General features: G+C 40.3%; 42 protein-coding genes and 3 pseudogenes (1 of these 45 running past the window's edge). 11 read left to right on the plus strand and 34 right to left on the minus strand.

Going from position 1 to position 57,671, the window contains the following annotated elements:
• The 5 genes from ACTQ45_RS10770 to ACTQ45_RS10790 all read right to left on the minus strand — a co-directional run.
• Positions 1–5,556 (minus strand): G5 domain-containing protein (locus ACTQ45_RS10770; protein ID WP_441763695.1); only part of this gene is annotated, 5,556 nt, incomplete at its 3' end.
• 160 nt (positions 5,557–5,716) lie between these two features.
• Positions 5,717–6,667 carry a LysR family transcriptional regulator gene (locus ACTQ45_RS10775; RefSeq protein WP_441763696.1) on the minus strand — a complete coding sequence of 317 codons (951 nt, stop codon included), beginning with the start codon at positions 6,665–6,667 and terminating at the stop codon, positions 5,717–5,719.
• A gap of 351 nt (positions 6,668–7,018) precedes the next feature.
• Positions 7,019–8,944 (minus strand): ABC transporter substrate-binding protein, encoded by a 1,926-nt coding sequence (locus ACTQ45_RS10780; RefSeq protein ID WP_441763697.1) that lies wholly within the window; start codon positions 8,942–8,944, stop codon positions 7,019–7,021.
• On the minus strand, positions 8,944–10,452 hold the full coding sequence (locus ACTQ45_RS10785; RefSeq protein WP_441763698.1) for an ABC transporter permease: 1,509 nt from the start codon (positions 10,450–10,452) through the stop codon (positions 8,944–8,946). The genes ACTQ45_RS10780 and ACTQ45_RS10785 overlap by 1 nt, the downstream gene beginning before the upstream one ends.
• 24 nt (positions 10,453–10,476) lie before the next feature.
• Complete coding sequence (locus ACTQ45_RS10790; RefSeq protein ID WP_441763699.1) at positions 10,477–11,790, minus strand: ABC transporter permease; 1,314 nt, start codon at positions 11,788–11,790, stop codon at positions 10,477–10,479.
• Between the two features lie 170 nt (positions 11,791–11,960).
• Between ACTQ45_RS10790 and ACTQ45_RS10795 the strand changes: the two are divergent.
• The 3 genes and pseudogenes from ACTQ45_RS10795 to ACTQ45_RS10805 all read left to right on the plus strand — a co-directional run.
• Positions 11,961–12,764 (plus strand): annotated as a pseudogene (locus tag ACTQ45_RS10795) (ABC transporter ATP-binding protein); the annotation flags it as partial.
• Between the two features lie 36 nt (positions 12,765–12,800).
• Entirely contained in the window at positions 12,801–13,718 is a 918-nt protein-coding gene (locus ACTQ45_RS10800) for an ABC transporter ATP-binding protein (protein ID WP_441763757.1), read from the plus strand.
• A gap of 601 nt (positions 13,719–14,319) precedes the next feature.
• On the plus strand, positions 14,320–15,333 hold the full coding sequence (locus ACTQ45_RS10805) for a Gfo/Idh/MocA family oxidoreductase (protein ID WP_441763700.1): 1,014 nt from the start codon (positions 14,320–14,322) through the stop codon (positions 15,331–15,333).
• A gap of 170 nt (positions 15,334–15,503) precedes the next feature.
• Here the strand turns inward: ACTQ45_RS10805 and ACTQ45_RS10810 are convergent, their stop codons facing one another.
• From ACTQ45_RS10810 to ACTQ45_RS10840, 7 genes are all read right to left on the minus strand, one after another.
• On the minus strand, positions 15,504–16,193 hold the full coding sequence (locus tag ACTQ45_RS10810; protein WP_441751099.1) for a Crp/Fnr family transcriptional regulator: 690 nt from the start codon (positions 16,191–16,193) through the stop codon (positions 15,504–15,506).
• 51 nt (positions 16,194–16,244) lie between these two features.
• A complete protein-coding gene (locus ACTQ45_RS10815; protein WP_441763701.1) occupies positions 16,245–16,478 on the minus strand; it encodes a heavy-metal-associated domain-containing protein in 234 nt (77 codons plus the stop codon).
• 48 nt (positions 16,479–16,526) lie between these two features.
• Positions 16,527–16,829 (minus strand): iron-sulfur cluster repair di-iron protein, ric, encoded by a 303-nt coding sequence (locus ACTQ45_RS10820; protein WP_441763702.1) that lies wholly within the window; start codon positions 16,827–16,829, stop codon positions 16,527–16,529.
• A gap of 794 nt (positions 16,830–17,623) precedes the next feature.
• Complete coding sequence (locus ACTQ45_RS10825) at positions 17,624–17,758, minus strand: hypothetical protein (RefSeq protein WP_441751105.1); 135 nt, start codon at positions 17,756–17,758, stop codon at positions 17,624–17,626.
• 441 nt (positions 17,759–18,199) lie between these two features.
• A complete protein-coding gene (locus tag ACTQ45_RS10830) occupies positions 18,200–19,582 on the minus strand; it encodes a L,D-transpeptidase family protein (RefSeq protein WP_441751107.1) in 1,383 nt (460 codons plus the stop codon).
• A gap of 200 nt (positions 19,583–19,782) precedes the next feature.
• The gene (locus ACTQ45_RS10835; RefSeq protein WP_441751109.1) at positions 19,783–20,016 is read right to left on the minus strand and encodes a heavy-metal-associated domain-containing protein; all 234 of its coding nucleotides are present in this window, start codon (positions 20,014–20,016) and stop codon (positions 19,783–19,785) included.
• A gap of 95 nt (positions 20,017–20,111) precedes the next feature.
• The gene (locus tag ACTQ45_RS10840) at positions 20,112–22,007 is read right to left on the minus strand and encodes a heavy metal translocating P-type ATPase (RefSeq protein WP_441763703.1); all 1,896 of its coding nucleotides are present in this window, start codon (positions 22,005–22,007) and stop codon (positions 20,112–20,114) included.
• A gap of 187 nt (positions 22,008–22,194) precedes the next feature.
• On the opposite strand from ACTQ45_RS10840, the gene ACTQ45_RS10845 reads away from it, so the two are divergent.
• Together ACTQ45_RS10845 and ACTQ45_RS10850 are read left to right on the plus strand one after the other, a co-directional pair.
• Positions 22,195–22,437 carry a hypothetical protein gene (locus ACTQ45_RS10845; protein WP_441763704.1) on the plus strand — a complete coding sequence of 81 codons (243 nt, stop codon included), beginning with the start codon at positions 22,195–22,197 and terminating at the stop codon, positions 22,435–22,437.
• 505 nt (positions 22,438–22,942) lie between these two features.
• Positions 22,943–24,772, plus strand: coding sequence for a heavy metal translocating P-type ATPase (locus tag ACTQ45_RS10850; RefSeq protein WP_441763705.1), 1,830 nt, complete (start codon positions 22,943–22,945; stop codon positions 24,770–24,772).
• Between the two features lie 1,017 nt (positions 24,773–25,789).
• On the opposite strand, the gene aroC is transcribed toward ACTQ45_RS10850, so the two are convergent.
• From aroC to ACTQ45_RS10875, 5 genes are all read right to left on the minus strand, one after another.
• Positions 25,790–26,884 carry a chorismate synthase gene (gene aroC, locus ACTQ45_RS10855; RefSeq protein WP_441763706.1) on the minus strand — a complete coding sequence of 365 codons (1,095 nt, stop codon included), beginning with the start codon at positions 26,882–26,884 and terminating at the stop codon, positions 25,790–25,792.
• Entirely contained in the window at positions 26,862–28,181 is a 1,320-nt protein-coding gene (gene aroA / locus ACTQ45_RS10860; protein ID WP_441763707.1) for a 3-phosphoshikimate 1-carboxyvinyltransferase, read from the minus strand. Before aroA ends, aroC begins: the two co-directional genes overlap by 23 nt.
• Positions 28,178–29,266, minus strand: a complete 1,089-nt coding sequence (aroB, locus tag ACTQ45_RS10865; protein ID WP_441763708.1) for a 3-dehydroquinate synthase — start codon at positions 29,264–29,266, stop codon at positions 28,178–28,180. Before aroB ends, aroA begins: the two co-directional genes overlap by 4 nt.
• Positions 29,267–29,281: 15 nt before the next feature.
• The gene (gene aroF, locus ACTQ45_RS10870) at positions 29,282–30,316 is read right to left on the minus strand and encodes a 3-deoxy-7-phosphoheptulonate synthase (RefSeq protein WP_441763709.1); all 1,035 of its coding nucleotides are present in this window, start codon (positions 30,314–30,316) and stop codon (positions 29,282–29,284) included.
• A gap of 102 nt (positions 30,317–30,418) precedes the next feature.
• Positions 30,419–31,228, minus strand: a complete 810-nt coding sequence (locus ACTQ45_RS10875) for a prephenate dehydratase (RefSeq protein ID WP_441763710.1) — start codon at positions 31,226–31,228, stop codon at positions 30,419–30,421.
• A 437-nt stretch (positions 31,229–31,665) separates the two neighbouring features.
• On the opposite strand from ACTQ45_RS10875, the gene aroE reads away from it, so the two are divergent.
• The 4 genes from aroE (at position 31,666) to ACTQ45_RS10895 (ending at position 34,248) form a co-directional block, all read left to right on the plus strand.
• Entirely contained in the window at positions 31,666–32,475 is an 810-nt protein-coding gene (gene aroE, locus ACTQ45_RS10880; protein WP_153832274.1) for a shikimate dehydrogenase, read from the plus strand.
• Positions 32,472–32,981, plus strand: a complete 510-nt coding sequence (locus tag ACTQ45_RS10885; RefSeq protein WP_441763711.1) for a shikimate kinase — start codon at positions 32,472–32,474, stop codon at positions 32,979–32,981. The genes aroE and ACTQ45_RS10885 overlap by 4 nt, the downstream gene beginning before the upstream one ends.
• 81 nt (positions 32,982–33,062) lie before the next feature.
• Positions 33,063–33,272, plus strand: coding sequence for a helix-turn-helix domain-containing protein (locus tag ACTQ45_RS10890; RefSeq protein ID WP_441763758.1), 210 nt, complete (start codon positions 33,063–33,065; stop codon positions 33,270–33,272).
• A complete protein-coding gene (locus ACTQ45_RS10895) occupies positions 33,256–34,248 on the plus strand; it encodes a hypothetical protein (protein WP_441763712.1) in 993 nt (330 codons plus the stop codon). Before ACTQ45_RS10890 ends, ACTQ45_RS10895 begins: the two co-directional genes overlap by 17 nt.
• A gap of 55 nt (positions 34,249–34,303) precedes the next feature.
• On the opposite strand, the pseudogene ACTQ45_RS10900 reads toward ACTQ45_RS10895, so the two are convergent.
• A pseudogene (locus ACTQ45_RS10900) lies at positions 34,304–36,928 on the minus strand (HAD-IC family P-type ATPase).
• Positions 36,929–37,220: 292 nt separating this feature from the next.
• Between ACTQ45_RS10900 and ACTQ45_RS10905 the strand changes: the two are divergent.
• A pseudogene (locus ACTQ45_RS10905) lies at positions 37,221–38,231 on the plus strand (Gfo/Idh/MocA family oxidoreductase).
• 62 nt (positions 38,232–38,293) lie between these two features.
• On the opposite strand, the gene ACTQ45_RS10910 reads toward ACTQ45_RS10905, so the two are convergent.
• The 7 genes from ACTQ45_RS10910 to ACTQ45_RS10940 all read right to left on the minus strand — a co-directional run bounded on the left by ACTQ45_RS10910 (position 38,294) and on the right by ACTQ45_RS10940 (position 45,298).
• A complete protein-coding gene (locus ACTQ45_RS10910; RefSeq protein ID WP_153862342.1) occupies positions 38,294–38,638 on the minus strand; it encodes a hypothetical protein in 345 nt (114 codons plus the stop codon).
• 2 nt (positions 38,639–38,640) lie between these two features.
• Complete coding sequence (locus ACTQ45_RS10915) at positions 38,641–38,790, minus strand: hypothetical protein (protein WP_441763713.1); 150 nt, start codon at positions 38,788–38,790, stop codon at positions 38,641–38,643.
• A gap of 68 nt (positions 38,791–38,858) precedes the next feature.
• Positions 38,859–39,077, minus strand: a complete 219-nt coding sequence (locus ACTQ45_RS10920; protein ID WP_441763714.1) for a helix-turn-helix transcriptional regulator — start codon at positions 39,075–39,077, stop codon at positions 38,859–38,861.
• A 578-nt stretch (positions 39,078–39,655) separates the two neighbouring features.
• A complete protein-coding gene (locus ACTQ45_RS10925; protein ID WP_441751140.1) occupies positions 39,656–40,429 on the minus strand; it encodes an ABC transporter ATP-binding protein in 774 nt (257 codons plus the stop codon).
• Positions 40,430–40,439: 10 nt separating this feature from the next.
• Complete coding sequence (locus ACTQ45_RS10930) at positions 40,440–42,245, minus strand: ABC transporter permease subunit (RefSeq protein ID WP_441751142.1); 1,806 nt, start codon at positions 42,243–42,245, stop codon at positions 40,440–40,442.
• A gap of 41 nt (positions 42,246–42,286) precedes the next feature.
• Positions 42,287–43,993: an FAD-dependent oxidoreductase gene (locus ACTQ45_RS10935; protein WP_441751144.1), complete on the minus strand. Its 1,707-nt coding sequence runs from the start codon at positions 43,991–43,993 to the stop codon at positions 42,287–42,289.
• A 24-nt stretch (positions 43,994–44,017) separates the two neighbouring features.
• Complete coding sequence (locus ACTQ45_RS10940; RefSeq protein WP_441763715.1) at positions 44,018–45,298, minus strand: YeeE/YedE family protein; 1,281 nt, start codon at positions 45,296–45,298, stop codon at positions 44,018–44,020.
• 199 nt (positions 45,299–45,497) lie between these two features.
• On the opposite strand from ACTQ45_RS10940, the gene ACTQ45_RS10945 reads away from it, so the two are divergent.
• Positions 45,498–46,415 (plus strand): LysR family transcriptional regulator, encoded by a 918-nt coding sequence (locus ACTQ45_RS10945; protein WP_441751148.1) that lies wholly within the window; start codon positions 45,498–45,500, stop codon positions 46,413–46,415.
• A 547-nt stretch (positions 46,416–46,962) separates the two neighbouring features.
• On the opposite strand, the gene ACTQ45_RS10950 is transcribed toward ACTQ45_RS10945, so the two are convergent.
• The 9 genes from ACTQ45_RS10950 to ACTQ45_RS10990 form a co-directional block, all read right to left on the minus strand.
• Positions 46,963–47,832, minus strand: coding sequence for an ROK family protein (locus ACTQ45_RS10950; RefSeq protein ID WP_441763716.1), 870 nt, complete (start codon positions 47,830–47,832; stop codon positions 46,963–46,965).
• 13 nt (positions 47,833–47,845) lie between these two features.
• Entirely contained in the window at positions 47,846–49,306 is a 1,461-nt protein-coding gene (locus ACTQ45_RS10955; RefSeq protein ID WP_441763717.1) for a glycoside hydrolase family 32 protein, read from the minus strand.
• Complete coding sequence (locus ACTQ45_RS10960) at positions 49,306–50,148, minus strand: carbohydrate ABC transporter permease (RefSeq protein WP_441763718.1); 843 nt, start codon at positions 50,146–50,148, stop codon at positions 49,306–49,308. The genes ACTQ45_RS10955 and ACTQ45_RS10960 overlap by 1 nt, the downstream gene beginning before the upstream one ends.
• Positions 50,141–51,040, minus strand: coding sequence for a carbohydrate ABC transporter permease (locus tag ACTQ45_RS10965; RefSeq protein ID WP_441763719.1), 900 nt, complete (start codon positions 51,038–51,040; stop codon positions 50,141–50,143). The genes ACTQ45_RS10960 and ACTQ45_RS10965 overlap by 8 nt, the downstream gene beginning before the upstream one ends.
• An 81-nt stretch (positions 51,041–51,121) precedes the next feature.
• Positions 51,122–52,405 (minus strand): ABC transporter substrate-binding protein, encoded by a 1,284-nt coding sequence (locus ACTQ45_RS10970; protein ID WP_441763720.1) that lies wholly within the window; start codon positions 52,403–52,405, stop codon positions 51,122–51,124.
• 21 nt (positions 52,406–52,426) lie between these two features.
• Positions 52,427–53,632, minus strand: a complete 1,206-nt coding sequence (locus tag ACTQ45_RS10975) for an ROK family transcriptional regulator (protein WP_441763721.1) — start codon at positions 53,630–53,632, stop codon at positions 52,427–52,429.
• Positions 53,633–53,953: 321 nt separating this feature from the next.
• Positions 53,954–54,646 (minus strand): HNH endonuclease, encoded by a 693-nt coding sequence (locus ACTQ45_RS10980; RefSeq protein ID WP_441763722.1) that lies wholly within the window; start codon positions 54,644–54,646, stop codon positions 53,954–53,956.
• Positions 54,647–54,760: 114 nt separating this feature from the next.
• Entirely contained in the window at positions 54,761–56,455 is a 1,695-nt protein-coding gene (locus ACTQ45_RS10985) for an ATP-binding domain-containing protein (protein ID WP_441763723.1), read from the minus strand.
• Positions 56,456–56,466: 11 nt separating this feature from the next.
• Positions 56,467–57,671: the 3' portion of a Zn-binding domain-containing protein gene (locus ACTQ45_RS10990; RefSeq protein WP_441763724.1), read on the minus strand. Its footprint extends 727 nt past the window's final position; the window shows 1,205 of its 1,932 coding nt (coding positions 728–1,932); its start codon lies off the right edge, out of view; the stop codon is at positions 56,467–56,469.

Below are 57,671 nucleotides of genomic sequence, written 5' to 3' on the forward strand. Positions count from 1 at the left end.
ACTTGTTTCTTCGTCCGAACTTGTTTCATCTGAAGTCTCATCGTCTGAACTTGTTTCTTCATCAGAGCTTGTTTCATCTGAAGACTCGTCGTCTGAACTTGTTTCTTCGTCCGAACTTGTTTCTTCATCAGAGCTTGTTTCATCTGAAGACTCGTCGTCTGAACTTGTTTCTTCGTCCGAACTTGTTTCATCTGAAGGCTCGTCGTCTGAACTTGTTTCGTCATCTGAACTTGTTTCTTCGTCTGAACTTGTTTCATCTGAAGTCTCATCGTCTGAACTTGTTTCTTCGTCCGAACTTGTTTCATCTGAAGTCTCATCGTCTGAACTTGTTTCTTCATCAGAGCTTGTTTCATCTGAAGACTCGTCGTCTGAACTTGTTTCTTCGTCTGACTCTGTTTCCTTAGGCAAAGTACCATACTCAATGACTTCATCAATTGGGTCAGTAATTTTTTCACCTATTTGTTCTGAAGAAGTTAGTTCGCCATCCGTATAAATATCTTTAAAGATTATCGTTTTCTCACCGTTAATCCCTTTAACAACTACCCTTTCAACACCAATTTCTAATTCATAATTTGCTTGACGAATTGTTTCAAATGGTATGACTGTAGTTTTCTCAGATGTTTTTTCTACAATCACTGGTTCAGGAACCGCTACTTCTTCTTCAACTAATACATAATATGAGAAGTGTTTTACTTCAAACGTATAGTAGTCTCCATCAACATAACCTTTTAATTCTTCTCTCATTCCAGTTTTTTCATCAAAATAATACATTTTTAATTTTGATGCATCGTAACCTTCTGGAATCTTAACGGATACCATCAGTGGAGCATTGGGTTGGACGGCAATGTTTGCTTGCTTATTGAATAAACTAATATCAAACATTGTCATACGACCATCTGTTAGTTTATCCATTTGTTTATAGGCAACGGCTTCTTCTTTGATTGGTTCAACTCTTAAAGTAGCCCCTCTTGGTATGGCAGTAGAAGGACCTGTGACTTTAACAACTTCACGGTACTCTTCATCTTCAACCTCAATAACAGGCGCATTGTTTTTCACTTCAACTTCTATTTGAACCTGCAATCCATTATGCGTTTCCGCAGTAATCACTGCTGTACCACTGGCATGGGCATATACTTCACCATTCAATACGCTAGCAACTTCCTCATTAGATGAAGTCCACGTTATTGCTTGATTAGTCGCATTAAGTGGTTTAACTGTGGCGATTAATGAAGATATCTCACCACCTGATAATAACAGTTTATTTTCTATTAAATCATCACCGCTCACTTGAAGGTCTCTTACTTCAATCACTGTCTGCTCTGGATCTAAGATATTGACTTTCAACGTTGTGAATTGATCTAATTTACCTTCATAAGTAAATTCGTCAATTTTAGTTAATGGTAGATTATATAAGTACATTCTTGTATCAGTAAACATGTAGCGCTCTTCTGGCGGTGTTGAATCGTCGAATAAAGCCATAATGTTTTCTTTATCTAAGAATATTTCTCCAGGTAAAGACTCATAATCAGAAATTTTTAGTTGTACTTGTTTCCCATAAACAGGACCATTTGCTGTTTGAGTTACCTTCATAAACTCAGATGCATTCCCTTCAAATTTGAAGTGGTTTCCATCCTGATTATCTTCTCCCAGCGTTTCATTTACAGTAACTTGTATAGGGTATCTGTAAATGACGTCTGAATTATTATTCTTTAACAATATTGCGGGGTTATGACCAATATTAAATTCAGCATCAGTTCCTTCTAGTTTAACTGCCTCACCGATGTAATAATACCCCACTAATATATAGTTGTTTTCTTTTGCTTTTGGCGTAACGCCCGCTAAGAGACTAAATAATTTAAATAGTGAGCCTTCACGGTCATACTCATTATAGCGACTGGATAAAACAACTAATCCGTCCTCGCTAACTGAGTTTTGAGTCGCAAAATAGTTATTAGCATTCTGTTGAATTAAATCTATTGAAATTGTTTCACGTTCTTCGTATTTAGGTGCTTCAAAAGTATAAACTAATTCTATTTGCCCTATCATACGATTCCCTTCACCTACACGATTTATATTAAGGGTTTTAGAAATAGTTTCTGTTTCATCACTAACGGAATATTGCCATTCCATATCGTCAACGATTTCATATATACCGTCATAATCGTAACGTGGCATTTCCAATGTATAGCTTGTATCCCAGTAATCCTGTGAATGATTATGGTAAGCAACTAGGGATAAATTCGGAAAGGCTTTTGAATATACTTCCAATGGATTACTCATGTCATGATCCAGTGTGACAGGTATTTCAACTCGCTCTTTAATAAATTCTGGCATGCCCTCTATTGTCAATTCCACATGGTTTCCATACTCAGTATATAAGTCTACAATCCCGGGACCTGTCTCATTTAAGATATTACGTAATGAATAAACACCGGCATTTTCATATAATTCAACAAATTTGTCCTTAGTTGAATGGTAGCTCCAATCTGAGAACAAATCCCCTTTATCATAACCTATGTAAACAGACTCTTGTCGACGATCGTTATATTCTAAAATTAGCTCATAACCATCTGTGTCACTATACATCTGGATGTCTTCAAAAGAAACTGTTGGAGTAAATTTCAATTGTAAATCCTCTACTGATTTTTCATCATTGATGGTTACAATCAACTTAATACGTTTTCCTACTTGAGGTTCACCATGAATACTAATGTTACTTTCTTCAATGAAACCTACATACGTTGTTTCCTTATTATTAGCCTCATATTCAAGGTAGCCATAAACATTAATATACTCAATATCTGACGATAGTTCGACTTCATATTTGTCTTGATAATAATTATAGAAGCCAGTTAGTGATGTTGTTCCTAATTCTGGTATATTTACGTACTCTTCAGTTCCAAACGCTTTTTGATTATTTTTAGACAATTCAATTTCTACTACATAATCCACTTCATCACTTATGAGTATGTTCACTATCAAATGATAAACTTTTGTTTCCCCGGTATCAGAAATTAAATGGACATAATGATTATAATTGTCGTAACTAATATTAATCGCAATTTGTTTTTCAACAGTTGTCCATCCTTCAATGGCATTTAAACTTAACGAACGATTATCATAATCAACCGTCACCGAAAGAAGATTGTCCAATGATGAACTCTGATTTCCATCTGTATTAACTGAGAAATCAACTGACATTTCTTGTGGTTCAACTATTTTTTCAAAAGCTATGCTTAAATTATATTGGATAACTTCCCCATCTACTTCCACGAAATAAATAGTCTCTGAATTAGTGAAGCCATCTCCTAAAAACGAATCTCGTAAGTGAACATTCCAATCATGATCATTTCCGAAATATACTAATTGACCACTTTGGTATTCTTTCGGCCAAATACTGCTTAACCCGAAAGATGCATCGTAAGTAGGGGCAGTTCCACGTAATCCATAACCATGTAGGCTGTAATATATGCCTACTTCTAATCGATTATCTATTTCTTTTAACACTCTACCATCACTAGAGTTGGCGGCCTCTAATAAGTCCTGCGGTGTTAAAGTAATAGTAATATCTTCTACTCTATCTATTTCACCATCCGAAATACTAAATCCACCATCATCTGTACTTAAGAAATCACGAGTTTCTAAATTAAAGGTTAGATCATAATTAGCAACAATACGTCCTGTTCTTTGATTTAAAAGTGAAAATTGCTTTATATGCTGTGACTCTTGATCCCACATGTCATAATTGTAATCCTCTGATTGTATATAATAATCTTCATTTTCTATTAATTCTAAATGATAGACTCCATCCCGGTACCCTCCATAATAGGCTTCTAGTTTAAATTCACTAAAATCATGAACAAACTTATTAGCTTCTGATTGATCAAAGTTTAAATCAAATGCCATTTCAATAAGTGGTATCTCTGGCATATCCTTAACATGAATCGTCAGGATGCCTCCGTACACATTCCAAATTTCAATAACGCCTAAATCTCCTAGACTATAAGTACCATCAAAATAAGCTTCCTCTTGAAACTGATTTTGACGGTATACCACTACTAGTCCATCTGTTGGATACCCTGCTTCTTCCGAATAATACCCGTTTTCATCGTAGCCAATATATAACGTCTCTTGACGACGTTCATTGTACTTCATAGTAACTGGATATAATTCATCTGTAGGTGAATTAATCATTAAATCATTTAGACTGACAGTCCTTTCAAATACTAATGATTCTTCAAGCTCTACTTCTTGATTATCTAATTGAATCGTCAATTCAACACGATCAGTAACTACTGTTCGATCAAACTCTGAATCGTATTCCTGATGTAAATACACAACTGTATATTGTCCACTTTCTTCCTCTAAACTAAAAGTATGATAATAATCACCTTCCCAGTTTTTCAACGTATCATTTGAAAAAACTTCAACAATGAAAACTTCTTCCTCTTGATTAAATCGTCCATTGAACTCAAAGCCATCGTAAGCCTCTGAGCGAACATAGACTTCTTTCCCTGTATCGTATCGATTATCTCGCGTAATGTGCATCTGTAACTTTTCAACGTTCGGTAAAATAGTAACCACTAACCAGTAGGACTTAGTCTTTTTAGTCGATGGCGAGTAAGCTGTTATACGGTAGTCATTAGTAAATTGAGTTTCACTCAGAAAATCCGTAGACGGTTGATTAATTACCCAATCTCCATTTGTCATTTGGTAATTAACAGTACCCGCTGCATGATCAATCGATACTTTTAACAGATTATCTTGAGTCACAAAGTCTTGAACTCCTTCTTCCTGTTTCACATTCACATTCAGATGTTCTACACTAAATGTATCTGATATTTCAAGCGTTAGAGTGTATTGAATTTGCTCTCCTTGATCTGTTAAGTATGCAATATGCCCTGGATTATATACAGTCACCGTTCCATCGCTAGAAACAGCAGCACCCATATCCATAGTGTCGATTACTGGTGATTCACTATATGGAACAAGAATTGAAGCGGTTATATTGTTAATGTTGATTTCAAAATTTTCATTTCCAGATCTAAATTCAGATTCTTGCCACTGAATATCAAGCGCCACATCTCCAACGGCTGTTTTTTTCACTAGTCCTTCCGGATTTGCTAATAATTCCGCGACAGTTAATTGAATTATCTCATGTCTTTCAATCACTTCTGGATCAGCTTCTGGATCTACCTCTTGATCTTCTGTTGCCTCTGATTCTTCGCTATCTTCAGGTGTCTCTATTGAACTCTCCGGAACAATTACTTCAGTATCATTTTCCAAACTCGATGACTCTGATGGTGTTCCTTCTCCGACTGGAGCCTCTTCATCTACTGGAATATCTTGCTCTGGCGGAGTAACTTCCTCTGATGTTTCTACTACTGATTCTTGTGTTTCAACTACTTCCGTCGATGGTTCAACAACCTCACTACCATCCTCAGCCCGAACGACCGTTAATACGCTTGGCGCCATGGTTTGAAACGTTAACATTCCTGCTAAACCTAATTTAATTAATGAATCTTTTACATATCTTATCTTACGATTTTTGACCATTAAGTTTCCTCCTAACTAATAAATATCACAATATGATTATGACACAGATTAGATGGTTTTGATATAACAAAACACACATATCTTAAACTTGCTTTCAAAATAATAACAGACTATTTTCAGCATAAAAAAAACACCTTTCCCAAAGGAAAGGCGGCTCGATTTAGATTGAATAATAATCTGGAGATTGAATCGTTTGGAGGCTCTCAACCCTTTCACCTAGTGATTCTTCAGCTAGTCTTAAATATGATTTTGCATTGTCAGATAGCTTCTGGTTTTTGGGTGCAATCCAACAAATATAATGACTTTCTGAAGTTTCTAAAGGAATCGACACCATATGTGAATCGGTAATTTGATTAATCATAATGCCTGATCCGGTTAAATAAGCATCAGAACCTATAATAATATTGATCGCACTCATTCGGTCACTGACGACCACCTTTCGCTGATTCGCTTGAACTTCTAAAGGATGCTCTGCCAAAAATTCATTTTGCTGATCATTTTGCTCAAAAGTTATCGCTGGGTAATCTAATAAATCTTTATATTTAACACTCTTTCGATCTGCTAAAGGATGTTTTTTACGCACAAACACTTTCGGCTGAAATTCCCACATCACATGGTACTGCAGGTTTTCTTGTTCGAAAAAGCGCGTCAATAATCGGCGGTTAAATTCACTCAAATAAACAAAGCCTAACTCACTAATGTTTTGCGACACATTTTTAACTACCGTATAAGTGTCCACCTCGAAAAAGCGGTAAACAAAACGTTGGTAATTCTCGCCTTGAATAAACTTGCTGAAAGCCTCTGATGCAAAATCATAATGCTGACTCGATACCGAAAACCACTGTCGCTCCGTATCCGTATCAATAAACGTATCCCTCATTACTTCCAGCTGACTTAACACTTGACGCGCCTGGGTAATAAATTCATAACCTTCATGCGTGGCCGTCATACCACTGCTCGACCGCGTGAAGAGTTGTCGTCCGACTTCTTGTTCTAGTTCCTTCAAGGAAACTGAAATTGTCGAAGGCGAGACAAATAACAGGTCTGCTGCCCGATTTATCGATCCTGTTCTTTCTATATAGTCTAAATATTTTAGTTGTTGTATATTCACTACACTCGCCCTCTCTGTATAAACTACCCTTTATCATACAGGATTTATCCTCACTAAGAAATACCTGAGTAAAATCATCGCTTACGAAGTGAGCCACGATGTGGAACAACCTCTAGGATTCGTCGCTCGAGTCGCCACAATGTGGGACCCCCTCCAGGATTCGTCGTTCGAGTCGCCACGATACAGCGCAGCCCCGACCAATAACAAGCAACACAAAAAGCGCCAAGCAAGACATGTCAGTCCGCTCGGCACTCTTAATAAATTTCTACTATTTTCTACTAGTAACTCTACTATTTCTACTAGCTATTTTTTATTCTACTATTATGTATTACTACTAATTACTATAAAACATTACTCGCCCAAACTGTTTAGGTAGTTGGTTTTGAATTCTTCAACTTTAGCTGGATCTGCCACTAAGCTATTGCCAGTGTCTACTAGAGGCGATAACGTTGTGAAAGCTGGTAACTTCAAGCCTTGGTATGCCGCATTGATTTCTTCTTGGTTGATTGCATAAAGGATGGCTTTACGTAAATCAACACTATCAGAGACTGGGCGACCTGGTGTATTCGTATTGAATAACATGTAAGCCACCCCATTACTTGGGATCGATTGTAAAGTTAAGCTGGCTTCTTTTTCGACGATTGGATAGTTGACTTCGCTCAAGCTATATAGTAAATCTACTTCACCTGCACGTAAGGCAGATAATGAACTGCTCGCGTCACCGATAAAACGAACGGTTACTGAAGAAATCTTAGCTGTCGCTTCAGTTTCTGCACGGTAGACTGGGTTTTTAACAAAGTTTGCTTGGTAGTCGTTTTTATCGACTAACAAGTAAGGACCACTGGCCCATAAATGATTATCGTACGTGCCACCTTCAGTGATTGCGCGTTGGTCGCCATAGGCAATGTCAACGTTTGGATCATAAGCTGCTACATCATACGTATTGATAGCTGTTACTTGTGCCTCAGACACAATACCGGCGGATTGGTGACCTAGGTAATTCAAGACTTGTGGGAATGGTTCAGTCGTTGTTAATTTAACCACTTGGTAATTTCCAGCTGCATTATCAACTTCTGCTTCGCTCGAAACTAAATCAGCAATCGCTGCTGGTAAATCCGCTTCTAATGCTTCTTTAACTGTCACGTCGCTACCAGAAACTAAAGCAGACTCTAATTCCGCAAGGTCTTCGACGACGCTGACTTCTGCAATATGTTCATGCAAGCTATATGTCCGGTGATCAGGCACAGACTCAGAATCTTTGGCACGGTTTAATGAGAAAACCACATCTTCTGCCGATACTAAATCCCCCGTATCCACCGCTGCACCGTCTTCAATTTTCGCAAAATTAATATCATCTCTTAAGATGAAATAGTAATCGGAGTTACCTTCTGCGATGACATGGTTATAACTCAATGAATTTTCAGATGTGATTTGGTCATCATCCGTCAAGTTAATTAAGCGGACATACATGTTGGTATTTAATTGGTTGATACTTCCATCGTTGCCTTTGATTGGGTCTAAGGATGTTAAGTCAGCCATTTCTTGCGTTAAAACTAAAGGACGTGTCGCGTTTTGGCTGTCATCCACATAAGAGACACCTTCCCAGGCGAAGGCACGTGATTTAGATAAACGAATCGACTCGGCCTTTAACACGTCGTGGTTATAAGCTTGGGCTTTAAGCGATGTGTATAGAGGTACGATATAAGCATTGTCAGTTACTAAGACTTCTTCAAATTGCTTATAAGTGTCTACGTATTCCTCAGCCGTTTGCGAAGCGGCTAATTCGATTAACTCATCGATTTCAGGGTTGTTGATGATGCTGTTGTCACCTTCTGAAATAAATAATGAACGCACGGCATAGTCTGGATTTCCTGTAACGGTTGTCCAACTTGATATCGCCAAGTCATAGTTGCCAGCTTCTTTTTGAGCTGTAAAGCTTGCATAGTCTGGCTGTAGGCTTACTTCCACTTGGAAGCCGGCTTTTGTTAGCTGGTCGCGAACGATGTTCGCATTTTGCTCGGATGAAGATTGGGCTAGAACAGTCACCGGAATGGCTGCCTCTTGGGCCTTCACTGTTTGTAAGTTAGCGGCAGCGGGTAAGACCGTTCCTGCTAATAACGTTGCGGATAAAATTGCTTTACTCAATAAATGTTTCATTAAACGATAATTCTCCTTTTTATCTGGTTTTAGATTTGCACGGCAATCACAATGACAACAACAACCTTCTTCGTCTAAATTCATTGCCTCACCTCTTTCTATTGTTTGCTTACGCTTCATTACTTCATCTTAGGATCGAGCGCATCGCGTAAGCCATCGCCTAAGAAGTTAAAAGATAATACTAAGGCGATAATCGCTAAACCGGGGTAAATCGCCAAGTAAGGATGGGTTTCGAGATAATCGCTACCAATTCTCAGAATATTGCCCCATTCGGGAATGTGACTTTCGACACCTAGACCCAGATAACTCAAACTGCTGGTCGATATAACTGCGGTGGCGACCGTCAAGGATGAGCGAATAATCATCGGGGCACTTGCATTTGGAATCACATGCTTAAGAATAATTTTCGCGTCCGATACGCCGAGCGCCCGTGCTGCCTCGATATATTCCATCTGTTTAACTTGCAGCACACTCGCTCGCATCGTCCGGGCATAACCAGGTATTCCACCGATACTCAAAGCCAAGATCAGGTTCTGTGTCGATGTACCAAAGGCGGTCACAATCGTGATGGCTAACAGAATGCCTGGAATTGCATAAAGAATGTCCAAGACGCGCATAATGGTTTGGTCAATTCGCTGAGAATAGTAACCTGCCAGTGCCCCCAAGAAGCCGCCGATGAACAAAGGCCCTAAAGTTGCCAACAAGCCAACTAATATCGAAATACGTCCACCAAAAATCAAACGTGAAAAAACGTCACGTCCGAAATTGTCGGTCCCTAATGGGTAAAGCCAACTTGGCGTTTGTAAAATCGCTGAGTAATTATTCTCGACCGCATAACTGTAATCAAAGGTTAAATAACTGGTGATCGCTAAAGCTAAAATCACCGTAATGATGTACAGACCGAACATCGCAACTTCATGGCGGGCCAAATTCGCCAACAGACTTCGGCGCTTGTCTTGTTGACGACTTTTCGCCAGCAAGTAGGCTGCCGCAAACGACAAGAGATTGCCAGACCAAGACAAGACCCCCATGGCCAAAATAGGAACAATAATCATTCGGCCTTTCAGTGAGTCAATCCAATTGGGCGCCAACAATAACAGGCTATGCAGCATTAGATTAATCAGCAGCAGGCTCATGCCTAAATAAAAGTGCGGATTGACTTGTGGCTTAGCTAAATTAATCAGCGAGACCGCGACCAGCGTCAAGTCGACCAAGACCGCAAATAATAAGAAATATTGATAGGCTTGAATTTTTCTAAAATAAAAAATGAAACCACTCATAAAATTAAAGGGATTGCCCAGCAATACTGATAACATTAAAAGGACTCCTAACGGACGATGCCAGCTAGGATTGCTTGAAACGAGCGCCTTGGGGCTTTCTTGAAGCTGGTTATTGGCTTTAATCAACTTTTTTTGGTGTGGGGCGTTGAGTAAGCCATAAGTGGTCGCACCACCCACTGCGCTCAGCACTAGATGTCCAAGAGTGAAAATCAGACTTTCAACACCCCAGTCCAAGCCAAAGCGTCTGAAATTGAAGACTAAAACGCCTAGACTAAAGACGCCAGATAAGACAGCCGCAAAGCGTAAATAGCGTTTAGTATTGGCTGAATATAAATTGCTTTGTGACACGATCGTCGACTCCTTTCTGTTTACTTAAGCTTTTAGTGAGGTTCGGATACGTGGATCAAGAACGGCATACAAGAGGTCGACGATCAGGTTGACAATCGACACAATAATCGCGATGTAAATCACGCCGCCTAACACGGCCGGGATATCAGGCACGAATTGTTTTTCGACAATGTAGCTACCGACGCCATTAATATTGAAGACTTGTTCCGTCACGGCTGAGCCGCCTAACATGCCACCAAATTGTAAGCCGATGACCGTTACAACCGGAATCAAGGCATTGGGTATAATATGACGCCAAATGATGCGCCAGTTGGATAGGCCTTTTGAACGCGCGGTTAATAAGTAATCTTCATGAATAACTTCCAAGGTTGAACCACGGGTCATGCGAGCCACGGCAGCGGCTAGGCTGGTACCTAAGACGACGGCTGGCATCAGTAAAGACCAGTGGTTACTTGGATTATAAGTGGCCGGTAGCCAACGGTTTTCGATGGCGAAATTGAAAATAAAAATTAAACCGAGCCAGAAAGTAGGGATCGACAGGCCAATTAAAGCGAGGAACATAAAGAATTGATCAAATAAGGAATTGGCTTTGACGGCTGCGTAAATACCTGCCGGAATCGCGATCACCAAGGCAATCGCTAATGAAAAGAAGGTCAATTGCAGCGTCACTGGGAAGCGGCGCAACAAAGCATCAATCACCAGCTCATTACCGACATAGGTATAGCCAAAATCAAAGGTCGCGACACCTTTTAAAGTACGCGCTAATTGAAGCCAGTAAGAATCGTTCAAACCATGTAAGAGATTGAAGTTTTCAATTTGTTGCGGCGTTGCCTGGATACCGAGAATATTGACGGCCGGTTCGGATGGCGAGAAATATAATAAGGTAAAGACAATCATGGTCACCCCAAAAATGACGAAGACCATTTGGAAGAGTCTTTCAATGATATAGCGTAATAGGGGTAGCCGGTAGAGCATCATCAAACCTAACATCGGCCATGCTAAAATCATAGCCGTGATAAAGCCCTTGCGGTTGGTCATTAGTTCGCCAAAACGCTTCGCAATCGTTCGATTGCCGCTAATGGTTTGGCGCCTAGAGTGCTTGAGACGTTTAGCGACGATTCTCGCTGTCTCTTCTGGACTCTTATTTCCCCCGAAGTAGTGTTGTTTGTTTAGTTCTTCGGTGTGTAGCTTGTGGTTGGCTGGCGGTGGTGGGCTGGCCGGTTGTTTTCTATATAAGTATAGGTGTAAGGGCAGTCCGAGTAGCCAGAGCGCGATGCGGTAGGGCCAGCGTTCGTGCATCTGTTGGTAGAGTGCGCTCCAGTGTCTTGTGTGGGTCATTGTGTCACCTCCGGGTATTTGCTTTGTCATTATACTGCTTATGTGCTGGGGGTGGTTTTAGGATTTTCTAATGGCTAGTGTTCGGTTTTTTGAAGGGGTGGTTGGGCGTTGGGGGTGGTTTTGGTGTGTTATAATGAGCGCTGTTAATTCATGAGAGGCTGGTGTTTGGTATGTCTGAGATTTTATCCGTTAAGCAGTTAGGGCTGAGTTTCGAGAGCGAGGATCAGTTTCAGGAGGTTTTGAGCGAGGTGTCCTTTTCGGTCGCTGCGGGCGAGATTGTTGGGATTATTGGTGAGTCCGGTAGTGGTAAGAGTATGACTGCTCGTTCGATTACGCGTTTATTGCCTGACAATGCGCGGATGGCTCCAGAAAGTCAGGTGGTGTTTAAGGGGCAGGATGTGTTGTCCTTGAAGCCGCGCGCTTTGCGTCGTTTATTGGGGCAGGAGATTGGGATGATTTTTCAGGATCCGTTGAGTTCTTTAAATCCGACGATGACAGTTGGCGAGCAAATTGTTGAGGTCTTGCGTTTGCATCGTAAGGTGTCGAGGCGTGCTGCACGGACTGAGGCAATCGCTTTAATGAGCGCGATTGGCATTAAGGAGCCGGCTGCGCGTTTTAAGTTGTATCCGCACGAGTTTTCAGGTGGGATGCGTCAGCGGATTATGATTGCGATTGCTTTGGCTGCTAAGCCGAGCTTGTTGATTGCGGATGAGCCAACGACGGCTTTGGATGTCACGATTCAAGCGCAAATTTTGACACTGATTAAGGATTTACAGGCCGAGTTGGGTTTGTCTGTTCTATTGATTAGTCATGACTTTGGAGTTGTGGCGCAAATTTGTACGCGGGTGATTGTGATGCAGAATGGTCGCATTGTTGAGCAAGGGCCGATTGAGGAGCTGTTCGCTTCGCCTAAGCATCCTTATACGAAATTGTTGTTGGACGCGGTACCTAGAATCGAGCAAGAGAAAGTGCCGCGCAAGATTGGGGTATTAGCAGATGAGCATAAGGCGGTGGCAGTCGCATCAGACAATGAAGAATTTGCCAAAAGCCCCCTTCAACCTCTAATTTCCGTTGAAAAATTAGAGCAAGTCTTTGACCTTGGCAAAGGTCAACAAGTCAAAGCCGTTAACCAAGTCGACTTGGACATTTACCGCGGTGAAACGCTTGGACTGGTTGGTGAATCTGGTTCAGGAAAATCTACATTAGGTCGTGCGATTCTACAATTATATCAACCTACTAGCGGTCGCATCATGTTCCATGGTTTCGACTTGCAGCAACTAACACGAGCTGAACGGTTGCGTGTCCGTAAAGACATGCAGATTATTTTCCAAGATCCTTATGCTTCTTTAGACCCGCGTATGAAAGTCGAAGATATTATCGGTGAAGCTCTCGATACACATGGCCTTGTCAAAAACGCTAGCCAACGCCGAGAGCGCATCGAAGAATTATTGGCACTCGTCGAACTCGACGCTAGCTTTGCCAGTCGCTTCCCCCACGAATTCTCTGGCGGACAGCGTCAAAGAATTGGAATCGCCCGCGCCTTAGCCGTTGAACCTGACTTCATTGTGGCCGACGAGCCCTTGTCTGCCTTGGACGTATCGATTCAAGCTCAAATTATCGACTTGATGCAAAAACTACAGGAACAGTTGGGCCTAACTTATTTATTTATCGCGCATGACTTGGCAGTTGTGAAGCAAATTAGCGACCGGGTGGCCGTGATGCAACATGGTCAAATCGTCGAAATCGCCGAAACAAATGAACTGTATGACAAGCCGTTGCATCCCTACACGCAACAGTTATTAAGTGCCGTACCTCGTCTTGACGCCCAGTTTCGTGCCAGTGACCAGGAAATTAAAGACGCTGTGCCTGCCAGCCAACACGTTGTGACACTGGTCGAAGTCAGTCCAGGCCACTTCGTGGCACAATAGTCGCTGATGCTAGTTGTGCCTTTGTTGGCGCGTGAATAGGTGCCTATATATATAATAGAAGAATTTGGTCATCCGTCTGTGGCGGATGATTTTTTTATTGGGGCTGGGAGACAGCTGTCCGGCTTTAGGTTGGGTTGGGTTGGGTTTTGGGTTGGGTTTTGGGTTCGAGCGCAAAAAGACACAAGAGTATTTGCTTCATACACGAAACGAAGCAAATACACCCACACCGCCGGTTAAAAAAAAACATAAAACACCAGCGGTGTCGTTCGCTCCTAGCTCACGACGATTAAAACTAGCATCCGCCCTTTATATAATCGTCAGACACGCAGTGGCTGACACCTTTGTCTCTTGTCTTTTGTCTTTTGTCTTTTGAGTAGTCTTGCTAATTCTTTAAATAGCCTTACTTGAAGGATTGCTGTAAAATTAGGGGTGAACATTATTGAAGAAGGCAACCGACCACTCACTTCTTTAGTCGTCCAGCTCACGACTAAAGTTTTCTTGGCTCGTTCGGCGAACGACTAAAGTTTTCTTGGCTCGTGAACCGCACGACTAAAGTTCGGTTACTCCCAGGCTATTTTTCCAGATTTGAAAGGAGCGTTTTATGTTAACAATTGCTTATATTGGTAATGGTAAGAGTACGAATCGGTATCACTTACCTTTTGCGACCAAGGTTGAAGGAATACGCGTCAAAACAATCTACAACCGAACGATTAAAGATACTTGGCAGCCACTAGTTGACGTCCATTATACAAGTGATATTCAAGAAGTCTATCAAGACCCGGAAATTCAACTGGTTGTGGTCGCTACGCCTGGTGATACTCATTTCGATTTAGCCAAAGATTGTCTCAATCACGATAAACATGTCTTAGTTGAAAAACCTTTCTGTGAAACAGCAGCCGAAGCGCGCGAACTATTTGCGCTTGCCAAAGAAAAAAAGCTATTTATTCAATGCTACCAGAATCGGCGCTTTGACTCAGATTTCCTAACAGTTCAAGAGGTGATTGCAAGTGGACGCCTTGGGAATATTCTGGAAGTTGAAATGCATTTTGACTACTACCGACCTGAAATTCCAGAAAGCTCCACCAGCTTTTCGGCGATCCATAGTTATTTATATGGCCATGGGTGTCATACGCTTGACCAAGTACTGTCCTATTGGGGCGAACCGGACCGTGTGCATTACGATGTGCGCCAGTTGCTTGGTGAGGGCCGGATGAATGACTATTTTGATATTGATTTGTATTATGGTCAGACAAAAGTCTCGGTTAAGTCGAGTTATTTCAGACTGCTTGAACGACCAAGTTTTATTGTTTATGGCAGCAAAGGTATCTTTATCAAGCAAACGAAAGACCGTCAAGAAGCAGATTTGAAACGATTTTACATGCCGGACCAGGCAAATTTCGGCCTTGATCAGCCGGAACATTATGGCGCTTTAACTTATATCGACACTGACGGCGTGCTGCACGAGGAGAAGATCATCTCCCAAGTCGGTGATTACAGTCGGATTTACGAAGGGATTTATCGCTCGATTATTCACGGCGACGAGAAAATCGTCAAAGACCATGAAACGATTCGCTTGATGGAAATTCTGGAAGCCGGCATCCAAGGCCTTAAATAATTCCAAGGCGCAACGGTCTGACACGCGCTGAATAACGCTCCACGCAAAAAAAGAACGCCGATCATCTGCAGTCGATCAAACGCAATAACGCTCCACGCAAAAAGAACGCCGAGCTATCTGCTCAGCGTTCTTTTAGTCGTATGACTTCCATTCAAAGCACGCCTACGGCGTCAAGCGTCACTCATCATCAACATGCCATCTAAATCTAGCACCTCGATTTCGCGCTGTGCCAATTGACGGATAAAACCAGCCTCCTCCAACTCCTTGAACTTTCGGCTGACCGTTTCTGGCGTGGTCCCCAGATAAGCCGCAATATCTTTTCTAGCCATCGGCAACTTAATTACCTGACGGTTGCCCAGTGGTGCCTGGGCATTCTGTTCGATGAAATAAATGAGACGACTCAAGACATTCTCAGTGCTCAAGGTCATGGCTTGGCGCTCGGACTTAACCAGACGATTGGCGACTTCTTTTAACAGAAATCGAGTAATCGACGGATTCTCGTCTAAAATTTCATTCAAGTCATCACGATTAATAATGCAAACATTCGCCTCACGAATCGCTTCGGCATACTCCTCATGCTCACTCGCTTGGTCAAAAATCGTCCATTCACCCGTGAAATCACCGGGATACAGCAACCGCACCAATTGTTCCTTCCCATTGGAAGCCATCCGCGTAACCCTGATGACCCCTTGATTAATCACATATAAACTGTCATCGGAGTCACCCGCTTGATACAGGTATTCCCCTTTTTTCAACTTCCGATGCTTGGCTCGTTGACCTATTTTGTCCATCATCTCATCATTCAAATGATTAAAAATCGGCACGATCCGAATACACGCATAAGCCTTCGTCTCACTCATCGTCTCACTTCACTTTCTTTTAACCTCTTACCAGAATACTTTTCAAGATCGTCACGGACGATTGACTTTCGAATATAACACATCATAGCCTAACTTCTCAATTTCTTGTTCTAACGCCTCAAGTTGAATCATCTGCTTGTCAAAAACAACTTTAAGTTTACTAGAATTATATAAGCCACGACTGCCTTCCTGATCGACTCCCTTTAAAGCTTTGATGGTTGCCTCAATTTTATGAAGGCAAGAAGGACAGTCTAACGTCCCAAGTTGTATAATTGCTGATGTCATCATCGTTCCTCCTTGTTTCATAGTCTTAGTAATGGGCTTGCTTGGCCCTTATGCTACGACTTCTGCCCGATATAGTTTATCCGCATTTTCTAAATCCTGATAAACCGCTGCAAAGGTTTCACACGTATCACCAGGAATTTCATAGTGATCCGTCACGGTTACCAAACGGTCAAAGGCTTGGGTTAAAGCTGTTGCATCTGCTTCTTGCTTAACTTCTGCTAAAATCTCTTCATATAAAGCTTTAACCTCATGAACTTCTGGGTGATTGCCCACATGAACCTTAGAGATAGCTGTTGTATACATGTTTAGTTTTTCCTCGTTATCTAATAAAAAAGTTTTTAATGTTGTCATTTATATTCCTCCTTAGTTGTTAAGACCATTTTACCGCGGATTGGCTGGAATTAAATTGACGCACATCAAGTTTTTATTTGCTATAAAAAAGCTGGTAAATCAGGAGTCTTTTTAAATTTCACTGTTTGCTCTTCTAAATATTGAAATTTCTTTATATTTTCGCCAACCTCATCTTAACTCTGCATACTTGTATTATACTTTATTTTTCCATATTATTCCTCGCTTTTCAGCATTATACTCCATTCGATTGGACTCTACTCTACTTGTCTTCTTTCTACTCTCCTCGCCTTGCTTCTACTCCCCACGCCTTCTTTCTACTCTCCTCGCCTTGCTTCTACTCCCCACGCCTTCTTTCTACTCTCCTCACCTTGCTTCTACTCCCCTCGCCTTCTTTCTACTCTCCTCGCCTTCTTTCTACTCTCCTCACCTTGCTTCTACTCCCCACGCCTTCTTTCTACTCCCCACGCCTTCTTTCTACTCTCCTCACCTTCTTTTTACTCTCCTCGCCTTCTTTCTACTCTCCTCGCCTTCTTTCTACTCTCCTCGCCTTCTTTCTACTCTCCTCGCCTTCTTTCTACTCTCCTCGCCTTCTTTCTACTCTCCTCGCCTTCTTTCTACTCCCCACGCCTTCTTTTTACTCTCCTCGCCTTCTTTTTACTCTCCTCGCCTTCTTTTTACTCTCCTCGCCTTGCTTCTACTCTCCTCGCCTTGCTTCTACTCTCCTCGCCTTGCTTCTACTCTCCATACCTTGCTTCTACTCTCCATACCTTGCTTCTACTCTCCTCGCCTTCTTTCTACTCTCCTATCATCAGCATGCCATCCAAATCGTGCACCTCGATTTGACGGTTCGACCGCTGAATCGTCTGCTGATTATCCAAATCGGCTTGCGTATTCTGCTCGATGTAAGAAATCAGCCTACTCAGCACCATCGCCTAGCGCTTTGAATCATTCAAACGATTCGCAACTTCCTACAACAGAAAACGCGTAAATGGTCGGTTAGTCGTCCAGAATCATGTTCATATCCGCACGACTAATCACACAAACTCGCGCCTCACGAATCGCCTCAGCGTACTCCTCGTGCTCACCCGAATTACACCTTTGTTAATCACTTACAGACTATCATCCGAGTCTCCGGCGCGATACGAATAATCGCCATTCTTCACAGGTACTCTCCTCGCCTACTTATGCTAAAAAAAAACATACGACCACTGCCTACACAACAGTGTCGTATGTTTCGTGAGATTTATCTCTTAGATTTTAAACAGTTGCCAGCAAGCCACATCATTACCCAGCAATTTCAATTCCAACCAAACTAAAACCGGTCTAATCCTAGTCAAACCCATTCCCAAACTTGAGTCCGTTAAAGCACCCTACTCAAACACGACAACTGGCATCCCCATATAGGCATACTCAAACACCAAAGACATGATATCAGGCGGCGTGTTGATACAGCCAAGCGAACCATTCGTTAGATAAGCGTCGCCACCGAAATATGGTTGCCAGTTAGCATCGTGAATGCCCTGGCCGGTATCGTCAAAGCCCATCCAATATTGAACAGGTTGCACATAATCTTGCTCCGTCCGCGGATTATAGCCGACCAACTCAGACGGCGTTTCCATATTCCAAATCGAATAAGCACCCGGAATCGTATTCGTCCCAATTTGCCCCGTCACAACCGGCGTTGAAATCACCTGCACCCCGTCCAGATAAACAAACATCATCTGACTGAGAATGTCGACCTCGATATAACTCGCGCCAATATCATCCAGCGAGCCATTATAACCACTCCCCACAATCATCGGCGCTCTGACAACCGATTCACCCGCATATAAATCCTCTAAAATCGACTGAACTTCTGTCTCGCGGTCAATCGACCACCCTAAAGTCCCCGGCACCAGCTCGACCCCGCCACGCAGCGTACTCTCGAAGTAACGGTAATCGTCATAGGTCGCATAAGCCTCATTCAAGGTCCCGAGATACTCATAAATCAACCCCTCATCAAAATATAACTCACCATCATCTGCTGCAACATATAGCCAACCCGAAATCATCTCCGGAGTGATGACCTCCTCATAGCCCGCAATTTCTAAAGTGATTGACATCGACGAAGCGGCGTCAATTTGAGCAAGGCGCGCCGTTAACTCAGCATCTTCCGCGGTCACAGCCGGCTGCAAGTAAGCGTCGCTAACGTCTAAGCTTAACTCTGGCGCTTGAACCGTCTCTAACAACAAGTCCGTTAAAACTGTCTGATCCAATTGCGTTCCGATCTGTTCAGACTGAATCGTATAGCCTGCTTCAGGTGAATAAACTAGCGAGGCATCGGTCGGTGCTTGACGCTCTTGGAAAAAGCTTTCAAAAGTTGCGAGTCCAGCCTCCATCGATTCAGCTTCAATCGCTAATACAGCTTGCGTATCAAAAGCTAGCTGGCTGTCTTGAAAGAAACTCGTCAACCAATTCTGTTGGGATTGTTCTCTCCGTAAAGCGGCCACCTGTTCCTCGGGCTTGACTTCTAAACCTAATTGCTCAAATGTCAGACTGCCCCACGTGCGACCGGCTTCAGTCACCGCCAAGTCGTAATTTGCTAACTCTGTTTTAATTTTTTCATTCGCCTCGTCTTCAGTTAGATAACTGATTTCCACATTGCCCAAATATGAATTCGCGAAGAAGCGCTCGGCGAAATACGATTCACCAAACCAAAACCCTGCCCCCAAGACGATTAAGATAACTGCTACTCCCATAAACAATCTCTTCATTATATGTTTCCCCCTTCTTTCTTAAAACCCATTAATTCCCTTAGTTAGTTAGTAAAAGATTACTTCTTAGATAATAGCGGATGCGACTCTTTTTTAAATTGATCCCCATCAAGAAATAATTAATTTAGACCTAAAAAAAAACAGGAGTAGCAGACGCACGCGTCGGCACTCCTGTTTGATTGTTGGTTAATTGGCTTCGATTAAACGGCTTTAGCTTTTGATTTAAGGACACCGTAACCTAAGGCTTCGATTGAGTTATTGATGGTCTCAAGTGAAACTTTTTCTTCATCAAATTGCGTTTTGACTTTACTGGCATTAAACATCACTTTGACACTGTCTTTGTCGATGCCGTCTAAGCCTTTAACCGCATTTTCGATTTTCTGTAGACATGATGGACACGATAAGGCTTCTAATTGGATAGTTGCTTGTTTCATTTTAATTTCCCCTTTTTTGTGATTTTATTACTTCTTAACTCTATTATAGAGGGAAGTTACTATTAATAACTTGACCCTCATCAAGTTTTCTTTGGTTATATTTTGACTGGGGTTGCTTTAGTGGTTTCGTATTTCTTGGCGCCTTTCAACTCGTATTTCAGGAGGCGCATGCCGTTAACAATCACGACTAGAATACTCGCTTCATGGACCAGCATGCCGATTGACATACTCATCCATTCGCTGAACAACAGGCTAGCTAGGAGCACAAGCACCACGCCCACTGCGATCAGAATGTTCTGCTTCATGTTGCGGGCGGTGGCTTTGGTCAAGCCCAGCGCATGTGGTAAGCGACTGAAATCTGAATTCATCAGGACAACGTCAGAGGTTTCAATTGCGACATCGGTTCCGCTACCCATTGCGATTCCAATATCTGCTAGCGCTAAGGATGGACTATCGTTGACCCCGTCCCCAACGAAGGCCACGATTTGACCTTGAGCTTGCATTTTTGCGATATAGGCAGATTTATCTTCCGGCAACATGTGACCATGTGCTTCATTTAAGCCTAATTCCGCTGCGACTAAGTCAACCGTTCCCTGGTTATCACCCGACAGAACGACTAGGTTTTTGACGCCCATCGCTTTTAACTGAGCTAAGTCATTTTTAACCCCTGGTCGAATTTGGTCGCGGATGCCCATTAAGATTTCTAAGCTGCCATCAACGGCTGTTATCACGAGTGAATTACCATTTTTTTCAAAGCGTTTAACGTCCGCTTGAGCGGCTGCATTTAGCACAACGCCTTCTTGTTCCATTAAAAAGACATTCCCAACGGCGACGCGCTGGCCGTTAACCACTGCAACAATCCCGCCACCTTTAACAACTTCAGTTTGTTCAACCGTTGAAAATTCAACGTCACCGATTTCTTTTAAAATGGCTTTGGCAAGTGGGTGATCCGACTCACGTTCAACACTAGCTAGATAGCCTAACGCTTGATTGGTGTGCTCGCCATAGTAAGCTTTTTCGGCAACTTCTGGGTTACCAATTGTTAAGGTTCCTGTTTTATCAAAGACGATGGTATCCACACGACTGAAATCATTGATGACTTCACTCCCTTTAAGTAAGACGCCATGACGCGCGCCATTTCCAATACCGGCAACGTTCGAAACTGGTACACCGATGACTAAGGCACCTGGACAACCTAGCACGAGGACAGTAATGGCTAACTCAACATCACGCGTGAACAGCCAGACGATGAAAGCAATCACCAAAACTGCTGGCGTATAATATTTAGAGAATTTATCAATGAAACGTTCGGCTTCAGATTTAGAATCTTGAGCTTCTTCAACTAGTTCGATGATTCGGCCAAACGTCGTATCTTCTCCGACCCGGTCAGCGCGAATTTGAATCGTCCCGTTTTCTAGAATCGTCCCAGCAAAGACGGTTGAATCAACCTGCTTACTAACCGGCACGGCTTCCCCGGTAATACTCGCTTCGTTAATGTGACCTTCGCCAGTCAGAACCGTTCCATCAACCGGCACTTTCGCCCCCGTCTTCACTAACAGAATATCCCCTTCATCAACTTCGTCCACATCGACTTCTTCAAAGTCGCCATTGGCTAGTTGTTTCAAGGCACTTTCGGGTGCCATGTTGGTGAGCTCTTTTATCGCTGAGCGCGTTTTGTTTAAAGTGCGTTGCTCCAAGAATGAACCGAATAAGAATAGAAATGTGACAATTGCAGATTCTTCAAAGTTTTGGATGATAAAGGCACCAATAACGGCGATGGTTACTAGAACATCAATACTCACGACTTTAACTTTCATAGCTTGGTAAGCTTGAATAGCGATTGGCGCGACACCGATAATTGACGCAATTACGAACGCCCAAGTAAAAATGGTGACGTTGTCGAGCACGAAATGGCTGAAGAAGCCGAGTGTAATTAGGAGCCCACTAATTAAGGTAATATGATTTTTATGACTTAGAATTGTTCTTTGCATGATAGATTTCCCCTTTTTTAAAATTTATTTAAATGACTTTTGCCACCTGACACTTCATAGTATACCCAGTCTTCACCCGACCAACCTTGACGGCCATCAAGTTTTGGTTTTAAAGGCAAATAAAGCCTGAACATTTCAGGGAGTCTTATTGGCAAAATATGACTGAGTTGGGGATTGGGGGTTGTGGATGGTTTGGGGCAGGCGTTCGGGACAGGCTGCGGTAGTGGTAAGTGGCGGGCGATTGCGCCGTGACGCAATGAAGGATGGTGCAAGTGGACGGGTGATTGGGACACCCTTTCAAAAAGAATGGTGCGATCGACGCCCGATTGCGACGACTCTCATAGAAGCTTACCCGCGACCGACGACCAATCGAGACGACTCTCATAGAAGCTTGCCCGCGACCGACGACCAATCGAGACGACTCTCTTAGAAGCTTGCCACGATCGTAAGCCCGTGATAGTGAAGTATCTACTAATAAAACGTCAGAAGACTAAACTATTAGTAGAAAGTAATGAGACAAAAGCGGTGTGGCGATTTGCGCGACACCGAATGGCGAGTGAGAATTCACGTGGCTAACCTCGGCACGTGAAAAATCAAGGCAGAATTTACGTGGCTCCTTTCGGCACGTGAAAAATCCGACTAAAATGATGAAAAGTAGCTGATTTACTGAAGAATAGTGCATTTTTAGCAGATAAACTAAAGAAATGGAGTGAGAATTCACGAACTTACCCACGATCAGCTCCCGATCGCGCTGAGTCTCTATAAAGCTTGCCTCAATCGACGCCCCACCTCGGCGCCCCCTCACTCAGCTATTTCCTGACCTAAATATAACCACACAGCCCTTGTGATTTATTCACAGAAGGGTTATACTGAATACAATAGAATGATTCTAAACAAGCGTCATTCAATTCTTTCATAAAAAAGGGGGAGTTATTTTGTTCCGTTATTTACTTACTAACCGTCAAGGTCGTTTTCTGTTAATAGGAACGGTGTTTTTGATCGCAGGCTTCTTATTGATGGTTACTGGCAGTCCATTGAGTCCCTACATCTTTTATCTAGCTATTTTCTTTCTAGGTTTTTATGCCGCCAAAGCTGCAGTCGTCGATACCGTTCAAAACAAAGAGCTGAATGTCGACTTGTTAATGATTCTGTCAGCTTTAGGTGCCAGTTTAATTCAATTTGAATCTGAAGGGGCCATGTTGCTGTTTATTTTTGCGGCGGCTGAAGCGCTGGAAGAATTTGCGATGGGTAAAAGTACCAAAGCGATTGAAGAATTGATGGCACAAGTGCCAACCACCGCTCAATTACTCCAAGCAAATGGTGACGTGATTGAAGTGTCAACCGATCAATTGGTCGTTGGCGACCAAGTTGTTGTCGCACGCGGCGCTCAATTACCAATCGATGGTTACGTTGACCGCCAAGTCTTAGTCAATGAGGCTGCCTTAACCGGCGAATCAGTCCCAGCCGAAAAGGCCACCAACGAAGAAGCTTTTGCCGGCACAATTAACGAAGGTAATGCCTTCCATCTCACCGTCAGCAAGCTCAGTTCTGAAACCATCTTCTCTAACATTATTCGGATGGTCGATGAAGCTCAAAATCGCCCCTCTCAAATTTCTAAATTCATAGACCGCTTTGAAAGTAAATACGTGTTAACCGTGCTCCTAGCCGTCCCGGTTTTTATTGCGATTCTTTATTACCAAAATTACACCTTCGCCGAAGCTTTCTACCGCGGCATGATTCTGCTGACTGTTTCCAGCCCGTGTGCCTTGGTTGCCTCAGCAACTCCAGCCACCCTCAGTGCGATCAGCCACGGAGCCAAAAACGGCGTCCTCTTTAAAGGTGGCGCGGCCATGGAAGAATTAAGTCGCATGGACGTCTTATTCTCAGATAAAACTGGCACCTTAACACATGGTGATTTTGAAGTCGTTGCCCATGAAGCCGACGAAGCCGTTATTCAAGAAGTCGTTTATATGGAACAATTTTCAAGTCACCCGATTGCTCAAGCGATTATCAATGCCTTCCCAAACATCCAACTGGATCAAGTCAATCGTGACGAAAACGTTGAAGAAGTCTCAGGTAAAGGCCTACGTAAAGGTGATTTACTCGTTGGGAAACCTGCGGCCTTTGCGAATTTCACGGATCCTTTCAATATGAGACAGAAAATTCAACCTGGCTACACCTCAGTGTTTGTCGGGCGCCAGTCGGAAATTATCGGCTACTTCAACTTGGCTGATCAAGTTCGGGCTGAGTCGAAACAAGCGATTGAAGCCTTCAAAACGAGTGGCGTGGATGTGGTGCTATTAACCGGTGATAACTATGAAGTGGCTGCGAAAGTCGCCCGCGAAGTTGGCATCGAGCATTTTCATGCTGACCTCTCACCCGAAGATAAAATCAAATTTGTTCAAGAAAGCCAGGCTAAAGGCCTATCGGTCGGGATGATTGGTGACGGAATTAACGACGCCCCCGCCTTAGCCAATGCTGAAATCGGCATTGCCATGGGTAGCGGTTCATCGATTGCGATGGAAAGTTCCGAGGTCGTGATTGTTCAAAACGATTTGAATAAGCTCTACGATAGCTATGACCTCAGCCACCGGCTTAATCGAATTATTTTGCAGAACGTGATTTTCTCAGTTGGAGTGATTGTCGCACTGATTGCCCTGAATATTATCGGCTGGCTCGACCTGCCCCTCGGCGTCGTCTTCCACGAAGGCAGCACAATACTCGTGATTCTCAACGGCCTGCGCTTATTAAAAAGAAAAGATTAAAATTTTCCAGCAGACGAAAAACACCAGAGCAAGTAAATTGTCCTGGTGTTTTTTTTTGCGTCATTCTAACGACTTCTCCTCTTCCAAAATACGAACGCTACCCATCGGGTTTCTGGCATAGGCCTCCGCAACCAACGCAGCTTCTACTGGTATTTCTCTTTTTAAACGCTCATTGTAATTGGGTTTTTATACATTCCATTCCCAATCGACATGCCACTTTTCCAATTTATAAATACTTGGCGGCCTGTATTATCTTTTCCAAGATTCGAAAAATCTGTCGGCGTGACCCCTGACCCCTTGGGCTTACGATTCACTATTTACCCTATCACTGTTTTTCCCATTTTAGACACCTTCTTTAGACATTGCATAACAAAATATAGAAACAGTCACTATCCCTTACAATCCAGCGTTCTATCGACTTTCGAGACAGCAAAGAGAGCGCCTTCTTTGTTGTTTTGAAAGGGCATCTATTTGGTCAAATTTGTTCCTAAGCTTTTAAAGAATACAGTAAATAAAGCCAGTCCTATCTACATCCCATAATGGAAATGAGCTAGATCTGGCTAATATTACTAACATTTACCTAATTAAGTTAAAAAATAATGGTTCTGCCAGCTCTTCAGCTAAATTTCAACACCCTAAGTAGACAGCCTGTAAAGATTTAGTGGCTGACCTGGGCAGTCAGCCATGTTTTGGTGGCTCACCTAAGTAGTCAGCCATGTTTTACTTACTGACCTAAGCAGTCAGCCATGTTTTACTTACTCACCTAATCACTCAGCCATGTTTTACTTACTGACCTAACCACTCAGCCATGTTTTACTTACTGACCTAAGCACTCAGCCATGTTTTACTTACTCACCTAATCAGTCAGCCATGTTTTAGTGGCTGACCTAAGTACTCAGCCATGTTTTACTTACTCACCTAATCACTCAGCCCTGTTTTAGTGACTCACCTAAGCAGTGAACAATGATTCAGTAGCCAGTAGCTAGCTAGCTCACTCACCCAACCAACCACAATCCCCTAAGCTTTATCCCGCCCTAAAATCAGATCCATCAAGCCCAAAGCTGTCACAGCCTCCAATACGGGCAAGACGCGCGGCACAATACAAGGGTCATGGCGACCAAAGACTTCCAGATCAGCATTTTCTCCCGCTTCGATATCAATCGTTTCCTGTTTCTTCTCAATCGACGCAGGCGGCTTAATCGCTGTCCTAAAAACAATTGGCATCCCATAAGTAATCCCACCAAGAATGCCACCATTATTATTCGTCCGTGTCTTTATCTGACCATTTTCATCATAGTAGTATGAATCGTTAGCCTCGGACCCACGCATGCGGGTAATGTCAAAGCCAGCACCAAATTCGATGCCTTTCGTCGCCGGAACTGCAAAGACTAAATGTGCTAAGGTCGATTCAACTGAATCGAAAAATGGATTGCCATAGCCAGCATCAATTCCCAACACAAAGGTTTCGACAATCCCGCCGACCGAATCCAGGTCAGCCTTCGCATCTAAAATCACTTGCGTCATCGCATCACGCTTCGATTCATTAAAGACAGGTAACTGAACCGATTTCAATTGCTCAACTTGTTCAGCAGTCACTGCTTCCTGACTCTCAAAACGCTCATCTTCAACCGAGCCAATCGACTGAATGTGTGAGCCAATCACAATGCCCTTTTGACGCAACCATTGTTGCGCAATCGCACCTGCAAAAACTAGCGGTGCCGTAATTCGGCCAGAGAAATGTCCACTCCCGCGGTAATCATTAAAGCCATCATAACGCACCTTCCCAGGGTAATCAGCCTGGCCCGGACGCATCAACTTTTTCATTTGACTGTAGTCTACAGAACGCGTATTCGTATTCCAAATCAAAGCCGTTAAAGGCGCTCCGGTCGTCATCCCATCTAAGACACCACTCACAATATCCGGTTCATCTTTTTCCTTACGCGGTGTCGTCAACTCATTCTGCCCCGGTGCACGACGCGCCATTTCAACCAAGACTTCATCCATATCAATCTTAAACCCCGCTGGCAAACCACTGAGTGTCACCCCAATCGCTCGACCATGTGATTCACCAAAAATAGAAATTTCTAAATTATTCCCCCAAATGCCACTCACTGACTTGTCCTCCTAATGATTCAAATTCCTGCCAGAATGTCGGATATGATTTACTGACATATTCGGCATCTTTAATAATAATATCTTGCTCGACTACCGTACTAGCGATGGCTAACATCATCGCCATCCGGTGATCCTTGTGACTCCAGACAATAGCCTCGCCCGTCAAACTAGGCACGCCTTCAATCTGCAAGGTGTCACCAACAACCTCAATCTTCGCACCCAATTTACGCAGCTCTTTCTTAGTTGCTTCCAAACGGTCGCTCTCTTTAATTCGCAAACGACTTAAATTAACAATCTCGGTCCGGCCCTGGCTCAAACACGCCACCAGCGCGCTAATCGGAATAATATCTGGCACTTGGGCCCCATCAATCACTGTCAGCTCACCACTACTGAGGCCCTCACTCGCTGCCCTAGCGAAAACTTCCCTATCGGTCGTTGTGACCACCGCATTCAGCTGCTCTAAAATCGTTGTAATCCCACGATCACCCTGCTTCGAATCGGCCTGCAAACCAGTCACCGTCACATCATTGCCCAAAGCGCCGGCACTCAAAAAGAACGCAGCCTGCGAGTAGTCACCTTCAACGGTATAATTGCGCGCCTGATAGACTTGCTGGCCCGGAATAATAAATTGTCGTTCGGCTTTATTAAAGATAATCCCAATGCCAAAATATTTCAACACATCAAGCGTCAATTCGATATAGCCAATCGATTCCAATTCAGTCGTAATCTGAATCACTGATTCACCCGCCAATAAAGGCAAGGTATACAATAAGCCGGTGATGAATTGTGAACTGATGTTGCCGGCCATTTCATAACGCCCAGCCCTTAACGGTCCTTCGACTGTTAAATCTAACTGTTCGGTCGCGGAAGCTTCAAATTTCAGGCCTTGCGCATTAAATATTTCCTCAAATGGATCGAGTGGCCGACTGCCTAATTTCCCCCGGCCAACAAAACGCGTTTCACCTGCAAATAAGGTGGCAATTGGAATCAGAAAACGCAGTGTTGAACCAGACTCATTCGCATCGATCACCCGGTCTGAATGCTTAGCATCAGCTTTGACTCCTTGAATCAACAAGCGTTTGCGACCTGCAGCGTCTTCAATCTGGATTTTAGCACCGAAAGCGGTCATACCGTCAATTGTGGCGATGATGTCATCAGATAATTCGATGTTATCGATCACACTTTCGCCGACAGCTAGGCAGGCCGCAATCACGGCGCGATGCGCCATACTCTTAGAGGGTGTAATGTGAATGTTGCCTTTTAATTTGGCCGGCTTAATTAACAAATCGGTCATTTTATGTCGTGTCCTTTCAAGAGTGGTCCAAAGAAGTCTGAGTCGGTTTTTAGTAATTTCGCCGCACCCACTTCATTTAAAACGACCACATTTAATGTATTGTGAATATTCTTTTTGTCTAGCTTAATTAAAGGTAATATGTCAGCGTAATCGGCCGGATCGGCTAATTCAGTCGGCAAATGATACTGTTCAAGTAAAGCTTTAACAACAGCGGTCGAGCCCTTGCGACTAATGCCCGCGGCTTCGGTTAACCGGTTTATCGCAATCATGCCGATGGAAATCGCTTGGCCATGCGTATAGCCTTTATAATGGTAGAAAGCTTCAATCGCATGACCTACCGTATGCCCATAGTTCAACAACATGCGCTCAGAGGTATCTTTTTCATCCGCTTGCACTAAGTCACGCTTCATTGAGCAACAACATTCAATGACCTGTTCAATCTCAGCCATGACTGCTTCACGCGATTGATAACTTGCCAATTGGTGAAAAAAGTTAATATTCTGGATGGAGGCGTATTTAATTACTTCGGCCATGCCATCATTAAAGGCTGAGTCTGTTAATGTTTGTAAAACATTCGGGTCAATCAGCACAAGGATTGGATGGTAAAAAGCGCCAACCAAATTTTTGCCTTCGGGTAAATCGATGGCCACTTTCCCACCGACGCTACTGTCTACTTGCGCTAGCAGTGTTGTTGGAATTTGAACAAAAGCAATGCCTCTGAGGTAGGTTGCTGCCGCATAACCGACTAAATCACCAATCACACCGCCACCCAAGGCAATTAATAAATCACTACGTGTCAGGTTAAAGGCAGTCAGTTCAGAATAAATCCCCATCAAACTAGTGATCGATTTGGTCTGTTCGCCAGCTTCAAGCACCAAAAGCTTCACCTCAAAGCCTGAATCTGTCAACTGTTGTTCTAACTTGGCGCCATACAACTGATGGACGTTTGTATCTGTAATCATCACAATTTTCTTATTTGTATAGACGTTTTTAATTTCCTCAGCAACGTGGGCCATTAAACCTTTTTCTATCTTCAAGGGATAGTGAGTTGTAGTGTTTGGTACTTCAACGGTTAATACAGTCATAGGTCACCTCTTTTATTAGATTCGAGCCAGTTTAGGTGCAATCGTGCGGCCTTCAACCTGTGCTAAGATGCGGATTTGATCCATTAATTTATCGAATTCATCTGGCGTCAGACATTGCTCACCATCACTCCAAGCATTCGCTGGATCTTCATGCGTTTCAATCATTAAACCATCTGCACCTGCAGCGACACCGGCTTTAGCACCTGCTGGAACTAAGTAAGCTTGTCCACCGGCATGACTGGCATCGATAATAATTGGTAAATGAGTTTTCTTCTTCATAACGGGTACCGCTTGGATATCTAAAGTGTTGCGTGTTTCCGTTTCGAAGGTACGAATACCACGTTCACATAAAACGACATTCTGATTACCTTCAGACATAATGTATTCAGCTGACATCAACCATTCCTTGTAAGTGGCTGATAAACCACGCTTCAACAAGATTGGCGTTTGAGTTTTACCTACTGCTTTTAATAAATCAAAGTTTTGCATATTACGGGCGCCAATTTGGATCATGTCGACGCGCTTAACGAACTCATCTAAGTAGTCTGATGACATGAGTTCTGAAACAATCGGCATGCCGGTTTCGCGTTTAGCTAATTCTAATAAGCGAAGCCCTTCTAATTCTAAACCTTGGAAACTGTAAGGAGAGGTTCTCGGTTTGAAAGCTCCCCCACGAATGAAGTTTGCGCCAGCGGCTTTCATGCGTTTAGCTAAATTAACAATTTGGTCTTCATTTTCCACCGAACAAGGGCCTGCCATAATCGCTAAGCGTTCGCCACCAATTAATTCTGTGCCGACTTGAATTTGGCTGTTTTCCGGATGGAAAGAACGGTTGGCTAACTTGTAAGGTTCTGATACACGTAGCACTTCAGCTACTCTATGATCCGCACGAATCGTACGAATATCGATTTTAGCTGTCTCGCCGGTTACACCAATCACATTACGTTCTTGGCCTTCAATAATGACCGGATTCAAACCTGCTGCTTTTATTCCTGAGACAACGTCCTTCACATCTTGTGCTGTTGAGTTTCTTTTCATTACAATAATCATTTTAATTTCTCCCTTTTTATGTGTAATTTTTTATCTGATTAATTTTTATATTCAGGATGGATGATGCCTTTCAAAGCGACCTTTCCTATGCAAGGTCTGTGCTTAGAAGCGGCCTAATATTTGAGAATAATCGGAAGCTTTGTCGACAATTTTCATTAAGTCATTAAACCCAATGCTCATTTGAGACAAGTCGAGTTCAAGGTAAAAACCATACGCAAAAGGCTTGCCGGGAATCGGCCGCGCATTTAGCGATAACAAGTTACAATCGAGTAAACCAAAGACTTGCAGCAGTTTCGACAAAGCACCTGGTTCATGTCGAACTTCAAGGTACAGTGATAACTGCTTGCCGGTTAACTGCACGTTATCTTGATGTTTCATAATATAAAACCGCGTCGTATTCGACTCTTCGGTTTGAATATCTTGTCGCAAAGCTTCTAAGCCATAGAGTTCTCCAGCCCGTTGACTGGCGATTGCTGCTTGATGAGGCAACTGACTTCTCTGGATAAAAGCTGCCGCCTGAGCGGTGTCAGTGTAAGCATGTTGTGTTAATTGCGGATTGGCTGCGAAAAACGTGTCACATTGCGATAAGGCTTCTGGATGAGAATATACATCGGTAATATCTGTCAATTGACTGCCAGGTAAGGCCCATAACGAATGCTGAACTGATTCAAAGCGATCGGCGACCGCAACAATCGGTTGATGACGGAATAAATCAGCCGAACGGGCGATAAAGCCTGTCGTCGAATTTTCTACCGGAATCACTGCCATTGAAATTTGTTTACTAGCTAAAGCATCGATAATTGCTTGGAAATTTGGATAACCAATTGCCTCAAATTCTTCCATCGTTTGACATTCTTTCTGTAAAGCTGCCTCACTATACGAACCCGGCACGCCTAAATAACCTACTTTCAAATAGTTACCCCTCCCCAATTTTTGTACAAAAAGAAACTCTGCCTAGTCATTACTAAGCAGAGTTAAAATTTAATTTCATCATCCTCGTTCAATCATGAAATTTATATTTTTACTTACCGCTAAGTTATTACTAAGCGGCTTGTAAAGCATGTCAAGCAAGCCACCTTAGATATGAAAGTTCTTCACTGTTCATACCTAAAGTGCAGATATGAACCTATCTAAAATAGCTAAAATATAATGATAAGTTAATCGATTGCGTGTTTAACATGTTCTTACCCCTTTTCCTTTTATGATTCTAAGCATATAGTAATCAGATTAAAAAATCAAGTGTAATCTCATTTATTTCTAACTTTGTAAAAAAACTTGATACAAAGTGTGATAAATTATACTATTAGCCTATATAAAATGAAAATACGATTAAGAAAAGAGTGAGGTATGTGAGATTCTATGGATTATTTGGCCAATCGTTAGCCCACAGCATTTCTCCCCAAATCCATCGCAAAATCTACGAAGTCGCTGAAACTGAAGCGGCCTATAAAATATTTGAAATCGAACCAAACAGATTAAAGTCAGCGCTCGACGCGATGACAGTACTCGATATTCGCGGGGCCAATGTGACAATTCCTTATAAAGAAACAGTCATCCCATTGTTAGATACAGTTTCACCTTTGGCTGAACGCCTCCATTCGGTCAATACGATCAAGCAAGTCAACGGCCACTTGGCTGGCTTTAACACGGACTATGATGGCATCGCTCTAACCTTCAACCAAAGAAATTGGCGCGTCAAAGACCAACAGGTAGTCCTTCTAGGTTCAGGAGGCGCCTCCCATGCCGCAGCCCATTACTTCAAGGACCAGGGGGCGCGTTCAATTTGCGTTGTTTCTAGATCAGCTGCTAACCAAGAAGGTGAATGGGATTACCTGACTTACGATCAGTTACGGACTCAGTCAGGTGATATTCTCGTGAACTGCACACCGATTGGTATGTATCCGAACGTTGACGCCTCACCGGTTGATAAAGACGTGATTCAATCTTTTCAAGTAATTTTTGATATGACCTATAATCCAGTCGAAACATTGTTTTTGAAATGGGCGAAAGAACTCGAAAAAGAGTCAACGAATGGCTTAGATATGCTCGTTGGCCAAGCAATGCGTTCGGTCGAAATATGGGAAGATCACACATTCACTCCAAATCAAGTCAGCCAATTATTAGCTTATTTCCGCGAGAATTGGACTGGTGCCTTATGAAAGAAAACATTGTTTTAATCGGACTGCCCGGTAGCGGTAAAACAACGTTAGGCCGGCTATTAAGCCAGCGCCTAGGTCTTCAGTTTGTTGATATCGATGTTGAGATTGAACGCCATACTCACAAAACAATTTCCGAACTCTTTGAAAAAGGCGAAACCTATTTCCGTGACATTGAAACAGTGGTCACGACTAAGGTCGCCCAAGAAAGACAGACGATTATTTCGACCGGTGGCGGCGTCGTCTTGCGCCACAATAATATGATTCCCCTACAAGAAAAGGGCCTGATTATCTTCCTGAATCGTAGCGTTAAATCGATCACAGGCGATATTGATATCCAAATGCGCCCCTTACTGAAAGACGGCGTCGAGCGCCTGAATAAGCTTCACGATCAGCGCAACCACCTCTATCACCAGTATGCGGACATCGTGATTGATAATGACACCTCGCTTGAGGAGACCGTTAAGCAAATTATCGAACATTTACCTAAGACACTGAGCAAGCATTAATTTTACCAAAGTGATTTTTAACCTGCCAGAATATTACGACAATATAAATCATTAGTGACATCTTGTCACTAATCTGCTGAAATCTGGCAACTTTACATGCAGAAATCGCTCGGTATTCAGGTAGTGAAGCAACTCTTATTCAGCCGTCAAGTTGCTGTTCCGCAATTCATTCATCATCAAGGCTTATCCTATGAGAGCCTTAAACGTGAAACGAAGAAAATTAATGCCAGTATTCAAGCCTATCAAATTCAAATCGAACTCACACCCCCAAAGCATGAGTTGGCAAGGTGATGAGTCAAGCGTACGCATCTTCTACCATCGTTTACTGTTGCCCTTCACACATACAAATTTTTTCTTCAACAACTATGCGATTCAACAAGCGAATTATGACCGCTTTCTCAATCGACTCGAACGCATGCAACTAGGTGTTCAGAATGAAGTCATTTTAGGAACTTGTTGGTTTTACATCAATATTATTCGCCAACGTGCCCAAGCAATGATTGAAGCCTTTACTTACGATCCAGAAGACCCACTTTATCAGCTCTATCATCAGGATCTGATTCAATTGTATGGTTATGAAGGGATCCAACTAGCAGACGACGAACTATTTTTTGCTTTCTTTTGTTTCATGGACAGTTGGAATTATACTGTTGATGAGCAGTTCAAGCAACTACTCCGTACGCATTATTCAGTCTTGCTTGAAAAGAGCCGTTTGTTCGTCCATTCTCTGAGCGAGCATTATCAATTACCCGCCCTTAACAACAGCCAACTGACTGAAAACATCACGCTATTTTTGATAAAGTATTTTGAATCGCGTCGCTTGTTGGATAAGTTCTTGATGGAATATCATGATGTGCTGGTTGTGGTGCAGGCTAAATTTCCGCAGCTGTATCGATGGGTGCAAGAGGAAATGCGTAATTATCGCTTTGCTGGCATATTGAAGGCGTCCGAATATGCAAATTCGACAGCAGTTTTACTAATTCAGACCGCTATTTACCAAGTGGCTCCTCAAAAAATTAAAGCGTATTTAGTCTTTCAGGGAGAACCCGCTTGGAAAAGTTTTCTTGCACAGGAGCTACAGGCCACGCTCGGGCCACGTGTCGAGCTAACGACTGCCAATCCAGACCAAATCCAAGCTCATGATTTGATCATTGCGAACTACACATTCCAACCAACCAGCCCCGCCAAAATATATTACGTATCGATGGTGCCGACGCCAAAAGAACTCGACACCTTGCGTCAAACCATCCGCTATCTTTATCTCTAATAAGAAACGCAAACAGGTATCAGCCGCAGCCGATACCTGTTTTAATTATGTTCTCTTACTCACCTTGCAAACTCGTGACATTTTTCTTTTCCTTCTGACGCTTCATGCGTAGCGTTAGATATTTCTCTACCTCTACGACTGAGAAGACAATCATACCGTTCGTGAAGATTAAAGCGTGTTGAATCCATGTTAAGTGAGTCGTGCCGATGATACCTTGCATCATTGGTAAGCTTAAAACCGCCATTTGTAGTACGGCCAAGCAAGCAAATGAGACAAAGATGGCTTTGTTGCTGAACAAACTACGGTTTAAAGCTGGCTCAAGTAACTCGCGGCAGTTTAACATGTAGAATGCTTGCACCAAAACAATGCTTTGAAGTAACACGGTCTGTTGAACCACATGGCTGTCAAACTGCATCGCTAAGAAATAAGAAGGAACTGTGATTAATAAGGATACGTAGAGGATTCTAAACACTGCGTATTTTGTCAAAATAGCCTCATTCGGCTGACGCGGGCTGCGCTCCATAATCTGTGAATGTGCGGGCTCGAATCCGAACGCATAAGATAAAGTTAACGTGCTGACCATGTTTACCCATAATATTTGTACCGGCGTTAGTGGTAGCGGCAAGTTGAACATCAGGGCTAGAATGACGACCAAACCTTGAGCTAATGCTGTTGGTAAGAAGAAATTAATGGTCTTCATTAAGTTATCGAAGATACGACGTCCTTCTTTGACCGCTTTCGCAATCGTCGCAAAGTTGTCATCTGCTAATACCATGTCTGCAGCTTGCTTCGTTACTTCACTACCTTTGATACCCATCGCTACACCAATGTCGGCTTTCTTTAAGGCTGGTGCGTCATTTACACCGTCACCCGTCATCCCAACAATTTCACCTTGTTCCTGTAAAGCTGTCACGATACGTAATTTATGCTCTGGTGTCGTCCTTGCAAAAACGTCCACCTGCTTAACCGCCTCCGACAACTCAGCATCTGTCATATTATCTAAGTCTTTGCCTTCTAATACATTACTAGTGTGTGCTAAACCAATTTGACGTCCAATCGCTCGGGCAGTCTCCTTATGGTCACCTGTAATCATCTTCACTACAATCCCTGCTTGTTGACACTCTGCTACCGCTTGAATCGCTGACTCCTTTGGTGGGTCAATTAAGCCTGCCAAACCAACCATCTTCAAGTTACTTAAATTCTCATGACTTAATATTTGACCTGGCTCGACCGTCTTCATCGCAAAACCTAGAATACGCTGCCCTTTACGTGCTAATTCATCCGCTGCTGCTAACCAAGCTGAGCGCTCCTCTTCACTACTCATCTCAGCTAACTCTAACAAGACATCTGGCGCACCTTTAACAAAAATCACTTGTGACTCTGAAGACTCAGATGCCGGGTGCAACGTAGCCATATACTTGTAGGTCGAGCTAAAGGGTATTTGATCTAATTGTTGTAAATGAGCTACTTCCGTCTCAGCAGTATACTTCAACAAAGCTAACTCGGTTGGGTTCCCCTTTAACTCAGCCAGTGGCTGCTGTGGGTCACGGCGCAGATCTTGACAGTTATTCATAATTAACCGCAAGTTCGCCAAATCTGCCTCACGCCCTTCAGCCGCATTATTAGAAGAAGCATCCACACCTATTTGACTCGCCAACACTAAGTCCCTGACTTCCATCTGATTTTTTGTCAACGTTCCTGTCTTATCCGAACAGATAACCGTCATCGATCCTAAACTCTCAACAGCCGGCATGCTTTTAATAATCGCTTGCTCGTCTGCCATCTCCTTAACACCCATCGATAAAATCATCGTAAGCACTGCTGGCAAGCCCTCCGGCACAACGGCCATGATTAAAGCAATTGCCGAAGCTAACAACATATTCAAGTCCATACCGAAACGGAAAATCGTGTAGAACACTAAGAACAAGATGAAGATGATCAAGCCTTTAAAAATCTGATGATTCAACTGATTCATCTTACGCACTAATGGTGTCGTCTGTTGTTGAACCGACTGTAAAGCCTGGTTAATTTTACCAACCTCAGTTTCAGCAGCGGTCGCTGTTACCACACCAACACCCGCCCCCGCCAATACCAACGTACCAGAAAAAGCCATGTTGTTTCTGTCACCTAAAGGAATATCCTCCGCTAAGGAATCCGTCTGCTTCTCAACCGGTAAAGACTCACCCGTTAAGACCGCCTCCTCTATCACTAAGTCAAAGATCTCCAACATCCTCAGGTCCGCCGGCACCACATCGCCACTCTTCAAGACCACTATATCCCCCACAACTAAACTCGACGCCCCAACTACCTAAGTGACATTCTCGGATAAAATGACCGCATTCGAGCTCATCATCTGCTTCAAACCATTCAACGATTCCTCAGCTTTACGCTCCTGCGCATAGCCAATCAAACCATTGATAATCACAACCGCAAAGATGATCCACATTTCAACGAAACTACCCGTCAAACCCTTTAGCACACCCGCAACAACCAACACTAACATCAATAAATCAACAAAGTGCTTCCCAACCTTTTTCCACAAAGGCTGAGCCGCTTTCGACGCTAACACATTCTCACCATCACGCGCCAAACGCTCAACCCTAACATCCTGAGTCAAACCCTCTTTACTCGTCTGCAACAACTCCATGACTTTGAATTTCGTCTTGTTATGCCACTTCATCCCATCAGTCCCCCTTCATTTATTTGAGCTAATGAAAGAATTATATACCCACCAAACCCACCCCAACCCACAAAAATTGCAGTCCCCTATGCAAAATATGCCCCTAAAACTTCTTGTAAAGGCTACCATCATTACGCTATTCACATCACAATAAAATAATTAACCTAGTAAATCTTTCAAGCCCCGCAAATAAACAAATCTACTCATCTTGATAGCCGTTGGCTCAAACATCCTGTAAAATTAAATTATGAAGCACTCACAAAGTCTCGCAACACCGAAAGGAGTTTTATCCATGTTAACCATCGCTTATATCGGAAACGGCAAAGGTACCAACCGTTATCATCTACCCTTCGCGACTAAAGTAGCAGGGATCCAAATTAAAACCATCTACAACCGCAGTCTCAAGGACACTTGGTCGCCCCTTGAACATGTCCATTACACGACTAATCTTCAAGATGTGCTTCTGGATCCAGCTATTCAACTTGTCGTCGTCTGCACACCTGCAAGCAGTCACTATGAATTCGCCAAAGCCTGCCTCGAACACGGCAAACACGTTCTAGTTGAGAAGCCCTTTTGCGAAACTTCAACTCAAGCACGTGAACTCTTTGTGCTAGCCAAAGAAAAGCAATTATTTATCCAATGTTACCAAAACCGACGCTTCGACTCTGATTTCCTCACTGTACAACAAGTGATTGAGAGCCAAGTGCTCGGTGAACTGTTAGAAGTCGACATGCACTTTGACTATTATCGTCCCGAAATCCCTGAGCAAAGCACCTTTTCCGCCATTGACAGTTACTTATATGGACACGGTTGTCATACAATTGATTAAGTCTTGTCTTATTGGGGGCAACCTGATGCGATTCACTATGACGTTCGTCAGCTACTCGGCCCAGGGCGTATGAATGATTATTTCGACATAGATTTTTATTATGGCAGACTAAAAGTTTCCGTGAAATCCAGTTATTTCCGTTTGAAAGAACGTCCTAGCTTTATTGTCTACGGTCAAAAGGGTGTCTTTACGAAACAAACCAAAGATCGTCAAGAAGCAGACCTCAAACGTTTTTACATACCAACAAATGAAGACTTCGGGCTCGACAAACCTGAACACTACGGTGTGCTGACCTATCTCGATCACAATAATCAACCACAAGAAAAAGCCATCCCTTCGCAAACAGGCGACTACAGTCGTCTCTATGAAGGTGTCTACCAAAGCATCGTCCATGGTGCACCTAAAGTTGTTAAAGATGAAGAAACGATTCTCTTGATGGAAATTCTAGAGGAAGGCATTAAAGGAATTAATTAAACCCAAACAAGCGCGATGCCTCACCTTAAGTGAATGCACCGCGCTTGTTGTTTACTTAAACTCTACACAATCCTCGATACTGATGTTACATCTTCAATCTTTACGACTAAGTCAAACGGTTTTCTTTGTTTGACAGACAGCTCCACCCAATCTTGATCCACTGCTTGGATTGTTACCTCTACCTTGCTAGATAAAGACATTAAATAGAATAATTGGCTTTCGATTTGGCAATCTAAACCGATTAATGAATGGAGGCGTTCTACCAATTCTGCCCTTTGGTTCAATAACTCCATCTGTTCTTTTGCTTTTGATTCTTGATAATTTGGGTCCTTACTTTTAAAGAGTTCAATCAAATCATCCAAACGAGTAAAAATCATAATTGCGAAGACGATTATAAATAGCCACATTCTTACACCACCTCTTCTTTAATGCCAATGATGTCTTTCAACATAAAGACACGTTCGATTTTTTGTTTTCTTTCATCAACAATCACCTTCAAACTATGTTCGCTTACATCGATTACCTCACAGTTTTTCACTTCTGTACGGCTAACAGACATCCAAGCATCTGAACTTGGATTAAGAAATACAGAAACTGTTTGAACAATAAAAGCCTTGAGTATCGGACTTACTGTTTTGGCTTGTTGAATTTTTTCCCTACCATTTCATCTAACGAAACATCGAATAAGTTGGATAACTCGACTGCCTTGTCTAAAGCTGGCTGTGCTGTACCGTTTTCCCAATTCGATATGGTTTGACGTGAGACTTCTAATTTTTCAGCTAACTCTTCTTGCGAGTAAGCAAACTCTTTTCTTAATTGATATACTTTTTCACTAAATGTCGTCATAATTCTCTTACCTCCTGATAAAAACATACAATACTGCCCAAGTATTGACTACCAAATGTCCTATTCATTTGCGCAAATATTCTTAACATATGGCTGAAACCCTGTTTCATGGGCTTTATTAGTGGCAATAAAGTCTAATGTCATTTTACACGAGTTCCTGACCTTTTACATGACAAAGCTTTTTATAACTCAGCCAAAATACATTTAATATGCCTAACGGTATTAAATCTAATTCCACCGACAATTGGTTGCTGCTAACGTTATAATATATCGCGACTTTTCTTGTGTAGCTCTCCATAAAGGTTTTTCATGTGGTATATTTGGTACCCCGTGTTGTTTCTCTATCTGCGAGAAAAGTGAATTATTCAGAGCCTAGTCGATTGAGCTGGAAAGCACGAACACCTGTGAAGCTTTGAAAGCGATCACCACCTTGTAAAATCACTACAGTGAGCAAGGCATACATGCTATGAAATCACTTTAAAACTTTATAATTCCTTACAAAATAAAAAACACACGCAAGAAAAGTTGCGTGTGTCAAAACGTCGGGTTGGAAATTTTGGATAAATTAGGACGTTTTTTTATTTTATTTTGTCAAAAATGAGTTTTTCTAATCGATGAAAATTATGATCTTTGACGTCTGAGTTACCATTCGCCAAGATTTGTCGAGAATAATCGACATCAATTTTATCAATTATCTGTCCCGGTTCCTTACCCATGACATAGATGCTAGTTCCGAGGAGAAGTGCTTCTTCTATATCATGCGTAATTAAAAGAATCGTTTGATCATTGATTGCCCACATTTGACGAATAAAATCTTGAAGTAGTTTTCGTGTCAGCGAATCAAGTGCGCTGAAAGGTTCATCCATTAAGATAATTTCTGGATGGTTCGCCATCGTTTGGGCGAAAGCAACTCTTTGTTGCATACCACCTGATAATTGACTTGGATGATACTCACGATATTTTTCTAGTTGGACGATATCTAGTAATTGATTAACAATATTATTTATTTCATCTTGAGGTAAGCCACGCACGGTTGGGCCATAAGCAATGTTCTTTTCAACCGTTAACCAAGGATATAGGCTTGAATGTTGAAAAACAACTCCGCGATGCCAATCTGGTTTTGTAATCATTTCACCTTTAATCAAGGCTGTGCCTGAAGATACCGGCTGATATCCAGCAATGATATTTAATAAACTAGTTTTTCCGCAACCAGAGGGCCCAATAATACAAACAAATTCACCAGAATTAATTGTCAAATCTATGTCTTTAAGCACATGATTTTTTGTCGTATTTTGGTCGAAATTTAAGTTTACTGCTATTAGTTGAATTAAGTCTGTTGCTTGTTCAAACATATTAGGGCACCTACCTTTCATTGGTTTCAATAGTTTCAATATAACTAGTATTGATGAAATCTCGAATAGCTGTTTCGGATGGTTTAACTGTGATTGATTGATTATCATAAAGAAAAGCAATCGTGCGTTCAAACGTTTTAACCATCGTACCATTCTCTGGTTCAGTACCTAAGAGCGCTTCAGCCAGTTGTTCTTCTTTCGATACCCATTGACTCATCGCCATTTGGTCTTTCACTTCGGCTTCTGATAGCTCTAATGACTGAGCTACTGCAGACACCACGTTTTCTTCATTCTGACGGTAACTCTTGACGGCTCGGTCCAATGCTTGGATATAGCAGACTACATACTCAGGGTGCGTCTCTGCAAATTCTTTATGTACGAGTCCAATATTGTACGTTCCGAAGCCAGCTGTATTTAATTCTTGGCTGTCAATCAAGGTACGTCCTGTCGCTTTTAGTTCTGTTAGCGTCGGTTCCCAAGTATAAGCACCGTCGATATCTCCACGTTGCCAAGCAGCGACAATATCTTTTGTTTCCATATCTAATAACGTCACTTGATCTGCTAAGCCCACCATGTTTAATACATTTAGTAAGCTGTAATGGCTCGTCGAGCTAAATGGCGTCGCGATTTTTGAACCAGCTAAGTCTTCTAGAGTTTTATAGTCTGAATGTTCTTGAACAACTAAGGCTTCATTCTCCCCAAGAATATCATGGACCCAAATCAATTCTGCCGGAATATCACTGGCTAAGGCAACAATGCCATTCGTATAACCCATTTCAACAAATTCAACACTCCCTGAAAGTAAGGCTTGATTAGCCGCTACACCCGAGTCAAAGAATATATACTCTAAATCAACATCTATATCACTAAACGCTTCTTCGAAATACCCCATCGAAATTGCGACTTGTTTGTCATTGGGCACTCGAATCGTACCAATCCGAATCAACGTCTGATTACCCCAAGACACTCCTTGCGACAAACCAAAAACTAAGGACAGTAAAACTATCACCGCCAGAATAACCGTTAGTAACTTACTTGAGGTTTTCTGCTCATCGAGATATTGCCAATAAATTAATCGTCGCTCTATTTTTTTCAACAAAGAATTTAAAGCAATACCTGTCACACCCATCAAGATGATCCCTACAAACATCACATCACTTTTCAAATATCGCGAAGCATCAATAACCATCCATCCGATACCTGATGTCGAGGCAACCATCTCAGAAGATATTAGAGTCGTATAAGCAACACCTACTGCAGTTTGAATACCGGTCATAATATGTGGTAACGTTGCTGGAATAATAATCGTTTGAAATATTTGTTTACGTGATGCACCTAACGATTTAGCATTACGAATATAATTCTCATCTACTTGTCCAACTGCGTTCACACTAGAAATATAAATTGGAGCAAAAGCCGCTAAAAACAAGAGTAAAATCTTTGAGGATTCACCAATTCCAAACCATAAAATCAACAAGGTATAATAGGCTAACGGCGGTAAAGGACGATAAAATTGAATAAAAGAATCCAATACTTCGCGTATTTTGCTGGAGAAACCACTCAGTAATCCCAATGGTACACCTAGTAAAACCGCACCTACACTCGCAATGATTAAGCGGTAACCACTAATCGCTAAATGATAAAGCAAAGAATTTCCATTATAGCCGTTTTTGACCAAGCTTCCAAATGCACGAATGACAGCAAGTGGAGAAGGGATTAAACTACTCACTACCCAACCGGTTTCTGTTACAATAAACCACGCTAATAGCACGACCATCCATGCCATATAGGTGCCTGTTGCGTATCTTTTTTTCATTTAATCTCCCCCTTGGCACTCTAGCGAAACTCTTTGTTAAATTAACCAAGTAGTGTGAAACGATAATCAGTCACAATCGGTTCTCTACCTAAAGTCACATCATTGAAATACTCGTATAAACTAATCCCCAAGAATGACCCTTGGATGTTGTATACCTGTTCATAACCTAGATTAGTCAACGCATTTGTCATAAAGTAACTTCTTTGACCTGATAAACAATGAATATAAACAGGAACATCTGTTGGTATTTCGTCTAAGCGTTGTCTAAATTCAGTCAGCGGTATATTGACCGCCCCTTTCAAATGTCCTTCCGCAAACTCATCTGCTTCACGCGCATCAATAATAAACGCTTCTGCCTCTACCAATTCACGAACTGCAGTCACAGGTACTTGTTTGTAAACACCATTTAAGACATTCAAACCGACAAGACCAGCGTTGTTGACAACATCTTTAGCAGTACCATACAGCGGTGAATAAGCAAATTCCATTTCTCTTAAATCTTCTAAGGTTCCGCCTAGCATAATTGCTGTCGCAATCACATCAACTCGTTTATCTACATTACCTTTACCAATTGCCTGAGCACCTAGTATTTCACCAGTTGGCACAGCATAAACTAATTTAAAGTGAAGTGGATTAGCATCTGGCATTAAGCCTACTTTATCCTTAGGTATTAAGTTTGCAGTTTCGTACTCGATGCCAGCACGTTGACATTCTTTTTCATTCAAACCTGTACAAGCAGCATTTAAGTCAAATACTTGTAACACTGAAGATCCAATCACGCCAGTATTACGATAAGTTTTGCCGTACATATGATCAGCTGCTGCACGTGCTTGTCTTTGGGCAGGACCTGCTAAAGCAAGACGTGTCTTCTTACGAGTAATTAGGTGAGTAACCTCAATGGCATCACCTACCGCATAAATGTGCGGATTAGATGTTTGATAATGGTGATTTACTAAGATTCCACCAGTTTCACCAATCGCTAAATTCGCTGCTTTAGCTAATTGTGTTTCTGGAGCTACACCGATTGCCATAATCACCGCGCCCGCTTCAACTTCTTTACCCGATTGTAGGACGACTTTTGAGTCGGTAATTTCTGCCGCACTTTCATTGACATATAAATCAACCCCATGGTCCATTATTTCCTTATGTAAAATTTGGGCCATGTCATAATCAAAGGGTTGCATCACTTGATCTGAACCTTCAATCACAGCCACCTCAACACCTTGTAAGCGTAAGTTTTCCGCAACTTCTAAGCCAATAAAACCAGCTCCGACTACAGCAACTTTACTTATTGAGTTGTTTGTTAAGTAACGCTTAATTCGATCAATATCCACTACATTACGTACTGTAAACACATGCCCCTGTTCAATCCCTTTTATTGAACGAGGTAGAATAGGTGAGGCTCCAGGTGAAAGTACCAATTTATCATATGATTCCATTACTACTTCGCCAGTTAGTAAGTTTTTAATCTCAATGTTTTTATCCTTTGGATGAACTAGCGTTACTTCATGTTGAACTTTAACTTCAATATTATATTGTTCTTTAAAATCTTGTGGCGTCATAAGAACTAGCTCATCAGCTGTTTCAACTATCCCACTTAAATGAAAAGGTAATGCACAGTTCGAAAACGACACATGAGGGCCACGTTCGTAAATAATAATGTCCGCTGTCTCATCCAAACGTCGAATACGTGCAGCTGTCGAAGCTCCACCCGCTACGCCGCCCACAACTAAATATCTTTTTCTCACAATTAATTCCTCCTATAGATATTGTTATTTGCTTGGAATCGTGTCTACTTTTCCCGCAAACCATTTAAGGCTTGCTAGACCACCCAACGTCATGAAAATCATAAATACCCAGCCTGATAATGAAAATGAAGCAATACCAGATGTTAAAGCACCAGCATTACAACCGCCCGCTAACATAGCTCCAAATCCTAATAACAGACCGCCTAATGAATAATACAAACCATCTTTCGACGTGAAATTAAATTTAATACTGAAACGTCCCGCCAATAAGAAACTAATGAGCGCTCCTACAAAAATACCTATGTTGCGAATATTCATAGCATTAGCTAGCCAATTATCCACTACTGATGCTTGTAAAGGAGGTGTCGCAAATTCCCAACCTGCCCCATTAATTAAAGTAGTAATCGTATTAATGAATGTACCCGTTACTCCCCAACCTGTCCCAAACGCAGCTGGTAAGAAAATAACTGTCATCGCAAAAATTAAGCCCGCTACCGTAAAGCTCCATCTCTCAACAAATAACTTGTGGTAAACTTTATAGCTTGCAGAAATTTCGTTTGTCATTGGATCTAATGGCTTTTCAAACTCTTCCCAGTCTCCTTTAGGATCAGCATAAGTCCCTTTTGCTTTACGATAATTCTCGTATTTCACGACTAACAAGTAAGTGATTAAAACAAACAGCAACGACACCAAGAATGCCCCAATATAGCCAACATATTCTGGGAAATAGACATTCGCATTCAATTTACCTAAAAATGATTGATCATGACGATAGCGAACCCAACGACCTGGCAAAGTACCGATAATGAAGAAGATCATGGTAATAAACGCACGCCCTTCTCCTTCACCTAAGTCAGAAAATGTTCCGGACGCACAACCACCTGAAATTACCATTCCGATACCGAAAAAGAATGCTCCAGCTGCTAAAGCTAAATTGACACCTAAAACGTTTTGCGTACCGGGTATAACCGTGTCGTCAGCTCCAGCTAAAAATGAGGGTAAAGCACCTCCACTTGCGGCTTGCCATTGAATACCTAGATAGCCTATTAAAATAACAACGATCATTAATAATAAGGCTTTAGATAGACTTCCTTCACCTCTAACAAACAATCGTTTTACACCACCAGCAAAACCAAATCGTCCCCGTACCAATACATACCCCATCACAAAACCGATAAATAATTGCATTGGTAGCGCTGCACCAAGTGTTTTAACATAATGACCAAACATGAAGACAATAAACAGTAAGACAATCCCTATACCAACTTGTATCATTGGCAATTCTCTATTACGTAATTTTTCCATTTTTCTTACCCTCCAATAGCTTTAATTGAAACCCTCACAATTTTCCGGATGTTTGTGAACTTCTATACAATCATAATAAGTGTTATGAGAGCGCTATGTCCAATGAATAAATAGCCTTTGGTTATTCCATAATGGAATAAAGGGTATATTAATGTCTTTCTTTTGTGATACAATATTCATTAACAGGAGGGATATTCATATGCTGCATAATTCAATATATTCATTTATCCATTTAGCTGAAATCAGAAATTACACAACGACTGCTCAAGTATTACATGTATCGCAATCAACTGTCTCAAAACACATTCAATTTCTTGAAAACTCCTTAGGTAATAAACTTTTCACTAAAAACGAGAATGAACTAAAATTAACTAGCTTAGGACAAGATGTTTTACCACTTTTTCGTCAATTGGCCACAGTCGAATCACAAATCATTGACCATTCAATGAGAATCACAGATAAAACCGAATTGGTTCTGGGAGCGAGTCATACTTATATTGAATTTTTTGATTCCCTCTTCGAGCTAGAGTTTAATGAACAACATCCTAATATCAAGACTAGTTTGATGATCAATGGTTGCGAACAACTATTGCCTATGATTATAGAAGATAAACTTGATTTCGCACTTATTACAGCACCCCTGACCGACCCCAATTTAGAAGCTTACACCTTTGGTGAGTTTGATATTTACTTGTTATGTCATCCAGAGCATCCACTAGCTGAACAGACTGTCACCTTACAAGATATTTACAATGAAGCCTTGATTTTGAGAGAATCAGACTCATGTATTATTAAATGTATCAATATGTATTTAGAAAGTAACAACAGCAAAATCCAAGAGTTTTCAAACATTTCAATTAATTGCAGTAATAAACTAATAAAGCAACGCCTAAAAGCCAATCACGGAATTGCTTTCTTATTCGATATCGTCGTTGAAGAAGAATTAAAAAATCAAGATCTGAAACGAATCTATCTTGAAAATGATATCGAACCTGCCCCTATTTCCTTAGTTAAAGCCAAGGATAAAGCTTTGAGTAATGCTGATTACACATTTATTGAATACATTGCTAATTGTTACGAAGAGCATTCTTTCTTAGAACCTGTTGGTCTTTTCTAAAGAGAAACAGGCTCTGCCAACAAAACTCAAGACTAAATAAGCGCGCCGAACCCCTTAATGTAAGTGGCTCAGCGCGCATATTTTATATCAATTTTCATTGACGCAAGACTAGTTAAGGATTATCTTTTTTAATCTAGGTTCGATTTGTCAAATTAAAATAATTATTAAAATCGTAAATTTCAAGTTTAAGTTAGCCACTTTTCTTTGAATTATTTACGCCTCAACCGCATCATCTTACAGAACGTCATTTTCTCAGTCGGCGTGATTATTACCTTGATCATCCTCAATATCATCGGCTGGCTCGACCTACCCCTAGGCGTTGTCTTCCACGAAGGCAGCACTATTCTAGTGATCCTCAATGGTTTAAGATTACTGAAACGAAAAGCTTAACGAAAACAAAAGCAGTCACAACCATATTTTTGACGGTTGATGACTGCTTTATTAGTTTATACAATTACATTGAAATATCGTCACTTTTTGTATACTTCATTTTTCACGAACAGCAATGCTATTAATAATAGTATGACAAATCATTCTCTGGATGTTACTATTTTGTGATTAATTCCTCCGCTAGTGAGAAACAACCAATTATTGCTGCATTGTCATTTAATTTTGGTAAAACAATATACTCCTCGATATCCGGAATCGGACGATAATCATTTAGTAATTTCGAGAATGTATTCCTTACTTTTTTCAACATACCATCTTTTTTCATAACTCCGCCTCCGAGAGCAATGACACTTGGTGCAAAGTTAATCGTAACATTATAGATCATTTGGGCAATATAGTAAGCTTCAATTTCCCAAAAAGGATCATCTGCCGGAACCTCTTGCCCTTTCATTCCTAAACGTTGTTCAATCGCTGGACCACAGGCCATTCCTTCCAAACAATCTTTATGAAAAGGACAGTTTCCTTCATATTTATCATCAGAATGTCGACGAACAAGCAAATGTCCCATTTCTGGATGAGTAATTCCTTCAATAATAAGTTTATCTTGAATTACTCCGCCTCCTATACCAGTACCTATAGTAAAATACGCTACAGTTTTTTTGCCTTCTCCTACTCCTAATTGTGCTTCTCCTAATGCTGAAGCATTAACATCTGTTGTCCAGGCCACTGGAATGTTATACCTTTTTTTTACTGATCCCACAAAATCAAAGTATTGCCAAGCCAATTTAGGCGTATTAGTAATATAACCATAGGTTTTTGATTGTTGATCAACATCTATCGGTCCAAACGATCCGATTCCAATAGATTTTAATTCCTCTCCGAACCTATCAAAAAATGTAAAAACATCTCGCATTGTTTCTGATGGAGTGGTAGTAGGAATGCTAATCTTTTCAATTACATTAAATTCCTGGTCTCCTATAGCACAAACAAATTTTGTACCCCCTGCTTCTATCGCTCCAAACAACATGTCAAACCTCTCCCTATTTATTAAATGTTCCGACTAAAATATTTGTTAGCATGCTATTACTATTGTTAGTAGAATACTTAATTTCATTTATTGGTAAATCTAGATAAAATGTACTAGACATTGCATCATAATTATTAACAATAATTTGAATTGATGACCTATCTATTAAGATATCAAATTTAACCTTTTCAAAGTCATCGGAAACTATCATTTCTGACTGACTCACCTCTACACCTTCTGCGTCATAGATAATTTCATCCGTATTCTCACGTGAAAATATGATTTTGTTCGCCATGTACTCTAGTAATATATGTTTTTCATTGGCATTATTTCCAAATTCAAATTTAAAGCTATCTCTCCTATTAAATTCAAAAGATAAATACTGAATATTATTTAACTCATTTAATTTAATATCTTCAACTAAAGCTTTTTCAGATTGATACAAGCTCTCTATCTTATCAAGAACTTTCGGATGAAAACTCTGCTTCAGTAGTCCATCTTGTTCATAAAGTTGACGTGGAACAGTCATTTGTCCATTCCAGCCATGTCTATAGACATCTGTTGGATAAGTTCTATTCCAAGCTTGATTCCAAGCAGTAAATAAGTATTTCCCACTTGACTCTCTTGCGGATTGAGGAGCATAAAAATCTAGTCCATAATCCATCACCCTTGTGTCATTAACTTCAAACTTATACGTTTCCCAATCAAATTTTCCTTCTAACATTAAAGTTAGATGTGGGTAAGTTTTATTAGTTCGATTATCATGATAGTCCATAGCACTAATAACCAAGACTACTCTATCTTCAAAAAACATAATATCAGGACATTCAGCCATACTTCCTAAATATTTACTTTTTTCTAACACAACCGAAACAAATTCCCATTCAAATAAATCATGAGATTTATACAGAAGCACTTGCCCTGAATTTTCTGTATCCCTAGCTCCAATAATACAGTAGTATATCCCATCTTTTTCGAACAGTTTTGGATCTCTAAAGTCTTGAACAGCTGTACCTTCTGGAAGTAATTTTTCATCTATTACAGGGTTATTTTCATACTTAACAAAATTCACACCATCTTCTGATACTGCAATATTCTGGTTTTCTCTTTTTAAAAATTCTGATCCATTCTCTAGATGGCCTGTATACATCAAGTAAAGTTTTCCATCTTTTTCAATGGCGCTTCCCGAAAAACAGCCGTCTTTATCATAAATTTTATCTGGAGCTAAGGCTACACCTTGGTCATCCCAATTTATACCATCTTCACTAATACTATGGCCCCAATGCATTGGTCCCCATTTAGAATCATAAGGATAATATTGATAGAACAAATGATATTTTCCGTTGAAAAATGATACCCCATTGGGATCATTTAACCAGCCAACGGGAGCAGCATAGTTTAACTTTGGATAATACTTCTCATTAATATCATTATTTTTAATAAATTCATTAGCTCTTTCAATTGAATAATTCATTATTTCTCTCCTGTTCCTGATGCTCCCATACCTTGTACTAAGTATTTTTGGAAGAAAACATATATTATAATTAATGGTATAGTTGATATTGTTAATATCGCCATAATTTGATTAATATAAACTGGTTCGGTATTATTTATGTTGGTAATCGCAACTTGTAATGGATATCTATCAGAGTTCGTAATTACCATAAGAGGCCAAATATAATCATTCCAACTCATAATAAACGACAGTGTTCCAACGGTTGCTATTGCCGGCTTAGACATAGGTAACATAACTTTCAAGAAAATATCTAACTTATTTGCACCTTCTATCATCGCTGCTTCTTGGATTTCCTTAGAAACTGCTCTAAAGAATACCGTGAACATATAAATGTAGAGCGGAGTTGATAATAAAGGTAAAATTACAGCAAATGGTGTATTAATAAGATTCAGTCTTTGTACAACAACGAATTTCGTAATCATAATTGTTTCAGCTGGAATAACTAATAGAGCAATCATTAAGCCGAATAGAACTTTTTTAAATTTAAAGTCAATCGTTGCAAATGCATATCCAGCAGAAGCATTAATTAAAATTGAACCTATAGTTACTGCTGATGCATAAAGAATACTATTTCCTAAATATCTGATAATATCAAATCGATCAAATATGGTTTTATAAGATTGAAACCAATCACTTATGTGTTGTGATGGCAGGAAACTGTTAAGTGTTCCCATGTCATTGAATATTGCGGCTTCAGGTTTCATAGCAGATACAATCATCCATACAAGGGGAAATATAAACAATAGCGCTAACATAATACTCAATATGTTAAATACTAATTTAGTTAAACGATTATTCATCTCCATCCCCCCCTACTATTTTTCTTTGAATTACAGTAAATGAAATAATGATCGCACCGTAAATAACTGTCATAGCACTTGCATACCCTACAAATCGATCTGTAAATCCACTACGGTAAATATAATAGGCTGGTGTTAAGGTTGAATTTAGTGGTCCACCTTGTGTCATAACCATAGGTTGAATAATTAATTTGAAAGCATCAATTAATGTTGTCGTTAAAATTAATATCGAAGTAGGTTTAAGCATGGGTAGAGTAATCTTACTAAATTTCTCCCAGCTATTAGCTCCATCAATTGTTGCTGCTTCATAAACTTCATTAGGTATATTTTGTAAACCTGCCAGGAATATGAGCATTTGATACCCAGCTCCTTGCCATGCAGACACGAAAACAATTGTTATCATTGCCTGGTTGGGACTAGATAAGAAAGGTTGACTTTCAATTCCCATCTTCATTAGTACTTGATTAATTAAGCCCGATGAAGGGTTTAATAGATATAGCCATAAGATAGAAACTACTACTAGAGACATTACTACTGGTGAAAAGTATGCAATTTTGTATATAATAGTATGTTTTTTTTGATTGTTCACTAGTAGAGCCAAACCAAGTGCTGTTCCCACCTGAATAGGCATTATTAATATAACGAACTTGAAAATATTTAGAATACTTTGACGCATTAACGGATCGTTAAACAACTTTTTGAAATTATCTAAACCTATAAAACTAGTTTTATCAGGTGTTAGCATATAATAATCAGTTAATGAATAATAAATTGACATTAAAGTTGGTATAAATAGAAATAAGCCTAAAATTATAAAGGCCGGACTTAAAAAAAGATAGCCCGATATATTTTCTTTCAGTTGTTTTTTTCTTGCAGTTGCATTTATCTCCATCATTAATCCTCATTTCATTGATAGAATATAAAACATCAGGGTGAAATATGAAACGATATTTCACAGTTCACCCTTTTTATATTATTGTGCTAAGTAAGATTGGATCTCTTGTGCTTTTCTTTCTAATAATGATTTAACATCTGGGTTTTGTTCAAAATAAGTAGATTCTGTAACTGTTTGTTGGAATGTTCTACTTACTAGAGGATAATTAATTAGCTTTGGACGAGCTTTACCTGACGTAGTATTTTGTTCAATTAATACTCTCATTGGTTCGCTTACTTCCTCCATCATACGATCTGCAACAGATTGTCTAGCTGGTAGTACTGAGTTCCCCATACTCATGTTGTACAATTGTTCCTCTGACATTAAGAATTCGATTAATGCTCCTGCAGCTTCTGGGTTATCAGTTGTTGTAGACATTCCATAAGCCCAGCTTCCTGTTGGACTTACTAATTCTTTTGTTTCTGGCGAAACTGGATAAGGCATTACTCCATAATTAATGTCTTGATATTCTGATTCTAATTGTTGCATAGTCCATGAACCACTCATATACAATGCATATTCTCCTGTATGAAAACCATATTCAACTGGAGTAATAGTACTGTAACCATTCTCGACTAATGACTGAATGAACTCAAATGCTGAGGTATTCTCTGCTGAATCGAATACTCCTATTGCTTCAGTTCCTTCTTCATTTGTAATTTCTCCACCCGCTGACCAAATATATGGTGCAAATGCGTATAGTAACCATTCAGATTGATCATCGAATCCCATATTCAATACAGGTTTATTGTAATGAGCATATAAAGTTTCTAGAAGTTCATTAAATTGATTCCAGTCCCAAGGTTCAGAAACTGTTGGTAATGTTGATAAATCAACTCCTGCCTCCTCTAGCATATCTAAGTTATAGTATATTCCTACTCCAGATTCAGAATATCCTGCAGCATATAATTGACCATCAAATGTTCCTTGATCAATAATACTTGGTAAGATATCTTCTTTATTTGAGACATAGTCATCAATCGGTTGTAACATACCTGAATTAGCATAAGCTGCTAAGTTAGGTCCGTCTAATGTAAATATATCTGGCATTGTGTTAGTTGTTAGAGCGGCGTTAATTACGTCCTCGTAACCACCACCAGAACCACTTCTAGGAACATAGTTTACTTCAACTACATATCCTTCCTCGTTCGTTTCATTAAACTCTTTTGCCGAGTTAACCATTACTTGTCCTTCTGCAGATTCTTCCGAATATTGAACCCACAAATTGATTACGTTATCATCTTGAGCTGAAACAACACCTAAATTACCTAAAGTGAACACTGCTACTAATACCGTTGCAATAACTCTCTTAATATTCTTCATTGTAAATCCTCCAATTTGTATTTAATATTGATTGATAATACTTTCTTCTATCGCATTCAATGCAGCGCCCTTTAATATATAATCAATTTCTCGTTTAGCATAAATAATTGATGTGGTCGAGATAATGCTTGGTAGGCCTCGTTCTTTTAGAACATTATCTAATTCGGCCTGAATATACTCAGAGGCAGCCGCTAATTCGTCCCCAATAATAATCAATTCTGGATTATACGTATTGATTATATTCATTGCACCCAATGCAATATAATAACTTGCATCTTGAATCACCTTAATTGCTAATGGATCTTTGTTGTCTGCACATTCAATAATATGCTTAATAGTTACTTTTGATTTTTGGAATACTTTTGACTCGGGAAATTGTTCTTTAAATGTAATCGCCCGATTAATTATTGATAACGAGGAACAATACAACTCTAAGCAACCTTTATTACCACACTTACATTGGTCACCTTTGTGATTAATACTTACATGTCCAATCTCTCCCGCAACACCTCTATTCCCTAAAATTAAACTACCTTCATTAATAATCCCAACTCCTACACCTTGACCTACTAGATAATAGGCTAGATTAGAAGTTACTGATTCGGAATTCTCATCATAACACGCTAGTGCCCCAGCATTAGCGTCGTGCGTAATAATAACAGGCAAATCAAATTCACTTTCAAAAACTTCTTTAATATTTATATTGTAAAATCCTGTTATCTCAGTCATTAACATTATTGTTCCAGTCCTCATATCATAAGGTCCGGGTGCTGCAATCCCCAGTGCAATATAACGACTATCAGTACTTAATTCATTTTTTATTTCTTTAATAACACGCTTCAACATCTCGGAAGCTATTGTACTATTAAAATCTACAACTTTTTCTTTTTCGCAATTGCCAGATAAATTATATTTTCCTATTTTAAAATTTCTTCTAGATAAATGAACCGCTAAGATTCTAAAGGTTTCATTATCGATCTGAACTCCAATAGCTCTTCTCCCTCGCATCCCCTTTACAAATTCACCTTCCACTAAAATGCGACGTTCAATTAATGATGCCACTATTTTAGATACGGCAGCTTCTGAAAGGCCGGTTTTTCGGCTAATCTCTGAACGCGACATTATTTCATTGTGTGAAATTAACTTTAAAATAGTATTCTTGTTTCGAATAGAAATATCAGATTGCTTTAATCCTTTACTATAAAAAATTGGACCACCCTCTACCATTTCTTTCCCTTAACTAAGTTAAGCCTTAACTAAGTTAAGTAAACTATAAATAAAACGCTGCCATTTGTCAAGCGTTTTCATTTTTAATTCATGAAAATCTCCCCTGTGAAAATTATATTGCTAACAATTTTTTTAAATGGTAATAGCAATAAAATCTATTAAACAACAAAAATCAACACTTGTTTTTTATTTTTTTAACAATATATTTAAAATTTACTTTTTGTTTACAAAGTAAAAAAACACTTCTACTGATTGAATAAGTTCCAATAATTGAACCATTCATCATGTAAAAGTGTTACTTGATAATTTAAATAACTGAGTTTAATACATCTCAATTACTTCTGAAAACGTAATTTTAATACCAGACTTTTCGATATCACGATACTGCTTATCCCATAATTTCTCTAATAAGCCACTTCTTTCTTCAGAATAGCCATAATGAATTTGGCGGTGGCAAACTGGACACAAGCTAGCGATGTTAGAGACACAATCAATACTGTACTCAAAAAGAGCCTGAGTACTAATTGGTATAATATGATGTGCCTCAACGTAATTTTGCTTTGTAGTACATGATTTGAAAAACGCATGATTGGAATCTATCTGACACAAGTAATTACTTTTCTGAATTGCTTCTGCTGCAACTCGTCTACTTCTTTGATAAATTTGTGTTGAATTCGCTCTCAGTTCAGCTGGTGGACTAGGGTGTATAGTTTTATCTCTCGTATGGTCTTGCAGTTTCGTTGTCAATTCTTTCTCAACTAAATACAAATAACTAGCTTCTTCCACTAAATATGCGTACTCATTTTGATAAGCATTGAACTTTATATAGTTACTTACTGCTGCAGAATACATTCTTTTAGGATCCTTCTCCATATGCTTCTCTAAGTTTTTTACATCCAGTAATAGTTGATGTAACTCATTCATTGATTCAATATCATAAAAACTAATTCCTAAATCCTTGAGTATGCGATTATGAGCTTGGCGTGCATACTTAGCAATAGAACTATCTGACAACTTCCGTATCGTCTTTAGATGTTCTTCAAACTTCTTTTGGTTTAGTAGCTCTATCTTTTTCACTTCCTTACTGCTTAAATAATTTTAAAATTCCGACTGAATATTCAGTCTATATTACATCAACTTTACTTTCAGTCCAGAAAGCAAAGCCGATTTTCTTTTGGACCCTCCACGAGAAATAGATTCATACAAATCAGTTTCCAATTCCAAGGGCATTGTGGAAATAATTTCAAGATATGACTTCGCTCTAGAGGCCCCTACATAAAATACTCTCCTGGCTTCTTCATGATTAAAAGTATCCGCATCAACATCAATTAAAATCACTACATCAGCTTCCAAACCTTTGAACTTTCTTGAAGTTGTAAATAATAAACTGTTATCCACAACAGTATGGCTAAGTAAGTAATTTCCTATTTTATCAGTATCTTTTAGAATCGATTTTTCTATTGTTTTAGTAGTAATGATTACAATGTTAGTTAAAAGTATTCCTTCTTTATGGTAAAATTCGATTCTTTTATGAATCCAATAAAAAAATTCATCTTTACTAGGTGAATGATGAAATATAGGTATATCTCCCTCTATTGCTAACCTCATTTTCACCTCACTAATGTCTAATGGTGCTACGGATGTTTCGGCAATACTTTTAGTATTCCTACAATTTATTGACAATACCAATCTACACTCCATTAATTGAAGCCAAGATAGTTCATTTCTTTGTTGGACTAGTTGGTTTTTATCGTAAAAAACGTAGAAAAAACCCTCTCTTAACATTGCAATCTCTCTTAAAACCTCTATTTGATTAGATGCAAAATCTTGCCCTTCATCAATGATTATATTATCAAAACTCCATATTTCTGGATAATCTTCAACATTATTTAAAAAGTGTTGAATCTCTTCCTCATTTACTTTTTTTTTCAGTGCTTTTGCTGCTAATTGATATAAATTTGTGAAATGAACATTTGGTAATTCTTTTGAATATCTAGTTTGTAAAAAGCTGACTAACATATTATTAAAACATAAAAACACTACTTCTTTGTCCTCTGAGATTCTTTTAGCTTTTTCCACAGCAATCATAGTTTTTCCTGTACCAGCACCACCTTGGACTGCTGCAGACTTTTGTTCTTCTAAGTAATCTAATAAATATGATTGTTGATTGGTCATTTGGTTAAATAAAAATTCATGTTGCTTTACTGCATTACTTAGACTTGGAAAAGCACCAAATTCAGGACTAATTAAATCGACAATATCTTTAACAACTTTATTAGAAAGTTCTATTTGAGATACATTATGAAACCTAAAAAAACTATCTATCAATCCATTCAAGTCATTCATATCATCATTGAAAAATGTATTTCCGTTAACTTTGTACTCGTTCGGCAAAGAGCCATTTAAACCTTTTTTATCTATTCCAGAGAATAAAACGGCTGAATATATTGGGATTTTCACTTTATGCTTATACAATATCGAAGTTAACTTGTCTATGAAGAAATACTTTGACTTGTCCGCTTGAAACATTGGATTTATTTCTACTTCTTCTTTTGTTCGTCTATTAATTTGATATATTCTTCCATTACTTCCTTTAAGCCCACCATGTTTTACCTCCAAGCAAATTATCCCTCTAGTTTTATCAAATATAACATAATCTGTTTCACCAAAGTTTAAATATTTGTTGTTTTTATTCATCCATCGAACTGAATGAAAAACAAAGAAGTTATCATTTAAGGAATTGAACCTCTCATATAATTGTGCTTCTCCTATACTTCCATTAAATTCTACTGTCAGTCTATTATCAGGGATTAGTAATACCATTTATCTCTCTCCTAATCGTCCGCTTCAATTTCAATTGTCCAGCCTTCGACTTGAATCCTAGTAAATCCAATAATTTGATCTCGATATAAGTGAATTAATTTTTTCTTCTCCCATAAATATTTTATTTCATATTCTATTTTATTAACTTTTAATGTTCCACCTAGTAACTCTGGTAGTGGATAATTATTATCTGAGTAATAAGGATTGTCTTCAAAAGCTTTGGCTTCTTCCCAGCTATTGTATGAAAAAGCTGTTCCTCTCTTAATATCGATTTTGTAATTCTCTTCCATAGGTAACCAATTACATTTTTTCGATATACTTGATCCACTTGTAAAATCATTAAGTAAACTCCGATCTAGGAAACAATTTCTGTGTGAACAAGTAGTTGCTGGTACATAAATACAATTATGACAAGCTGCTCCATTTGAATTGTTTACCCCTTGACCGAATTGTGTCCCAATTTCAGTACAAACAGGATCAGAGCTACACCAATCTAAGCTTTTTCTAGCCCTTTCTAATACTCTTCTAAAATCAGTTTCATTGGCTAAACGGACTAAGCCTCCAAATGTTCCTTCTTTGTCAGAATCCGTCACATAAATTAGGATTCCGTATCGACCATTTAGAAAATACAATTTTTCTTTTAAGGCAACTAATGGATACCCTGCCAAATTCCCAAGCTCTCTTAGTAATGCATGTGAGAATGTATGAAGCATGACACTAATCGGACTATTGAACCGTTCTCTTAAATAGAAATTGTCTGTCCTATCGGACAGTTCTTTATATTGATTACTAACAACAGGGTGGGAGGCCCACTCGTCTAGAATATCTGGTGTAAATTCAATGAATATTCCTTCTCCAAACATTTTCTTAGCCGGATACCACGTTATCTCTTTATTATCAGGAGAAAAGATTAATGTTTCTAATTCTTTGTCCAATGCTTTTGCAACACTCTCAATATCATCCGACGCTTCTAACCTATGAAATCCCGTTTGAACAACTAATTCTTGTAAACTTTTTATATAGTAAACTTCCTTAATAATTGTATCTCTATTTCCTTTGAATGATTCTTCTACAATTAGATTGTCCCCATCATTATTTTGTTCGTAATTTGTTAATCTATCAAATTCTTCATTCAAAATAGATTGTAAATCTCTATTTTTTTTATTAGATATGTTTGCTATTGATAATGCAGAAAATGTTTCCGGATTATAAACAT

The organism is Fundicoccus sp. Sow4_D5 (genome assembly GCF_052116365.1).
Classification (GTDB): Bacteria; Bacillota; Bacilli; order Lactobacillales; family Aerococcaceae; genus Fundicoccus.

What these genes read in the sequence shown, in the direction of transcription:
- ACTQ45_RS10780 (WP_441763697.1), bottom strand. Translation starts at nt 8,944, where the DNA reads ATGAAGCGTAAGCAAACAATAGAAAGAGGTGAGGCAATGAATTTAGAC.
- ACTQ45_RS10790 (WP_441763699.1), bottom strand. Translation starts at nt 11,790, where the DNA reads ATGACCCACACAAGACACTGGAGCGCACTCTACCAACAGATGCACGAA.
- ACTQ45_RS10805 (WP_441763700.1), top strand. Translation starts at nt 14,320, where the DNA reads ATGTTAACAATTGCTTATATTGGTAATGGTAAGAGTACGAATCGGTAT.
- ACTQ45_RS10810 (WP_441751099.1), bottom strand. Translation starts at nt 16,193, where the DNA reads ATGAGTGAGACGAAGGCTTATGCGTGTATTCGGATCGTGCCGATTTTT.
- ACTQ45_RS10815 (WP_441763701.1), bottom strand. Translation starts at nt 16,478, where the DNA reads ATGACATCAGCAATTATACAACTTGGGACGTTAGACTGTCCTTCTTGC.
- ACTQ45_RS10820 (WP_441763702.1), bottom strand. Translation starts at nt 16,829, where the DNA reads ATGACAACATTAAAAACTTTTTTATTAGATAACGAGGAAAAACTAAAC.
- ACTQ45_RS10825 (WP_441751105.1), bottom strand. Translation starts at nt 17,758, where the DNA reads ATGGTGCTGAGTAGGCTGATTTCTTACATCGAGCAGAATACGCAAGCC.
- ACTQ45_RS10830 (WP_441751107.1), bottom strand. Translation starts at nt 19,582, where the DNA reads ATGAAGAGATTGTTTATGGGAGTAGCAGTTATCTTAATCGTCTTGGGG.
- ACTQ45_RS10835 (WP_441751109.1), bottom strand. Translation starts at nt 20,016, where the DNA reads ATGAAACAAGCAACTATCCAATTAGAAGCCTTATCGTGTCCATCATGT.
- ACTQ45_RS10840 (WP_441763703.1), bottom strand. Translation starts at nt 22,007, where the DNA reads ATGCAAAGAACAATTCTAAGTCATAAAAATCATATTACCTTAATTAGT.
- ACTQ45_RS10845 (WP_441763704.1), top strand. Translation starts at nt 22,195, where the DNA reads ATGGTTTGGGGCAGGCGTTCGGGACAGGCTGCGGTAGTGGTAAGTGGC.
- aroA (WP_441763707.1), bottom strand. Translation starts at nt 28,181, where the DNA reads ATGACCGATTTGTTAATTAAGCCGGCCAAATTAAAAGGCAACATTCAC.
- aroB (WP_441763708.1), bottom strand. Translation starts at nt 29,266, where the DNA reads ATGACTGTATTAACCGTTGAAGTACCAAACACTACAACTCACTATCCC.
- aroF (WP_441763709.1), bottom strand. Translation starts at nt 30,316, where the DNA reads ATGATTATTGTAATGAAAAGAAACTCAACAGCACAAGATGTGAAGGAC.
- ACTQ45_RS10885 (WP_441763711.1), top strand. Translation starts at nt 32,472, where the DNA reads ATGAAAGAAAACATTGTTTTAATCGGACTGCCCGGTAGCGGTAAAACA.
- ACTQ45_RS10895 (WP_441763712.1), top strand. Translation starts at nt 33,256, where the DNA reads ATGAGTTGGCAAGGTGATGAGTCAAGCGTACGCATCTTCTACCATCGT.
- ACTQ45_RS10910 (WP_153862342.1), bottom strand. Translation starts at nt 38,638, where the DNA reads ATGTGGCTATTTATAATCGTCTTCGCAATTATGATTTTTACTCGTTTG.
- ACTQ45_RS10915 (WP_441763713.1), bottom strand. Translation starts at nt 38,790, where the DNA reads ATGTCTGTTAGCCGTACAGAAGTGAAAAACTGTGAGGTAATCGATGTA.
- ACTQ45_RS10920 (WP_441763714.1), bottom strand. Translation starts at nt 39,077, where the DNA reads ATGACGACATTTAGTGAAAAAGTATATCAATTAAGAAAAGAGTTTGCT.
- ACTQ45_RS10925 (WP_441751140.1), bottom strand. Translation starts at nt 40,429, where the DNA reads ATGTTTGAACAAGCAACAGACTTAATTCAACTAATAGCAGTAAACTTA.
- ACTQ45_RS10930 (WP_441751142.1), bottom strand. Translation starts at nt 42,245, where the DNA reads ATGAAAAAAAGATACGCAACAGGCACCTATATGGCATGGATGGTCGTG.
- ACTQ45_RS10940 (WP_441763715.1), bottom strand. Translation starts at nt 45,298, where the DNA reads ATGGAAAAATTACGTAATAGAGAATTGCCAATGATACAAGTTGGTATA.
- ACTQ45_RS10945 (WP_441751148.1), top strand. Translation starts at nt 45,498, where the DNA reads ATGCTGCATAATTCAATATATTCATTTATCCATTTAGCTGAAATCAGA.
- ACTQ45_RS10950 (WP_441763716.1), bottom strand. Translation starts at nt 47,832, where the DNA reads ATGTTGTTTGGAGCGATAGAAGCAGGGGGTACAAAATTTGTTTGTGCT.
- ACTQ45_RS10955 (WP_441763717.1), bottom strand. Translation starts at nt 49,306, where the DNA reads ATGAATTATTCAATTGAAAGAGCTAATGAATTTATTAAAAATAATGAT.
- ACTQ45_RS10960 (WP_441763718.1), bottom strand. Translation starts at nt 50,148, where the DNA reads ATGAATAATCGTTTAACTAAATTAGTATTTAACATATTGAGTATTATG.
- ACTQ45_RS10965 (WP_441763719.1), bottom strand. Translation starts at nt 51,040, where the DNA reads ATGGAGATAAATGCAACTGCAAGAAAAAAACAACTGAAAGAAAATATA.
- ACTQ45_RS10970 (WP_441763720.1), bottom strand. Translation starts at nt 52,405, where the DNA reads ATGAAGAATATTAAGAGAGTTATTGCAACGGTATTAGTAGCAGTGTTC.
- ACTQ45_RS10975 (WP_441763721.1), bottom strand. Translation starts at nt 53,632, where the DNA reads ATGGTAGAGGGTGGTCCAATTTTTTATAGTAAAGGATTAAAGCAATCT.
- ACTQ45_RS10985 (WP_441763723.1), bottom strand. Translation starts at nt 56,455, where the DNA reads ATGGTATTACTAATCCCTGATAATAGACTGACAGTAGAATTTAATGGA.